Below are 55,434 nucleotides of genomic sequence, written 5' to 3' on the forward strand. Positions count from 1 at the left end.
GCTGATGAAACAGCTGGCCCTGCGTGCTGATTTTGATTTTCAGACCCGGGTGTATTCCCGTTCCGGACTGAGCGAGGTACTAAAGCGTCAGGCGTTGCCAGCCGATAAGCTGCTGACGGTAATGGTGCTGGATATCGATGGCTTCAAACGGGTGAATGATGCTCTGGGCCATGAAGGCGGCGATTGCGTATTGACTCAGTTTGCCCAGCAGGTTCGGCAGTTGGTGGGCGAGCAGGGGATGGTTGCCCGCATTGGCGGTGAAGAGTTTGCGGTGGCGGCGGTCGTCGACAGTACCCAGCAGGGCTATTTACTGGCGGAAAAAATCCGCCACGGGGTGGAGTCGCAACCCTTCGGCCTGGGGCAGAATCCAATCCATCTGACCATCAGTATGGGGCTGGAGACGCGCGAGGTGGGGCACGCTCGGATCACCGAGCTGTTTAACCAATTGCTGATGGCGGCAGACGAGGAGATGGTCAAAGCCAAACAGACCGGTCGCAATCGCATCTGTATGCCAGCGCTAACCGAAAGCGCACCATAAGAAAATCCTATACGGAATCCGCTTGTGTTAATTTTTGGTTAAAAACATAGTGATGTGGTCAATTACAGGGAGCTTCCATGACCACATCCTTTTCACTGCGCACGCTGTCGCGTGACGATATTCTGCACCACCTCCCGGCATTAAGCGATATCCTGGCAAGCTGCGTCAACGGCGGCGCCTCGGTAAGTTTTATGCTGCCCTTTAGCGCGCAGACGGCCACCACTTTCTGGCAACAGACCGCCGACAGCGTGGCGGCCGGCGAGCGCATCGTACTGGTGGCCCTCGACGCCAGCGAGCAACCCATCGGTACCGTGCAACTTATTACCCGCCAACCGGAAAACCAGCCCCATCGTGCGGATGTCGCCAAACTTTTGGTTCACCAAAATGCCCGCCGCCAGGGGATTGCCAACGCGCTGATGGCCGAGCTGGAGCAAACCGCCCGGCGGCAAGGGAAGACGGTGCTGGTGCTGGACACGGCGACCGGTAGTGGGGCGGAACAGTTCTATGTCCGCTGTGGCTGGGAAAAAGTGGGGGAAATTCCGCGCTATGCGCTGATGCCTGACGGGGAGATGACCGCCACCTCACTGTTCTATAAGTTTCTGCCCTGACGGCCGCTATTGCAGAATGCTTTGATCAAAACGGGGTTTCACTGGTAGAAAAACCTGATAACTTATTGGACCAATTACTCAGGTTGTATGACTACTATTAGAGGGAACCCATTGTGAAAACATTAAACCGTCGTGATTTCCCCGGCGCGCAGTACCCTGACCGTATCATCCAGTTTGGTGAAGGCAACTTCCTGCGCGCATTCGTTGACTGGCAGATAGATCTCCTCAACGAGCATACCGACCTGAATGCGGGCATCGTGGTCGTCCGTCCTATTGCGACGGATTTCCCGCCTTCACTGAGCACCCAGGACGGCCTTTACACTACCATTATTCGCGGTCTGAACGAGCAGGGTGAGGCGGTGAGCGACGCGCGCCTGATCCGCTCGGTCAACCGGGAGATCAGCGCTTACGCTGACTTCGATGCTTTTTTACGTCTGGCGCATAACCCGGAGATGCGGTTTGTCTTCTCCAATACCACTGAGGCGGGCATCAGCTACCATACCGGGGATCGTTTTGACGACGCGCCGCCGGTCAGCTATCCGGCGAAACTGACGCGCCTGCTGTTTGAACGCTACCAGCATTTCGCCGGTGCGGCCGACAAGGGATGGGTGATTATTCCCTGCGAACTGATCGATTATAACGGCGAGGCGCTGCAGGCGCTGGTGCTGCGCTATGCTGCCGAGTGGCAGCTGCCGCAGGCCTTTATCCGCTGGCTGACCTCAGCGAACACCTTCTGTTCGACGCTGGTGGATCGCATCGTAACCGGCTATCCGCGTGATGAAGTGGCGGCCCTTGAGGCACAGACTGGCTATAAAGATGCCTTCCTTGATACCGCCGAGCATTTCTACCTGTTTGTGATCCAGGGGCCTGCCTCGCTAGCGGCCGAGCTGCGTCTCGATAAACTGCCGCTGAATGTGCGCATTGTGGACGATATCAAGCCGTATAAAGAGCGCAAAGTGGCGATCCTCAACGGGGCGCACACCGCGCTGGTGCCGGTGGCCTTCCAGGCAGGGATCGACACCGTGGGTGAGGCGATGAACGATGCGGAGATTTGCGCGTTTGTCGAAAAAGCGATTTATGACGAGATTATTCCGGTGCTGGATCTGTCGCGCGATGAGCTTGAATCATTTGCCAGCGCCGTGACCGGGCGCTTCCGTAACCCGTATATTAAACATCAGCTGCTCTCGATTGCGCTCAACGGCATGACCAAATACCGCACCCGCATTCTGCCGCAGCTGCTGGCAGGGCAGCAAAAGAGTGGGCAACTGCCGCCGCGGCTGACTTTTGCCCTGGCAGCACTGATCGCCTTCTATCGGGGAGAGCGGGAGGGTGAACGCTATCCGGTACAGGATGATGCCGAATGGTTGACGCGATACCAGACGCTGTGGGCCCGGCATCGCGATCGCCAGATGAGCACCCGCGAGCTGGTGACTGCGGTACTCAGCGTAGAGGCTCACTGGGAACAGGACTTGAGCCAGATCCCGGGGCTGGTGGAGCAGGTGACTGCCGACCTCGATGCTATCCTGTCCCGCGGTATGCGCGATGCTGTACAGCCTTTGTGCTGATAGCGGACGTCATTGACCCGGCTGCGGCCGGGTTTTAAAGCCCCTTGATTAGTTACAACATACATTTTATTGCAGTTATCAAGCCGGTCGGTCACTCCGCTGCAAAAAAGCCTTTTAGTGCCAAATCGCCCCCTTCAAGGAGAGAATTGCCGCTATGCCGCTTGAACATGTGGCTACACAGGAAAATAATGGTTTGAACCCATTTTCCCTGCCAATGTTCGCAGGCTAATTCATTCATCTGTAAGGAAACTCGCATGGTCATCGATATCCGGGAAATACGGCCGCACGACAAAGCCGAATGGCTTAATCTCTGGGAAGGCTATACCCGCTTCTACGGCAGTCTGCAGCCGGAAGAGGTGACCGAATACACCTGGCAGCGAATGCTGGACATGAACTCCCCGGTGCTGGGCAGGGTGGCTGTGGTCGATGATACGGTAGTGGGGTTTGCCATCTGCATTCTTCACGAGGGAACCTGGGTCACCACGCCAATCTGCTATCTGGAGGATTTGTTTGTCGATCCTGTCTTCCGTGGACAAGGCATTGCCAGAACAATCATTAAGTCGCTGCAAACCGAAGGGGCAGACAAAGGCTGGTCGCGGTTGTACTGGCATACGCGCCATGATAATCCAGCCCGTCATCTGTATGATGAGTTTACCCCGGCTGACGATTATGTGCGCTACAGGATCACGCTTGGGTCCTGAAGCGGTAAGAGGTTGTTAAGCTTTTCCCGCTATAACAGGGGAAACCGGCTCAGGAGAAGCAACGATGGAAAAACGTCTCGACACAGTGGTCAATCTGATTATGTTTCTTTCACTATTGGCTACGGCCTGGGATCTCTCACTGGTGCATCATCTCGCCTGGTAGCCTGAAACGCGGCGCCTCTTGCGGCGCCGCTGGCATTATTCATCCGCCATCTTCCCTGCGCTAAAACTCCAGTCCTCCTGCTGGTTAAACTGGATAACCACCATCACGTCCTGCGGGCTGACCGCCATCTCATCGTCTAACCGCGCACAGAGCCGACGATAAAGCTTCTGTTTCTGCGCCCGGCTGCGCGGTTTCCCGGCGAAAATATGAAACAGCACGAAGCGGGCGCTGCGCCCGTCGCTGAGGTAGTGCGGGTCGTAAATGCGCTGCTCGTCGGCGGCCTGTTCGATAAATTGAAATTTATCTGCTGACGGCACGTCGAACTCCGCCACCAGACACTCATGAAAGAGCGCCGACAATTGAGCAAACTCCGTGGGACGCCAGGCCGTGCCAAGCGATATGCGAGTCAGGGGCATGATGTCTCCTGCTCATTCAGACAGGTCAGGGCGCTGGCCGCCGCCGGCCAGCCGGCATAGAACGCCAGATGGGTAAACAGCTCGACGATTTCGGCCTGGCTCAGGCCATTTTGATAGCCGAGAGCGATATGCCACGGCAGCTGCTGGGTTTTACCCAACGCCGTCAGGGCAGAAAGGGTGATCAGGCTCCGTTCGCGGGGCGACAGATCGCGGCGTGCCCAGATATCACCAAACAGTACCGTTTCGGTCAGTTCGGCCAGTTTTGGCGCAATGGCGGCCAGGGTGTTGCGATTAACAGCGTTATTTTCCACAGTGACTCCCGTTATTGGGTGTTGAGATGGCAATCACTGTCGCATGCCGGGAAAGAGGTTGAATATCGCAATGTTCAGGATGTTTCATCCTGATAAGCAGGACGATTTTTCGCCCTGTTTTCCATACCCATTACCACGCTTACGCGCTCATTCCGGTTAGACGTCGATTTTTCGCGCCACGATAAACAGTCTGGGGAATCGCAGGAGTACCTTTCCGTTACACCGTAACGGATAGTGGGCGGTCAGCAATTCGACATAGCGTGTCAGAAATGCGTTTCTGGACTGCTCGTCCAGGCCGGCCAGATAGGGACGCAATCCGGTCCCCTGCAGCCAGTCGCTTATCGCCTGATGGGAAGCGAGGGGATGAAAATAGGTGGTGCGCCAGATATCAACTTCGCAACCCTGGCGGGTCAGCATATCGTACCAGGCGTCCGGCGGGAGTAAGGGCTGGCGTCCGCGGTCCGGTAATCCTTGTTCGTTGGCGACCTGGCGCATCAGGGTATGCGAGGGCTCCTGCCAGTTATCCGGCATTTGTACGGCCAGCGTCCCGTTGTCTGCCAGCTGCGCCACCAGATGCGGAAACAGCGTCTCATGATCCGCCAGCCACTGTAGAGAGGCGTTCGCATAGATCACGTCTACCGGTTGCGCAGGCCGCCAGCGGGCAATATCGGCGTCGATGAACTCACAGTCTGGTAAGGCCTGTGCCGCCTGAGCCAGCATGGCCGGGGAGTTATCGATACCGGTGATTGCCGCCAGCGGCCAGGCGGCGCGCAGCAGGCGGGTGCTGTTTCCCGGCCCGCAGCCAAGGTCGACGACATTCTCAACCTGCAGATGGGCAATACGCGAGAGCAGATCGGCCGCGGGGCGGGTACGTTCAGCGTCAAATTGCAAATACAAAGAAGGGTTCCAGTCAGCCATAGCGCGGTCCTGTGTGAGGGAAGACTGGGCAAAGCATAGAACGCCACAGGCAGCCTGTCAGCCGCCGAATGTTACCAGCGGTAACCCACTTCGTGACAGTGTCACAAAAAGAATAAACATCAGTGGGGTTTTCGCGTCTGGTCGGTACGCTCAGGGAAGCGGTGGGATGGACAGACACTGCGCCCGCTACGGGCGCAGTGTCTTATTCGGCGTTCTTGAGCGCTTCAGCGCGGCTGGCGGTGGCGTAAACAAAATCCAGCATCGGTTCGAGATCGGTGTCGTAACCGGCCTGAATGATTTTTCCCCGCAGCCATTCGATTTCGCTGGTGATATCGGGCGGGAAAATGTTGTTATCCTGCGCCCGGCGTAGCCATTTCAGCAGAAAGTTATTCTTTCCTCTGATACCGCCCGATTTTTTCGACTTTCCGTGCATCTTCAGCGCGACCAGGACGCAGTAATAGAAATGAACGCGCTGATTAAAACTTTGGTGCATGTCTGTGTTTCCCGCCAGAATCAGGAATTCACCGTGTGGGTCAGTGATTCGGATTGGACTACGGCGCCGGGCTGGATCGTTGTGCGATCTCTGTTGTTCTCCGCTACCGTCCTTGCATCTGTTGTCAGATGCTGAGGAGGATGTTGGCATGGAAGCCGAATCGTCGTCAATTGCCGATTCGTTTTTTGCCCGCGACGACCCGCGGGCCAGGCCTGACTACGTCCTTGAGACGGCTCGCTGTTGTCGCTGGACGCGTAAAATGAGCAGGAAAGCGAACACCACGACGATCGCCGCCAACAGATATAGCGTGGCGAGGTCGTAGAACCCGGCGACCCATCCGGCCAGCGGCCCGGTGAGTCCCAGCGCCAGGTCAAGAAACGCCGAGTAGGTGCCGAGGGCGGTTCCCTGGTTTTGCTCTTCCACCTGTTTGACTGCCTCGACCCCTAACGCCGGGAAGACCAGGGAAAAACCCGAACCGGTGAGAAAGGCGCCGACGCCGGCCACCCAGGCTGACGGCGCCAGCCAGATCAGCAGCAGGCCAAGACACTCGATCACAAAGCAGACCAGCGAGACCGGGACCCCGCCATAGCGGGTAATGGTATTTCCCAGCACCAGGCGGACGCAGATAAAACCGACGCTGAACAGGGAGAGGGTAAACGCCGCGCCCTGCCAGCTGTGCGCCGCAAAATAGAGGGTGATGAAGGTGGCGATAACGCCGAAGCCAACGGTACCAAAGGCCAGTCCCAGGCCATAAGGCCAAATTTTTCGTACCACCGCGTGAAAGGGCGCTCTGACGCCGGCGGTCACGCTGACATCCTGGCGGGTGCGGGCGAACAGCAGGCCGATGGCGGCCACCAGCACCACCACCGTGGCAAATCCGCTAATGCCGAAATAGTGGTTAAGGGTGACCCCCAGCGGCGCCCCGATCGCCATGGCGACATAGGTTGCCACGCCATTCCAGGAGATCACCCGCGAGGTATGGATCGCGCCGACGGTTTTGATCCCCCAGAGCGTGGCGCCGGTCGCGGTAAAGCTCTCCCCGACGCCAAGAAACACCCGGCCCGCCAGCAGCGCGGCGATGGCCAGCATTGGCGTCGCCTGCAGCAGCACCGCCAGCAGGGTAAATGCGCCGCTCAGCAGACAGCAGATGATCCCGAGACTGACCACTTTTTTCGGGCCCCAGATATCGGTATAGCGCCCGGCGTGCGGTCGACTGATCAGCGTTGAAATGTATTGCAGGCTGATCACAATCCCGGCGACAAAGGTGCTGTAGCCCAGCTGATAGTGAATGTACCCCGGCAGTACGGCCAGCGGCAGGCCGATGGAGAGATAGCAGATACAGGTGAAGACAACGATCGAAATGATGCGCAAATTGAGTTGCGTGGTGCTGACGGAAGTGCTCATAGGGATAAGTGTTTAATACAAGGGATGTTTAGCATAGCGCGCCGCGAGGGCGCTGGCGAGTCGCGATGGCGTTTTATCCGTTACGGATGTTCGTGCATGCGCCCGCCATTAATAGGGTTTGCCGCTGGCGCCTGCGTACGGGCATGATGGCGTTATCTTACCGCCGCGTTCAGGAGAGAACATGTCCCACGATTTCGCTGATATTGACGTTTTGTTCATTGCGGGCTTCGGTCCCATCACCCGCAGCACGTCGCAAAGCCGTGACTTCTATTGTCAGGCGTTGGGGTTGCCGCTAAAGCCGATGCCGGGTAACGAGGCGTATCTGCTCAGCGAGCAGGATGCCATCGGTGGGGTGAAACATTTCGCGCTGTGGCCGCTGGCGCAGGCGGCGCAGTCCTGCTTTGGTCAGGACCAGTGGCCGGAGACGGAGCCGGTGCCGCAGGCATGGATTGAGTTTGAGGTCCGCGACCTTGCTGCGGCGACGGCGCGGCTACAGCAGCAAGGATACCGCCTGCTCGTCGCTGCGCGCGACGAACCGTGGGGACAGACGGTCACCCGATTGCTCAGTCCGGAAGGGCTGCTGGCCGGGCTCACGGTGACGCCGTGGCTGCGGGCGGAAGAGCCATAGCGCCCGCGCCGGACGCGGCGCAGGGCATATAGGGGAGGTTATTGATTCTCCTCTTGATGGGAAGCGCTTCGTACTTCTCCCCAGGCGCGGTTTTGCAACACGGTGCGATAGCCGTCGCGGTCGACGAAAGTGACGCCATTGACCTCCCAGTAAGGGTTAAACGCCGTGACCCGCAGAAACCCGGCGGCGTCCATGGCGGCGCACTGTGCTTGCCATTCCGCCTGCTGTGGGTAATACAGCACCAGCAAATCTTCATCTCCTGGCGAGGGAGTGACGGGATGGTGGCGACAGTGGGTGAATTCCAGATGCCAGCCCGCGTCGGGCGCGCCGAGCATAATCCCGCTGAATCCTTCATGATCGGTAAAGCTGCCGAGCTGCTGAAGCCCCAGCCCGGCGCAATACATGCTGGCGGCGGCGTCCAGTTCACTGACCGGTCTGGCGATGCGCATATGACAGAACGACATAATGACTCCCGTAAGGCGTAGGCCGGGTCAGGCGCAGCCGCCACCCGGCAAAAAAGCGGCATCATAGCCGCGACCTGGCGCCCGGCGGCGCTGCGCTTGCCGGGCCTACGGACCGAAGAATCGCTTTAGCCTGACAGCGTAGCCCTGTAGGCCGGGTCAGGCGTAGCCGCCACCCGGCAAAAAAGCGATTCTTTCGCGAGTTGATACTGTACCGGCAAAACGCCCCTGCGTTTGTCTGGAAGAGCCCTTGTGCGCCTCATACGAGTGCATCGCGGTTTCCTTTTTCAGCTTAGTCGTTCGCCACGCTTTGCAACAGCTTGCGCCACTCGCTAAGGGCGGGGACGCTGAATCCGTTGCGCCAGATAAGTTGGGTGGTCGCCTCGCACAGTGGTTCGCTAAGGCAGTTTTCTGGAAGCGTCATCAGCGCCAGCACGCTCTGCGGCAGCAGGCAGGCGTAGCGTCCGGAAGCCACGCAGGCGAGCATGCTGTGATAGGAGTTCACCTCATGTACCTCGACGGTCATCTGCTGCGCCGCCAGCCAGCGTTCGCCCAGCGCGCGGTAGCTGCAGCCGCTGGCGAATGCCGCGAACCGCAGCGGGCCCGGGGTCTGCGGACGGACCAGCATCAGCGTTTCATAAAACACCGGGGCTGATTCCAGTTCGGGCGGACATGCGGGTTGACCATCAGCCCCCGGCGGCAGGCAGACCAGCGCGGCATCGAGGCTGGCGTTGACCACCTGCTCGGTCAGCTGGCAGGTAGGCTGGGTGATCAGCAACACCTCTACCTGCGGGCACCGCTGTTGAAAGCGAGTCAGCAGCGGCGGCAGACGGCTGGCGGCGGTTGCCTCCATCGCGCCCAGCCGCAGGGTACCGCCGGGCGTCGCTGGATGCAGGGCCTGCTTTGCTTCCTCCGCGAGACTCAGGATCCGCCGGGCATAGCTGAGAAACTGAATGCCTGCCGGGGATGGCACCATCTTTTTGTTGCTACGGACGAAGAGTTCCACGCCAAGTTCCTCTTCCAGCTGCTGAATACGGGTGGTGATATTGGATTGCGCGCGGCCGAGCCGTTTCGCTACCTGCGTCACGCTTTGCGTTTCTGCCACCTGGATAAAGATCTGCAGTGTGCTGTGGTTCATATTTTTATTCTCAATATGAAAATGATATTGATCTTATCATCTTTAAAGGAGATGGTAAGCCTCCGGCATCGCTAATGCATGAGGAAACCATGAGCAACCCGCTGCTTTCGCTTCTTGATATTGATTATCCCCTGATTCAGGCCCCGATGGCGGGCGTCTCCACCCCCGCGCTGGCGGCCGCGGTAAGTCATGCCGGCGCGTTGGGCTCGCTGGGGCTGGGCGCTTCAACCGTTGCCCAGGCGGAAGCGATGATAGTCGCCACCCGCCAGCTGACGGACCGTCCGTTCAATGTCAATCTGTTCTGCCATGCGCCGCCCCGGCGCGACGCCCGGCGGGAAGCCGACTGGGCAGAGACGTTGCGCCCCCATTTTGCCCGCTATGGCAGTACGCCACCGGATTCGTTAAGCGAGATCTACCAGACATTTATCGGTCATGCGCCGATGCTGGAGCTGCTTCTCGACCTGTCGCCGGCGGTGGTGAGTTTTCATTTTGGTCTTCCTGAACGTGAGACGATCCAGCGTCTGCGACAGCAGGGGATTGTCACCCTGGCGACGGCAACCTCGCTCCAGGAGGCGCTGCTGATTGAGCAGCAGGGGATCGACGTGGTGGTCGCTCAGGGCTATGAGGCGGGCGGGCACCGGGGGATCTTCGCTCCGCAGGAGCCTGATGCTCAGCTGAGCACCTTCACCCTGGTGCAACTTCTGCGGCGTCGGCTAACCATCCCGGTGGTAGCCGCCGGGGGCATCATGGACGGGGCGGGGATCACCAGCGTAATGCAGTTGGGGGCGCAGGGCGTTCAGCTCGGTACGGCGTTTTTACTGTGTCCGGAATCGGCCGCCGACGCCGGTTATCGCGCGGCGATCAACAACAGCATTGACGGACGTACGGTGCTGACCTCCGCGATATCCGGGCGTCCGGCACGCTGTCTGGCGAATGCCTTCTGTGCGCTGGGGGAAGCCTGTCCGGCGAGCGCCGTGCCGGATTATCCGCTGGCGTATGATATCGGCAAAGCGCTGGCCGCCGCCGCGAAAGCCCAGGGCGTCCATGAGTATGGCGCCCACTGGGCCGGGCAGGGTGTGGGGTTGATCCGTGAGGGTGACGCCGCAGGTCTGGTGCGCCAGCTGGCTGAAGAGTGCGGCTGGCGTTGAGGTTTGAAACTTAGCGCCGGTGGGCCAGGCTGCGCACCAGCCGATCGCCGGCCATTTGCACGCCCTGTACCATCGCCACCAGGATCAGCACCGTGCCAAACATGACTTCATTATTAAACCGCTGATAGCCGTAGCGGATGGCGAGGTCGCCAAGTCCACCGCCGCCGATCACGCCGGCCATGGAGGAGAAACCAATCAGCATCACGATGGTCAGCGTGATCCCGGCCAGCAGCGTAGGCAGGGCTTCCGGCAGCAGAGATTTAAAAATCACGTGCCAGACGTTACCGCCCATCGACAGAATGGCTTCGATTCTCCCGTAGTCCACCTCGTCGAGCGCGTTTTCCGTCAGACGGGCAAAGAACGTAAAGGCGCCGATGGTCACCGGCACGATGGCGGCGGTGCTGCCCAGCGTGGTGCCGACTATCAGGCGGGTAAAGGGGATCAGGGCGATCAGCAGCACGATAAACGGCAGCGATCTGCCGATGTTGATCACCGCGCCTAACAGCGCGTTCAGTTTCGGCATCGGCGCCAGTCCGTTGGCGCGGGAAATAAATAACAGCACGCCGGTGGGCAGCCCGATCAGCACGGTAAACAGGGCCGCCAGGCCCACCATATAAAGCGTATCCAGCGTGCCGTCGAGTAATAACGGCCACAAATCTTCCCAGCTCATGCTACTCCGCATAATGGCCTCCCCTGAACGCCGTGACGGGTAAGAAAATCTTGTTCAGCCTGCGGGTCGTGCAGCAGCGACTGGCGCAGCCGCGACCATGGGGTCACCAGCAGGTCGGCGAGTTTACCGCTCTCGACAATCTCGCCCTGTTCCAGAAGTGCCGCGTGGTCACAGATGGTTTTCACCACCTCCAGCTGATGCGTAATCAGCACGATGGTCAGATTGAGGCGCTGGTTAATATCCGCCAGCAGGGCCAGCACCGAGGCGGTGGTCTCGGGATCCAGCGCACTGGTCGCCTCATCGCACAGCAGCACTTCTGGCCGGGCGGCCAGGGCCCGGGCGATGCCGACGCGCTGTTTTTGCCCGCCGGAAAGCTGCGACGGGAAGGCGGCGGCCTTTTCGCTGAGATCCACCAGTTCCAGCAGTTCACGCACCCGAGCCTCGCGAGCGGCCCTCGGCATCCCGGCAATCTCCAGCGGCACCGCGACGTTGTCGGCGACGGTGCGGGCATGCAGCAGATTGAAGTGCTGGAAAATCATCCCGGTACGCAGACGATAATCCCGCAGCGCCGCCTTGTTCAACTGGGTAATATCCTGTCCGTTCACCAGAATGCGGCCCGAGGTGGGCCGCTCCAGTAAATTGAGACAGCGGATGAGCGTACTTTTGCCGGCGCCACTGCGCCCGAGAATGCCGTATATTGCCCCTTTCGGTATCTGCAACGCGATATCGTTCAGCGCCGGTCGGCCGGTTCCGGCGTAGGTTTTGCTCAGCCCTTCGATGGTTATCATGACTGAGGGGCCACCGGGATCACCGAGCCGTTGTAGGTTTTACGGATAAACTCCGCCACCTGCGGTGACGTCAGATCTTTCGCCAGCGCCTTAATGCGCGGGTCATTCGCCAGGGCTGGGGTGGTCACCAGAATATTGGCGTACGGGTTATGCTCGGCGCTTTCCAGCCCCAGGGCATCTTTCGCTGGCACCAGGCCGGCTTCCAGGGCGTAGTTGCCGTTAATCACCGCCAGGTCGACATCGTCGAGGGAACGCGGGATCTGCGGCGATTCAATCTCCAGAATCTTCAGGTGTTTCGGGTTCTCGACAATATCCTTCGGCGTCGCCAGGGTGGTGGCCGGGTCGGTAAATTTGGGATCCAGCTTGATAAGCTTCTGCGCCTGCAGCAGGAACAGCGCCCGGCTCAGGTTAGTGGTGTTATTCGGCACCGCCACCGTGGCGTTTTCCGGCAGTGATGAGAAATCTTTATGCTTGTGCGAGTAGATCCCCAGCGGCTCAATATGAACGGTGGCCGCGACGGCAAAGGTTTTACCCAGTGCTTTTTCCTGATCCTTCAGATAGGGGACATGCTGGAAGTAGTTGGCATCCACATCACCACTGGCCAGCAGTTCATTGGCGTTGACCCCGCTGGTCAGCTCCACCACCTTCAGATCGAGGCTGGGATCGATTTTTTTGATGTAGTTGAGGATCTCGGCGTGGGGAACCGGGTCCGCGGCGACGCGCAGCGCGGCAGCCTGGGCAGACGTCCATGCCAGAGAAAGAGACAGTGCGACCCCTGCCAGTTTAAAAGCGGCATATTTCATGGTGTTTTCCTTTTTAGTTATGGTTAAACGATCAATTGCTCGGCGCGTTCGCGAAACACGTCCTGATAGTAGCGTTCCGCCACGTCCGGATGGGAACGCAGACGGCCCTTGAGATAATTCCAGCCGACATCGCGCAGCAGCGGATTGTGCGGGTCGCTGTCCGGACCTCGCGCTTCACGCGCCAGCTCGGGCGGCAGGGTGTAAACCGGCACCACCGCGTCAAGCTGGGCGCCGAGGAAGAAAGCGATGGAGAGGCGCTGCTGCTGCGCCGGTGGCGACACCACGCGATGGACGGTGGCGCGCAAATACCCGTTGGTCGCCAGCTCCAGCAGTTCGCCAATATTGACCACAAAGCTGCCGGCCAGCGGCACGGCGTCGATCCATTGTCCAGGCGCGACCTCTACCTGCAGTCCTTTTTGCTCGTCCTGCAGCAGGAAGCTGAGAAAACCCGAATCTTTATGGGCGCCGACGCCCTGGCTGCTTTGGGTCTCCTGCTGGCCGGGATAGCGGATCAGTTTGATATGCTCGTTGGGTTTCTCGCCGTAGAGCCGGTCAAAGGCATTCTCCGGGAGCTGCAGGGCTTCGGCAAAAGCGCGCAGTAGGCGGATGCCCACCTGGGTCATCTGCTGTTGCCAGTGAAGTAATACTGGTTTAAGCGACGGCAGGGCGGCAGGCCACAGATTCGGACCCTGCAGGCGCTGCCAGCGCGGGGCGTCGTCGCTGAGGGTCAGCGCCGGACGTTCGGCGCCGATATCAAACTGCTCTCGCCAGTCAGGCTGGCCGCGCGTTAGCTCCGAGGCCGCGCGGTTATAGCCGCGAAAATGGGGGGAGTGGATCATCGCCACCTGCTGCTTTTGCGCCTCATCGAGAGCAAAAAAGCGTTGGGACTGGCGCTGAACTTCATATTGAAGCGCGTCGTCCACACCGTGGTTGATCAAATAGAAGAAGCCGATGTCGCGGGCGGCGTGACGCAGGTCGGCCAGGAAGGCCGCTTTATCCGCGGGGTCCGAGTAGCGGGCCAGGTCGAGAATCGGCAGGGTGGTCGCGTTCATTGTGTTCTCCGAAAACGGGGTAATAAGTTATGGGTTGATTCAGGTTCAGGGTTCGGGCACAACAGCAGCGCATGGTGATTTCCTCTGTCCGGGGCTGAACACAGCTTGCCTCAAGGCCAAATAAGCAACCAATAACGTTATTTTCTAATTTATGACCGCGCGGGGTTCAGTGCTTTTGCGTTAAATAGATATAGGCGCGAAGCGCGTAATGAAGCCGGTTGCGCCCGTCGGTCAGAGCCAGTAAGGTAGGCGCACTTTTTTAATGCGGAACGGACGTATCGTAATGCACAGCTCGAAAGATCCCCTGCACGGCGTGACGCTGGAAGCGCTGCTCAATGCCCTGGTGGCGCGCTATGGCTGGGCGGAAATGGCCCGCCAGGTCAACATTAACTGCTTTAAAAGCGATCCCAGCATTAAGTCCAGCCTCAAATTTCTCCGCCGGACGCCGTGGGCGCGCAAAGAGGTGGAGGCCATGTATCTCGCCTCCCTTGATGATGACGCGCCGGTGGAGAAAGCGGATCCCTGGGCAAACTGGCAGAAAAAATAACCCTTACCACAGGACACCATCATGCAGAGCTGGAGCAGTAAAGATTTCACCGCCGACCGCGCGTGGGGCGCGCTGGATATCGCCAATTTTTCCGGGACCACCGTGCGTCTGCACTGGACCGACCAACCCTATATCTGGCATATCAACGATGGTCAGGAGGTGTTTGCCGTGATGGATGGTCAGGTGGCGATGCATGTGAAAGTCGACGGCGAGGAGCAGGTCATCATGCTGAACGCCGGCGATATCTTCTACGCTGGGGTGGGATGCGAGCATGTCGCCCATCCGCAGGGGGCGGCGCGTATTCTGGTGATCGAGAAAGAAGGGTCGGTCTGATCCCTCCGGCGGGCGGTTCTTAGCCCGCCGTTTCATCACCGGTTAGACTCAACATACCGCGTTGATATAAATCACTTATCCAGCTTTCGATATATTTAATTCTTGTTTGCCATTCCCTTCACCCCAGCACTATCTTTTGCCGCAGGCGCCTGAACAGGCACAATCGCGGGAGAGATCATGGCAACCTTGCAGTGGGACCACGCAGTACAGTTTGTGAATCAGCCGGAAGCGGCCATTCAGACCTTTGCCGACCAGCAGCTGCGGGCGGTGGCCGGAGGGCGACATCCGGGGTGGGGAACCCGCAATGCGCTGAGCTATTTTGGCCTGACCTATATCGAATTCCTCGCCATTTCCGACCCGGACGAACTGCGCGCCGCGACGGACAGGTTCTTGCTTTCGCGGGATGCCGAGCGGTTGCTGCCGGAGAACGAAGCGCTGTTTCGGGTAGCGCTGCGCAGCGACGACATCGACGCCACCCATGACCAGTTGCGTCGCAAGGGGTTGGCGGTATCACCGATTGTCGATGGTCAGCGCAACGATCCGCAGGGCAATGTCATCCGCTGGCGGATCTTCACCATCGATGGCGACACTGACGGGCTGGTCTATCCATTTGTGCTGCAGTGGGGAGAAGACGATACCACCCGGCTGGCGCGGCTGCGCGCTCAGGAACTGGACGTGCCGCACCCGCTGGGCGACATTGCGCTTGAGCAGGCGGTGTTCGAGGTGGTCAATCCGCAGGCGGTACGCGATCGCTGGCAGGCGCTGCTGGGCTTCCCGCCACAGGGGGAGCAGGGACTGGACGTGGGCGGCCAGTGGTTTACTTTCCGCGAAGGACCCGCTAACCAGCTGACCGAACTGGTGTTTCGCGTCGCCAACCCGGCGCTTAAGGGGCAGCGCTTTCGCGTCGGCAACGGCGTGTATCGCTTTACATAAAAGCTGAATCTAGCGTGCCGTGGCGCGCAGGGCCCCCGGCGGCTGGCCGGTGATGCGTTTGAAGGCCCGGCTGAAGGCCGCCAGCGATTGATACCCGAGGCTGAAGGCGACCGTTTCCAGCGCCTGGCCTTCGTGGGTGATGTACTGCACCGCCAGCCGCATACGCAGCTCGGTCAGATAGCGGGCGGGGGTGGTGTCTGTCGCGGCGAGAAAACGTTCCGCGAACAGCGAGCGTGAAAGCCCCGCCTCCCGCGCCAGATCTTCCACTTTCCAGTTGACCCCCGGGCGCTGATGCATAGCATAGATCGCTTTTGCCAGCCGGGGATCGCGCAGGACCTGTACCCAACCGGTGGCGTTGCCACATCCGCACTCTACCCAGCCACGGACAATCAGCGCGGCCACCACGTCCGCCAGCCGGGCGAGGATCCCGGCATAGCCTACCTGGCGGGTGAGGGATTCCCGCTCCATCGCCACCAGCAGCGGCTGGATCTCCGGCCAGGTGTTTAGCAGGCTGCTGACCCGCATCACCTCGGGCATGGCCTTTACCAGCGGCTGCATGCCGCCGAGCTCAAAATCCATACAACCGCTGAAAATAACGGCGCGCTCCGGGCAGTCAGGGCGGCCGCCGGCGTTGATACAGCTCACTGTGCTGCACACGGTTTCGCTGGGCAACTGGGCCACATTGACCACCGTGGCCTGCGGATCAGAGAGCAGGGCGTGCCCGTCGCCGTTGGGAATAAACAGCGCATCGCCGCTCTCGAGGGTGAACTGTTCTCCGCTGGCCATGCGCAGCAGCACCGGCCCGCGGCTGATGAAATGGAACTGGGCTTTACCCGCCACGGCGCTAAAGCCGACGCCGAACGGGCGTGTGGTTTCGATACGCCGGTAGTTAACGCCGGAGAGGCGCATCCCGCGCAACAGTTCGCTGGTCAGGTCGATGCCAGGCTGGCTCATGGCAATTCCGGACGAATAATCAATAACTGGAGAGTATGCATCATATATCGTCCAAAGGTAAGTACCTAAGATGACCAGGATGTTAATAAAACTGGAGAGTTGTATATGAGTTCCTGCATAGCTGCTGACGCGAGCCTGTCTCCCGCCAAGCCTGCCTGGCGTGCCGTCTATGCCCTGGCCCTCGGGGTATTCGGCCTGATCGTGGCCGAGTTTCTGCCCGCCAGCCTGTTAACGCCGATGGCCAGCAGCCTTGGCGTCAGTGAAGGGATGGCCGGACAGGCGGTCACCGCGACGGCGCTGGTGGCGTTAGTCACCGGCCTGCTGATCGCCACCGCCACCCGCAATATCGATCGCCGCTGGGTGCTGATGTTTTTTTCCGTGCTGCAGATAGTCTCCAGCCTGATGGTCGCTTTTGCCGATTCGCTGGCGTTTCTTCTGCTGGGCCGTCTGCTGCTGGGGGTCGCCATCGGCGGCTTCTGGGCGATGTCCACGGCTACGGCGATGCGTCTGGTGCCGGCGGCCCATGTGCCGAAGGCGCTGGCGATCATCTTTTCCGCGGTGTCTGTCGCCACGGTGGTGGCCGCGCCGCTCGGCAGCTATCTTGGCGAGCTGATCGGCTGGCGCAACGTGTTTATTCTCTGTGCGATACCCAGCCTGCTGGCGCTGCTCTGGCAACTGTGGGTGCTGCCCTCCATGCGCCCGGAGAGCGTCGGGACCTTCTCCACGCTGTTCAGGGTGCTGCGCCGTCCCGGTATGCTGGGCGGCATGCTGGCGACGATCCTGATTTTTAGCGGCCATTTCGCCTTCTTTACCTACCTGCGGCCGTTCCTTGAGACCGTGGCGCAGGCCAGTGTCGAAGGCGTCTCGCTGATATTGCTCGGCTTCGGTATCGCTAACTTTATCGGCACCTCGGTGGCGAGCTATCTGCTGAGCCGTAGCCTGCGTCTGACCCTGGCGCTGGTGCCGTTGATGATGAGCGTTCTGGCGCTGCTGATGGTGACGTTTGGCCATCTGACCGTGCTGGACGGGCTGCTGGTCGCCCTGTGGGGATTTGCCTTCGGTCTGGTGCCGGTGGCCTGGTCCACCTGGCTTGCCACCACCGTGCCGGATGAAGCAGAAAGCGCGGGCGGTCTGCTTGTCGCCTCTATTCAGCTGGCCATCAGCGCCGGGGCCGCCGGCGGCGGGGCGGTGTTTGATTTGCACGGCGCCAGCGGTGTCTTCACCGGCAGCGGCCTGCTGCTGTTGAGCGCGATGGTGATTGTCTTCGCCGCCGTGCGGGTGAAACCGGTCGCCAGCGCTGACCAGCCGGAGACGGGCCGCTTATCCCGCGAGATCGATAACTAAATTGGCCGACAGACTGCGGGAGCAGCACAGCGCAATATGCTGCTCTGCGGCCTGTTTTTCCGCCTCCGACTGCACGGTATCCCGGTGGTCGACGGTTCCCTCCCGCACCGGCGTCAGGCAGGCGCCGCAGATCCCCATCTCACAGGAGAGCGGCACCGCGACGCCATGCTCCTGTAGCACCTGGGCGATGGTTTTGTCCCCCGGGACCGGCCAGCGCTCCCCGGTGGAGGCGAGGGTGATGGTGAAGGTTCCGTCCGTCGCCGATGGTGCCGTCGTGGCGGGTGGCTGGAACGCTTCGCTGTGCAATTGCGCCTCTCCCCATCCGGCCGCCAGCGCGGTATCGCGAACCCGGGCCATAAATCCGGGCGGACCGCAGAAGTAGACCCGGGTGTCGGCGTCCGGTGTCCCCAGATCCTGTGCCAGCCGCTGGCGCGGACTCTGCCCCTCGTCTGAGCAGTGGATCTGGCAGATTCCACCGGTTAGCTGGCGGGCGATCTCAGTGGTGAAGGCAGCCTCCTGCGCACGGCTAACGTAATAGTGCAGCGTAAAGCTGGCGCCGGACGCCGCCCGGGCGTGGGCCATCGCCAGCAGGGGCGTAATGCCGATCCCGGCCGCGAGAAGCACCACATGGCCGCCCTCGTGCAGCGGAAAGTGGTTGCGCGGGGCAGAGATCATCAGCGGCTGTCCCGGGCGCAGGGTGTCGTGGACATAGCCTGAGCCACCGCGGGACTGCGCCTCGCGGGCGATGCAGAGCAGATAGTGATCCCGTTCGGCCGGGCTACCGGTCAGGGAGTACTGGCGGATCAGCCCGCAGGGAAGATGGAGATCGATATGGGCGCCGGGCGTCCACGCCGGCAGCGGTTGCCCCTCGGCGCTCACCAGACGAACGGCCAGATTTTTCGCGCCCTGGCGCCACAGGCCATCGACCACCACGGGGAATATGTCGCGCATATGACCTCCACTCATACCAGAAAGAAATCGCCAAAACCCATCTTCTTCAGCCCGCGCCGGTAGGCGATGGAGCTGCGGTCTGCCGGAATATGCGCCTCAAGGGTCAGATCCAGCGGCAGCCGCTCCGGACGCTGGGTCTCTACCATCAGGCGGTCCTCCTCGAACACCCGCAGATTGAACGCATGTACGTCTTCCACCGGCACGTGCAGGTCGAAATTGCGGGCAATAGGGGCAAACATCCGCGTCACCCGTGACGACACCGGCGAGGCGGCGTTCATGATCACCAGCCTGGCGTCGGCGGGAAAATGGATGGTCAGCGTAGCGGTGAACGGCAGATGCATTTCAAAGTGACGCAGCCACTGGAACCCTTCCGGCGCGCGGAAATCGGAGCTGGCCGGGTAATTGCCCACCGAGCTCCAGTAGTCGGCAACAAAGCCGAACGGCGTCTCCTGCGGGGTGTAGTCCGGCACCTGCTGGTTGTCCGGATCGGCGAAGGTGTCGGTGTGGATCCACGCGAAGTGGGCGACATCGAGAAAGCCTTCGACCTGGCGGCCGGCAAACCCCTTCACCTCGAAGGCCGGGCAGTTGATTTGCTGAAATCCCGCGTCGTCCCAGTGCGGCATGGTCGGTAACGGCGGCGGATTGTCCGGATCGCAGGCCAGGCAGGTCCAGATCAGCCCGTAGCGCTCCTCCACGGCGAAGCTGGTGAGATGCAGTTTGGCCGGAATGGGTTGCCCTGGGCTGGAGGGGATACGGTTGCAGCGGCCATCCTCGCCAAAGCGCAGGCCATGATAGGGGCAGACGATGCCTTCCTCTTCATGAAACCCCAGGGTCAGCGGCACCCCGCGGTGCGGGCAGACGTCGCGGGCGACCACCACCTGGCCTTTAATACGATAAATAACCAGCTGTTCGTCCAACAGGGTGGCTTTCACCGGGGCGCCGGTAATATCGCAGGCGCGGGCCACCGGGTGCCAGCAGCGGGCCAGCCGCAGCCAGTCCTCAGGATCAAAGGTGCAATGGGCGGGGGGCGTGGGGGTGATTGTCTTCATGATTTCTCTTCCTGCTCACATCGGTGATTGTTTTATTGTTGTGAGATTATTGTTGTCATATTAGGGTGTTCACATCCATCACCATTAATTCACTCAGCTGTTGCAAAAAAGAGTACAGGGGTGCCATGAGTCCATTTTCCCGTTTCGCGCACTATTTTATCGCCGTGGCCCGCTGCGGCAGCTTGCGCCGGGCCGCCGAGCAGCTGCATATCTCCGCCTCGGCAATTAACCGCCAGATCCTGCAGGCCGAAGAGGCCTTCGGCACCCCGCTGTTCGAGCGCCTGCCGGAGGGGCTGCGGATGACCACCGCCGGTGAACTGCTGTATGACAATCTGCTGCGCTGGCAAAAGGAGTTTCGCCAGACCCGGCAGAAATTTGATGAGCTGCAGGGGATGAAGCGCGGGAGCGTCAGCGTTGGGATGGTGCAGGCGCTGGCGGAAGGGGGCTTCGCCGCCGCGCTGGCGGAGATCATCGCCAGCTGGCCGTGGCTGGAACTGGATCTGCAGGTGGCTGACAGCCACACCGTCAGCCAGAAAGTGCGTCAGGCGGACCTGGACGTCGGCCTGATCCTTGATCCGCAGGGGCAGGCCGGACTCAGCGTGCTGGCCTTTGCCGAACTGGAGGTGGGGATTGTGATGCGTCCGGACCATCCCCTGGCGGGGGCGAAAGCGCTGTCTTTGGGCGAGCTCAGCCTGGAGCGGCATATCGTGCCCGGCGCGCCGCTGATCGTCCATGAGCGAGTGGCGCTCCTCTATCGCCACCATGACTTTGCGCCGGAGAATACCATCAGCTGCAATGATATCCGGCTCATCAAGTCGCTGGTGCTGCGCGGCAGCGGCGTGACGCTCCTCAGCCTGCTCGACGTGCTGGACGAAGTCCAGCGCGGACAGCTGGCCTTTATCCCGCTGCGCAGTACGCTGCTGCGACCGCTGACTCTGGCGCTGTGCACCGCGCCCTCGCGTCAGCTTTCGCGGCCCGCGCAAATGGCCATTCAGACGCTGAGTGCGGTGATTGAATCCATGGCGACGGTCAGCCCAGCGGCCCGCTGAGGATAGTGTCGCACATGCCGTTGATAATGCGCTCCCCGGTCTCCTCTCGCAGCTCCTGGTACCAGGCTTCGGTGAGGTGCATATCCTTCCCGTGGGTGATATCACAGCGTTTGCGCGCCTTCAGCACCAGGTCACGAACCCGGTCGCAGCGCTGGGCTTCATACTCGCGCAGGGCGGCCGCAATATCGTGGGTCTGGCGGAAAACGGCGCCCAGCACCACCGCATCTTCCATCGCCGCGCAGCCCCCCTGGCCAATATCCGGGGTGGTACTGTGTCCGGCGTCGCCGAGCAGCGCGACGCGGCCGCGCACCAGGCGGCTGAACGGCTCGATATCATGGATTTCAATACGGTTGGTGGTCTGCGGATCGAGGGTGGCGATAAGCTGCTGCACCGGCGACGCCCAGCCGGCAAAATAGCGGCTGAGGTCGGCGCGCAGAGTGTCGCGATCTTCCGCCAGACCCGCCGGCAGCGGCACATCAAAGAAAAAATAGAACCGGCCGTCGGAGACCGGCATCAGCGAGACGCGCTTACCTTCGCCGACAAAGGTGGTCCACTGATCGCCGGGCGCCAGCGCTTCATCTATTTCCACCAGACCGTTCCAGTTGACGTACCCGGCGTAGCGGCGCTGCGGGGTAAAGCCCAGCACCCACGGACGCAGTGCGGAATGGCTGCCGTCGGCGGCAATCAGCAGATCGCCGCTGGCGCTGCTGCCATCGGTAAACCACACCGTCACGCCGTCGGCATCTTCCTCACAGCGGGTGACGCGTTTGCCGAACTGCACGCTTTCCCGTCCCCAGAAATCCAGCATTTCCCGCTGCAACTCTGCCCGGGAGACCGGGCAGGGGCGGCTGCCGGTGCGTTCGATCAGCGGCGCGAGACTGAACTGGGTCATGTTCTCGCCGCTGCGGAAATCACGATACGCCATGCGGCGCAGCGGCCCGCCGAAGGTCTCCATGATGTCGCCCATGCCGAGGTGGGCCATGCACTTCACGCCGTTGGGCCACACAGAAATCGCCGCGCCGACCGGTTTGATCTCTTTCACCGCTTCATAGACGTCGCAGTCGATCCCCGACTGTTTGAGCGCCACTGCCGCACTTAAACCGCCGATGCCGGCGCCAATCACGATTGCTTTCATTTTTTTCTCCTTCTCCCGATGTTGTGACTGACTACAGCAATTTGCGTACCAGTTCGCCGGAGGGAGGAAAACCGCCTGCCAGAGGCACAGAGATAGGTCATGACGCACCGCATCGGTGCAATGTGACATATCGGTTGCCTTTTTATGAATCAAAAGTTTCTCAATGTCTCATTGAGAATCTATCGTTTCATCACTCTGGTTCAGCATCGGTGTGGAGGTATACGTAAACAGAGTCATTTAAGTTAATGATTTTGAAGAATTAATGAAATTTTCTGGTCGCTTTTGTCGTCTCTGGCCTGCTTTGTGCACTAGCCCATGCACTTCTCTTTGCTATGGGATTACACCATGTCTGACGAACATCACAGTGGCCTGCTTTACGGCCTTGAACAGCGGATCCCACCGCTTCCGGCCTTTTTCAGCGCTCTCCAGCATGTGCTGGCGGGCCTGGTGGGGATCATCACGCCGCCGCTGATCATCGGCGCTACCCTCGGGCTTGGCGACTGGCTGCCGTATCTCATCAGTATGTCGCTGCTGGCCTCGGGCATTGGCACCTTTCTGCAGTCCAGTCGGGTATGGGGCGTTGGCGCCGGGATGATCTGCATGCAGGGCACCAGCTTCGCCTTCCTCGGCGTGACGGTGGCCGGAGGGATGTGGGTAAAAGCGCAGGGCGGCGGGCCGCAGGATATGATGGCGATGCTGTTTGGCGTTAACTTTGTCGCCGCTCTGGTGCCGGTGATTGTCAGCCGTTTTATTGAGCCTCTGAAGAAAATCTTTACCCCCATTATTACCGGCAGCGTGATTGCGCTGATCGGCATCAGTCTGATCAAGGTCAGCGTCATCAACTGGTGCGGTGGGGAAAAGGCAGAGGATTTCGCCAGCATGAGCAATATCGCGCTCGGGGCGGGCACCCTCGGGGTTATCGTCCTGCTGAGCTGCGCCAAAAACCGCTGGCTGCGGCTCTCCTCGGTGGTGGTGGGCATTGCCGTGGGCTGCGTCGCGGCAGGGCTGAGCGGTCAGTTCCATCTTCACCCCCTGGGCGACACTCTGTTTCGCCTGCCGACGCTGTTTCCGTTTGGCTTTCAATTTAACAGCGCAATATTTCTGCCGGTCGCCCTGGTGTCGCTGGTCTGTATTCTGGAGGCGGTCGGCGATCTGACGGCCAACTCGCTGATTTCGCAACAGTCTATTGACGATCACGCTTTTCGTAACCGGCTGAAGGGCGGTATCCTGGCGGACGGCGTCAGCTGTATGGTGGCCGCCATGCTCTGTGCTTTTCCCAACACCACCTTCGCGCAGAACAACGGCGTGATCCAGATGACCGGGGTGGCCAGCCGCTATGTCGGGCGCTACATTGGCGTGATTCTGATCCTGCTTGGACTGTTTCCCCCGGTGGGCGAACTGCTGCGGCAGATCCCGGCGCCGGTACTGGGGGGCGCCACGATGGTGATGTTTGGCTGTGTGGTGGCGGCCGGGATCCGGATTATTACCCAGACCCCGCTGAGCCGTCGCGATGTGCTGGTTGTGGGGCTGGCGTTTGGTGCTGGCCTTGGCGTCGAGTCGGTGCCGGCGTTTCTCAGCCATTTCCCGCCGATGGTCGGCGATCTGTTCGGTTCGGCGGCCACCAGCGGTGGGCTGGTAGCGATAGCGCTGAACCTTATTCTGCCGCAGGAGCAGGCGGCGACGAAAACGATAAGGAGTCAGGATGATCGCGCTGAGTCAGTTTAACGGCCTGAGTAAAGATGAGGCAGTGGGGCTGCTGGCCCCCTGCGTGGCGATCCCGGCCTGGGGCGAGACGCTGGTGAGCTTGCGACCTTTCCCCAGCCGCCATGCGCTACTGCAGACCGCCCGTGAGGCGATGGATTACTGGGGAGAGGACGAGCTGAACGCGGCGCTCAGCGCCCATCCGCGGATCGGTGAAAAGCCGACCGGCGGCCAGGCGCACGCGGCGCTGTCACGCCAGGAACAGTCGGCGGTGGACAGCGAGAATGAGCGGCTCGCGCAAGCCCTGCAGGAGGGCAATGCCCGCTACGAGGCCCGTTTTGGCCGGGTGTTTTTAATCCGCGCCAAAGGGCGCAGCGGCGAAGCGATTTTACAGGCGCTGACGCGCCGGCTGCAGCATACCGCCGACGAAGAAGTGACTGAGGCGCTTGCCCAGCTGCGAGAGATTACGATGTTAAGACTGGAAGGAGTGATTGGCGAATGAGTACCCTGAGCACCCATATTCTGGATATTTCCACCGGCAGGCCGGCGGAAGGCGTGACGGTCAGCCTGAGCCGGGAGGGCGAGACGCTGGTGACCCTGTTGACCAACGCCCAGGGACGTATCGCCACCTTTAGCGCCGCACCGCTGCCGGCGGGGAGCTATTGCTTAACGGCGGAAACCGGGGCGTGGTTTGCCCGCGCCGGGCGCGAGAGCGTCTTTACCCGGGCGCAGATTGATTTTGTCATTGGCGAGGCGGCAGATGACCATTTCCATCTGCCGTTTCTCATCGCCCCGGGCGGGTGGTCGACCTACCGCGGCAGCTAAACCCGGATGCCCGTTGCCGGGCGGCGCTGCGCTTGCCCGGCCTGGATCGTTACGGCGCGGGCAGAGACAGCTCGTAGGCCCGGTAAGGCGTAGCCGCCACCGGGCATGTACAGCTGTCTCCGGCTATCATCCTTCCTGTTTTATCCCCACACAAGGATAATCATCCTGCTATCCCCACCAGGGGATAAGCTTGACATTATCCCCTATCGGGTATAAAACCAGACTTATCCCGATAGGGGGATAAATGATAGTGAGGAACAAGGCGATGACTTCCCCGCAGATATACAGTCCCGTGCAGCTGGCCAATTATCTGAAGCTACTGCGCCAGCAGAACCACTGGACCCAGGATGCGCTGGCCAGGCGGATCGGTATTAAGCAGGCGACGCTGTCCAATTTTGAAAATCACCCCGACAAAACCACCTTAACCACGCTGTTTAAGATCCTCCAGTCGCTTGGGGTGGTGATGACGCTGAACGCCAAAGCCACAGAGACGGCGCCGGCTCCCGATAACAACACGGACCTTGACTGGTAATGGCGACGCTTACCTCCTGGATGAACAATGTGCGCGTGGGAACCTTAACCCGCCAGGCTAACGGGGCGCACAGTTTTCGCTATGACGAAGAGTGGCTGCGCAGCCCGCGCGCCAGACCGCTCTCCCTCTCGCTGCCGCTGCAGTATGGCAATATCACCGCCGACGCGGTGTATCACTATTTTGATAATCTGCTGCCCGACAGCCCGCAGGTTCGCGATCGGATCGTCAGGCGCTATCAGGCGCGCTCGAAGCAGCCGTTCGATCTGCTGGCCGAAGTGGGACGGGATAGCGTAGGGGCGGTGACCCTGCTACCGCCAGGGGAAGAGGCACACCTCGAGGGGTTGCGCTGGCAGACGCTGGACGAGGCCCAGCTGACCGCTTTGCTGACCGCCTACCAGTCGGATATCCCCCTCGGGATGATTACCGGCCAGGATGATTTTCGTATCTCGGTGGCCGGCGCCCAGGAGAAAACGGCGCTGCTGCGGATGGGCGAGCACTGGTGTATTCCGCAGGGCACCACGCCGACCACGCATATTATTAAACTGCCCATCGGCGAGATAAAGCAGCCTAATGCGACGCTGGATCTGCGTGAAAGCGTGGATAACGAGTTTCTGTGCCTGGCGCTGGCCAGGGAACTGGGCCTGGCGGTGCCAGAGGCAGAGATTATCACCACGCCGCGGATCCGCGCGCTGGCGGTGACCCGCTTTGATCGGCGCTGGGCGCAGGAGGGACGGGTACTGCTGCGTCTGCCGCAGGAGGATCTGTGTCAGGCCTTTGGCATACCGTCGTCGATGAAATATGAATCTGACGGCGGGCCGGGTATTGCGGCAATCATGGCTTTTCTGCTGGGCTCCAGTGAAGCCCTGAAAGATCGCGATGCCTTTATGAAATTCATGGTCTTTCAGTGGCTGGTTGGGGCAACGGACGGGCATGCGAAGAACTTCTCGCTCTTTTTGCTGCCCGGCGGTAGCTACCGGCTAACGCCGTTCTACGACATCATTTCGGCGTTTCCGGTGCTGGGCGGCACGGGACTGCATCTGCGCGATCTGAAGCTGTCGATGGGGCTCAATGCCACAAAAGGGCGGAAAACGGAGATTAACGCTATCTATCCGCGTCATTTTCTGGCAACCGCCAAAGCGGTGAACTTTCCCCGGGAGCAGATGCTGGCGATCCTTCATGAGTTTGCCGAGCGCGTGCCGCAGGCTATCGAAAGCGCTCGCCGGACGCTGCCGGCGGACTTTTCCGCCCACGTCTGGCAGGCCATTACGGAAAATATGCTGAAGCTGCATGCCCGCCTGCAGCAAGGGCTGCAGGCGTTATAGCGAAGCCGGCTGGCGGTTAGCTCTGCGGCTGCCCCCAGCGGCTGCGCAGATAGTTGACCGCCTGCCGGGTTTGCGGCTGATTGAGATTGTTTTCGCGGAACAGGATCGTGCCCTGGATCTGCGGTAGAGTTTCATTGAGGTCGAGCTGCTTTTTCAGCTCCGGCACGCCGCCATCCACCGTCCAGTCAGGCTCATTTTTGGACGGCTCACCCACTTTGTACAGCGCCACGCCGATATACAGCCGGGTATGCGTCGGCTTAACCACCTCGGCCCACCAGTTGGCCAGCACATCGTAGCGCGCGGCATCGCGGGCAAACGGCCAGTATATCTGCGGCGCGATGTAGTCGAGCAGTCCCTGCTGCACCCAGCTGCGGGTATCGGCATAGGACTCATCATACGCGGCCGCGCCACGGGTATCCGACCCCGCCGGATCGTGCGAGCGGTTGCGCCACACCCCGGCCGGGCTCACGCCAAACTCGACGTTCGGATTGAGCTTTTTGATAGTAGTGGAAACCTGGGCAATGAGCTGCTGGGTGTTATGCCGACGCCAGTCGCCCTTCGAGGCGTAACCCTGCCCGTAACGGCGGAAGGTTTCATTGTCGTTAAGCGGTGAAGAGGCGGTTTCGGTGTAGAAATAGTCGTCGAACTGCACGCCGTCAATCGGGTAGTTCTGCACCACTTCAGCGACGATGCTAGTGATCCAGTCCCGTGCTTCGGGAATGCCCGGATCGAGGACAAAGCGATCGCTGGCAGTGCGGATCCAGTTACGGTGCAGGACGAACACGCTGGCTGGCACCTGCGTGAGGGTGTTATTCAGCTCGGCAATGGTCGACGGTTTGGTGTTGACCGAGACACGATAGGGGTTAAACCATGCGTGAACCTTCATACCGCGCTTGTGCGCTTCATCCAGCATAAACTGCAGCGGATCGTAGCCGGGGTATTCGCCGATTTTGCCGGTCAGCATATCGGACCACGGCAGAATATCCGACCGCCAGAGCGCCGTGCCGTCGGGTTTCACCTGGAAAAAGACGGTGTTGATACCCAGGCGCTGCAGGTTATCGAGTTTGGCGATCAGCGCCAGCTTCTGCTGCGTGATGCGGCTTTCCGGCGTGCTGGCGATAATCGACCCGACCGGCGGCCAGTCAAGGCGCGAAACAGTGGTGAGCCACACGCCGCGTACCGGCTCCCGGTGCGTCTGGCTGGCTTTGACGGCGGTAGTGTTCGGCGCCGTGACAAGGGATTTAGGGGCCTTACTGGTGCAGCTGAAAAGCATGCCCGCGGCAATGACGGCCGCACCGGCCAGCGCCACTTTGCTGGCTAAGGGGAATCGACGAGAATGGCTGATGATGAACTCCCGTGTAATCAGATCGTCGCGTAGAGCCGCTATTCTCTTACGATTCGCTGGTCAGAGCAATTCCTTAGTCGGGTTCCCAGGCGAGGATATCACCGGGCTGACATTCCAGCGCCTCGCAGAGGCGGGACAGAGTATCAAAGCGGATGCCTTTGACCTTTCCCGACTTGAGCAGCGACAGGTTCTGTTTAACGTTCGCCGGTAAAGACGATCCACTGCGGCACGATCAGGGCGAGCATAAATAAAAAGTGCGCTGGCGAAGGGCGGTACTCGCCAGCGAGAAACGTCGGCTATGCCGGTATATCGGGAGACGAAAACTCAGCGGATCCGCGACTGCTCGTCGTCGCGTAGCGTCAGCACCTCAAAACCGTTGGCGGTGACGGCCACGGTGTGCTCCCATTGCGCGGAGAGTTTTTTATCGCGGGTGACGACCGTCCAGCCATCTTTTTTGGTTTTGATGCGGCTGTCGCCCTGATTCACCATCGGTTCGATGGTGAACACCATTCCTTCGCGCAACACGGCGCCTTCCCCGGGGCGGCCGTAATGCAGCACCTGCGGTTCCTCATGCATTTCCTGACCGACGCCGTGACCGCAGTATTCCCTGACCACGCTGTAGCCATGGTCCTCGACCCAGCGCTGAATAGCGTGGCCAATATCGCCCAGCGTCGCGCCAGGTTTTACCACCTCAATGCCTTTCCACATCGCTTCATAGGTGGTCTTTACCAGCCGGCGGGCCAGCGGGGAGACGTCGCCTATCAGGTACATCTTGCTGGAGTCGGCAATCATGCCCGCTTTCTCCAGGGTGATATCGACGTTAACAATCATCCCGGAGCGCAGATGTTCGGTCGCTTTGGGGATCCCGTGGCACACCACATCGTTAATGGAGGTGTTCAACACATAGGGAAAATCGTATTGCCCCTTGCTGGCCGGGCGGGCCTGCAGCTGGTTGACGATAAAATCTTCCACTCGATCGTTAATCGCCATCGTCGTTACGCCGGGAACGATAAAGGTATCCAGCATATCAAACACCGACGCCAGCAGCTGGCCGGCATGGCGCTGACGCGCGAGTTCATCGGCGGTTTTAATGATTATTGATGGCATTGATTACCTCCAGCAGACGGTCAGAGCCGGATTTCAGCATCAGCAGTTTGATCTGCTGGTGGTTAAGCTCAGGGTAGAGCTCGCTCATCATGCCCAGACGGATCCAGTATTCCGCCTGGGCATTGACGGAACGGGACATGGCTTTGCTGGCATCACGAATATCATCGTGCAGCAGATCGGAGATTTTGACGATTCCCATAGAGACAGTCCATATATGATTCGTATATGTATCGTATACAGACCGGCACGGGATGTCATGGGCATTCTGTGTCGTGACGGGTGGGAGGCGAGAGGCCCACGCAAAAAAGCCCGACCAGCGGGCTTATTTTCAGCATTTTTTTTGGGTTAATCATTCGCGCCATTCACCATGGCGAAAATACCCATTAGATTATCGGTATGCAGAATGAAAATAACATGACGGCGGCGAAGCGCGGCGCATCACTATATTTTATGCAGGTGTTAATTTTGCGTATGAATATTCTCCCGTCAGGCCGGGAATCCGGGGGATTTACAGCGCGTCAGTGAGTTTATCCACCACCACTTTTCCCGCATTATCGAACTGCGTAATGCGAAAGCTGTCGCTCCAGGAGCGGCGGGTGGTGAAACGGTCGAACAGGGATACCCGACCTTTACGCTGACCATCTTTACTCAAAATAACCCATTCAGTCACCGCAGAATAATGCTGGCTATTGTCATGACGGCTCTGTTGTTCAACAAGCTGATCTTCTTTTTCCACTTTTAAATAATCACGCAACATATTTAACCTCCATAGAAAGTATTATTAACATTACTCCTTTTATTTATTCTTTCAATCAAACTTTTTAATCAATAATAGTAACTATTAGTGGGCGACCTAAGTGCAAAAATCGTCAGATTGTCATCACCCGGCGCAGTGGATTCCACTACGCTTAACAGAGCTGTCCGCCGCGCTATCTGCGGTTGCCAGGGCCAGAAAGGCGGCAACAAAACGCTTCACCTTGTATTCATCATGGGCGTTGTTCTGCTATATCTAGTGCGTTTTGCCACGACCGAGCCACAGAGAGCGCTGTACCATGAGTAATGAACACCTGACGGACATTGCCTATCGTCACTTTATTGAAAGTGTTAAAGATTATGCCATATACATGTTGAGTACCGACGGTACGGTCATCAGCTGGAATGAGGGCGCTCGCCGGGCAAAAGGGTACCTGAGCGACGAGATCATCGGTTGCTACTACGGACTGTTCTATAGTGAAGCCGAGCAACTCTCCGGCGTACCCGCGAAAAACCTGGAAATCGCCCTGCGTAGCGGGCAGTTCGAAGGTGAAGGATGGCGTTACCGCAAGGACGGCTCCCGATTCTGGGCGCACGTCATGATCGACACCATCCGCGATGAGCAGAACACCCTGCTGGGTTTTGCCAAAATCACTCGTGACATCAGTGAACAAAAAGCGATTAACGACCGCATCGCATGGATGGCGCGCTACGATGCGCTAACTGGTTTACCTAACCGGGTGGAGTTCTTTGAGCGGGTGGAAAAGCTGATCACCGGTAATGATGCCCGCCGCTTTGCCATTTTCACCATCGATTTAGACAAGTTTAAAGAGATTAATGACCTGCAGGGCCATCTGATTGGTGACCAGCTGCTGCAGCGTGTGGCAGGCGCCGTGCTGAAAACGCTGCAGAAGGAGGAGATGGTCGCGCGCTTTGGCGGCGATGAGTTTGTGGCCGTTAAACCTTTTGCTGATGAGGGTGAAGTGGATGCCTTTGCCGCCCGACTCTGGCACTGCTTCAGCGGTAAGCAGACGTTTGCCGCGACGGAAGTGGTTCTCTCCGCCAGCATTGGCATCTCGGTCTACCCGGAGGACGGCACGGATATTAATACGGTACTGAGCAATTCCGACCTGGCCATGTACCGGGCGAAAAGCAGCCTCGACACCAAAATTTGCTGGTACGAGCGCGAGATGGATGACAAGACGCGGCAGCGCAATATGATGGCCGCCGACATCCGGCGCGGTATTCATGCAGGAGAATTTTCGCTTCACTATCAGGCGATCCGCAATATTAAAGATCGCCGGATCACGGGTTACGAAGCGCTGTTGCGCTGGCAGCATCCCCAGCAGGGGTCGATCCCGCCCGATGTGTTTATTCCTATTGCCGAGGAGAGCGGCGCTATTGTGCCCTTAGGCTACTGGGTGCTCGAGCAGGTGTGTAACGAATCGCTGGAAAAGGGTCTCAACAGAAAAGTTTCGGTCAATATCTCGCCGGTGCAGTTGCGTCACCGCAGCTTTATCGAAAAAGTCCGCGAGATCCTGATGCGTACTGCCTATCCGGTCAGCCTCCTTGAGTTTGAAGTGACGGAGACGGCGTTCATCGTCAATAAGCAGCTGGCCTTTAGCGTCCTGCATCATCTGCAAAAAATGGGGATCAGTATCGCGCTCGATGACTTCGGTACCGGCTACTCCTCCCTGAGCATGCTGCGCGATTTCCATTTCGACGTGATTAAACTCGACCGCAGTTTTATGCTTGATGTGGAGAGTAATCCCCAGGTCCGCTCATTCGTGCGGGCTATCATCTCGCTGGGAAACTCAATTAATACGCCGCTTATCGCCGAGGGTGTGGAAACCGCCGGGCAACTGCAGATCCTCGAAGAGGAGGGGTGTGACGAGATGCAAGGCTTTCTGTTCGGCGAGCCGGTGGATATTAAACACCTGCCTCCGTCGTCCTGATACGCCCACCGGCTGCGGGTGGGCGTAGCGTCATTACTGATGCGCCAGCGGAGCCTGCCCGGAAAGATGCAGCAGAGCCGACTGCAGCGAGACGTCAAACATCTGACCGTGCGTCATACCAGGGTAGCGCCAGAAAGCCACCGTCAGGCCTTTGTCGGCCAGCTGCTGCTGGGTTTGCCGCAAAACACTCAGGGAAGCCACGTGGCCGGTCGGTTCTCGGGCAGCTTTGCCATCACCTTCCAGCAGATACAGCGATTTCCCGGAGAAGGCGGTAGCGCTTAAGGCTTCGCTGCCCTTCAGCGGAGATTCCTGCGTCTGGCCCAGTGACGGGCTGGCCGAATAATAGAGGTGAAACAGCGAGGTCTTCCGCCACGCGTCGAGCACAAACAGCCCGCCGTAGGAGTGGCCCCAGATCGCGCGCTGGTGGGGATCTATTTTCAGGTGAGCTTCCGTTTGCGGCACCATCGTTTCGGTCAGCAACTGACGAAACAGGTCATTACCTCCGGTTTTTCGCGGCGGCAGCGCGGGTTTCCCGGCTCGCGGTTCGAAGGTCTTTAGCGGCGGAGTGTAATCCCAGGCCCGGGCGGCGGTATCGAAGGGTAGCGTTGTCTGGTAACCGATAGCGACGATCACCGGCGGGGAGCCGGCGGAGAGCTGCTGCAAAAAGGCGTCGTTAAGCTTATCCATCACCGCGTTACCATCCAGCATATACAGCACAGGATAGCCGGCGGCGGGCGGGGCTTTGTCCGGCACGGCAGTCCACACCCGGTAGTGGCGTTCCCCATCGGCGGAGTCATACTGACGTTGCGTAAAATGATAGTACGCTGACCCTTTATCTGCGATGTTCGGCCCCAGCGGCTGAAGGTCCGGCCGGGCGGCGCTACTGCTAGTGTAGAAGAGCATGCCAACCGCCAGCGTCAGCAGCCCGCGTGCCCGGATGCTCACTGAATTCCGCTTCACCTTGTCTAACCCCCTGTATTCTTTGAGCTGTCATTGTTGTTGGGCAGACACGGTAACACAGCTTGTTTGATAATGGTTCTCATTTCTTTTGTGGATTTGGGTCAGCGTGGAATGCCGGGCAGGGCTGGTGGCGGAAGACGTCAAAACGGAGAATACATGGCCGCCTGTCGGCGGCCATCAGAGCACGGTCAGGGATCGCCGTTGATGCTACGCAACAGCCTTTTTACCAGTGGGATGAGCGCAATAAGCACCAGCGCAATAACCACGATCAGTAACAGCGTCAGCCCTTTATGATGACTGATAAGTACCAACAGCATCGCCAGCGTCATGAGATGATCCTTGCATTAACAGCGTTAACCACCGCCAAGGTGAATGAAATTTAACAGAATGGTGATGACCACCCAGGCCAGCAGCAGAAAGCGTCGTTTATCGCGTCGAGCTTCCAGCGCAGCGAAATAATTAGCGCTGTACCAGGTTGATATAATAATAGCCAGCGTGATGATGACCTGCCAGACCACTTCGCTAAAACCCGTCACGATGCTTATCGCGCGAAAGCAGAGCACAATCGCGATACCGTTAAGCGCGTTACACATCAACCATCCCCACAGACTTGAGGGACGGCTAAAGAAATATCCAAGTCGTAAAACCAATGTCGTATACACCTTGCCAAAATAATCGCGCTGTAAAATGCAGTTTAACGCCCGACGAGGTATTGATATAAATCAATATTAATGGGATAGCGCAGTAATCACTGGCATGCGGCGATCGCGGGATGGCAATGGAAAGGAGAGAGAATAAGCGAATAAAAACACAAAACTAACTGTTTTGATTGAATTTTTTAATTTCCTGAAGCGGTGAAATATTCTCCTCAATCAATTTAAGGAAATGGCATTAATTTCCATTGTTATTATTTTATCTGGCTCTATCACCAGCTAAATTAAAAGCTATTCACTATTAACCGCTGGCTGCTTGCGGAAGTGGTCTGAAACAGCCGGAGCCTCAGCTCCGGCTGGCGTCATACCTAATGAGGCAAGGCGTTATGTTGCAGAATTTTCAGGAAATCATTTTTGTCTGAAATTAATGACAGCGCGTTAGCGATCAACTCATCGCTAAATATCGAGGCAATTTCTTTGAGCACATCAATATGCTCTTTTTCTTTCGCGATGACGCCGATGGCAATAAACATCACGTTGCTGCGATCCCAGATAACGCCATCAGGAAACTGAAAGATCTCAATGCCGGTTTTGAGAATGATATCCGCCGCTGATTTCGGCAGATGCGGCAGGGTAATGCCATTCCCCAAAAAAGTGGAGACCTGATGTTCACGCTCCAGCAGAAAATGAACGCACTCCTGATTCACATACCCTTTGGCTTTACACTCCGCGCCAATCATGGCGATCACTTCGGCTTTATTACTGGCCTTGCAGCCGATGTGCAGATTATCCAGCGTGATGTTATCGATCATAGCCAACCTCCCTGGTGAGACGTGTAGATTTTTTACCCTCATGATTCGCTGACAGCTCTTCTTCTAACTGCTCGAGCGATTTATTGGAGGTCTCTGGTAGGGCGAAAACCACGAACAGAATCGCTAAGTAGTTGATGGCTGCGAAGATGAAGAAGACCGGCCCAAGGCCCAGTTTCGCCTGCAGCAGCGGGAACAGGTAGCTGACTACCGCGTTCATGATCCACATGAAAAATACCGAGATCCCCATCGACAGCCCGCGGAATTTCAGCGGGAACAGTTCGGCTAACACCACCCAGGTAATAAAGCCCATGGAACCCTGCATCACGCCGACGAACAGCGCGCCCAGCAGCCAGATGGCGGTGGCTTTCAGATCGCCCACCAGGGTGTAATCGACAGCGGCGATAATCAGGTGCAGCGTGGCCATAATGGCGAAGCCGTAGATAATGATCGTCTTACGTTTAAAACGATCAACAAGGAACAGCACGCCAATCAGCATACCGCCGACGGAGAAGACGCCGTTCAGCACGTTACAGATCAGCGAAGTACGCTCTGAGAAGCCGGCGGCACTCAGAATTTCCGTGCCGTAGTACATAATGACGTTGACGCCGGTGGTTTGCTGCAGTGCGGCCCAGGCTATGCCCACCAATAAAATTTTGAGGATCCAGGGTGTTTTGAGAATAGTGGTGAAGGTGCCCTGAGCGCTGTACTTATTGCCAGCTTCAATTTTGATTAAGGTAGAGATGTCGTCGAACTCTTTCTGCGCGCGTTCCGCCGGGCGGATCTGTTTGAGAATATGCAGCGCTTCCTCGTGGCGGTTTTTGCTGATCAACCAGCGCGGGCTTTCCGGTGCGCGCCACATGCCAACAAAGAGGCAGACAGCGGGAATGGCCTGTACCAGCAGCATATAGCGCCAGACATCCGGCAGGTGGCCCCAGATAATGCCGATTATTGCGTTAATGGCAAACGCCGCCAGCTGGCCAATGACGATGGCGACTTCATTCAGGCCGGTCAGTTTGCCGCGCATCTCGGTAGGCGCCACTTCCGAAATAAAGGTGGGGGCAGTGACCGACGCGCCGCCGACGGCGTAGCCCAGCAGGGCACGAGCAATCAGCAGGGTGGTGATATCGGGGGCCGCGGCGGAAAGCAGGGCGCCGATAAGAAAAATAAAGGAGAGGAAGAGTAAATATTTGCGCCGGCCGAAGAAGTCGGCAAACTTGCCGCCAAACACGCTGCCCAGCGCGGCGCCGATCAGCAGGACGCTCATCACCAGCCCTTCGGTGGTCGGGGTCAGCGCCATATACTGCTTCAGTGAGGAAAAGGCGCCGTTAATTACGCCGGTGTCGTAACCGAAAAGCAGGCCGCCGAAGGTGGCCACTAAGGTGATCTGATGAAGTCGTTTTCTCTGTTGCTGGTTCAGGTTTGTTATAAATGACATGGTAGTCCCTTTATTTTATTGAACGACACAAGATAAAAATACATCTCCCCAGTCAGGATTTATTACGCCTGTGTTGTCGTATCTAACTGAACTAAATGATTTTTCTTCTTTGTGTAATTGCTCAGCACATGGCAGGGTACGCTCAGCAATGGCGGTCAAAGAGGTTTACGGCTTGGTGTTGACATGGATGTAGTCGATATCCGTTCTCCTTTCGGGTTATTAGCGGTCTTAATTGCGCCGGATGCACCGACGTCTGCCGGTGGACAGCGCCCTGGCGTGGCTCGTTGCTGTCGTTCCGGTGTTTTAGCGTGACATGAATATGGCATAAAGAAATGGAATGAACATGCAACAAGATCACATTATGAAAATTTAATTTCAAATTGGTGTTGCAGAATGGTAAATGCATGAAGCCAATCACAAAGGATACAGGGCGCATATCCCCATGAAAACCAGGTTAAATTTACATTCCGGTAATAATGATGTTGTTTTCAGTGGGTTAATGTAAATCAAAGAATACAACGCAGATCACATTTTTACGCCATAATATCTAAGAATAGAATTTATATTTCATTACTGTGATCAGGGTAAAACGAGGATGGGCGGCCTTCTGGCATCGGTCTGGAGGGGAAGAAAGCCCGTGGGGGAGGTTATAGGATGAATGTGTGGCCGGCGGGAACGCTGGGTAAAAATGCAGAGAAGGGGGATCCTCTGCATTTTACCCATCACGAAAAAGATCAGTGCAGTGCGGGCCAGTAGCCTTCGTTGGCGACGATCAGTTCATCGAGGATGGCTTTCGCCACCGCGGCGCTGGGCACTGTTTTCGACAGCGTGATGGCCTGCCACAGTTTCTGGTAACTACCCTCAACCCAGGCGTCAACCACCAGTTTTTCGACCGCCACCTGCTGCTCCATCAACCCTTTCTGGAACGACGGGATTTTCCCCATCGCCAGCGGCTCCGGGCCATTGACGCCCACCAGGCAGGGGACTTCCACCATCGCCGTCTCATCAAAGTTGGCGATCGCCCCGTTGTTTTCCACGATCAACAGCATCCGTTCCTGGGTGTTAAAGGCGATGGCGCAGGCGAGGTCGACGATAAAGGTGGCATGGGCCCCGGCATGAAAATGCGCGCCTTCCGCCGTGCCGCGACGGGTAATCTCCCGGGCCATATCGAAGATCTCTTTTTCACGTCCGGCCATCACCTCGTTCGCCCGCGTAAAGTCTGGATCGGCGTGCGCCACCTCATAGTCAGGATAGAGGTAGTATTTCAGATAGGTGTTAGGCAGTGTCGACGGATCGAGGGCAAACACATCCTTCACCTTTTTAAAGGTTTCGATCCAGCTTGGCGCTTTATGCTGAAAATCTTCTTTTGGACTGCTGTATCCCTGTTCCGCCACGTGACGCTTCAGCGCCGGCATCAGATCGTTACCGGCTTTATCGGTGATACGGGTCCACCAGCCGAAATGGTTCAGGCCATAGTAGCGGACGTTCAGCGCCTTGCGCGACGGCAGGCCGAGGATGTCGGCAAACAGCCCCTCGATAGCCACCGGCATATCGCAGATGTTGATGATGCGCGCGTCGGGTCGCAGGCGACGGGTGGCTTCCGCGACGATGGCCGCCGGATTGGAATAGTTGAGCATCCAGGCGTTCGGAGCGTATTGCTGCATATAATCGACCAGCTCCAGCACCCCGGCAATGGAGCGCATGCCGTAGGCAATCCCACCCGGACCGCAGGTCTCCTGTCCCGGCACGCCATATTTTAACGGGATCTTTTCATCCTTTTCCCGCATTTCATACAGACCGACGCGAATATGCGCCATCACAAAATCGACGTCAGTGAAGGCCGCCTGCGGATCGGTGGTATAGCTGAACTGCACCTGCGGGAAGCGTTCTGCCACCAGAATAGCGCAGGCGTCGCCGATCGTTTTCTGACGCTGGTGATGGTTGTCGTACAGACGGATCTCCCGCAGGGGAAAGCGCGACATATTTTCCAGCAACATCATCACAATCCCAGGGGTATAAGTACTGCCGCCGCCGGCAATCGTGACCACAAAATTATCTTTCATTTACCACCTCGTTATTCAGTAACACCCAGACTGGCGTTGACCGCCGTTCGAATTTTGTTAACCCCCAGGCCATAGATCACCTGGACATGGTTGCCTTTAATCAGCACGCTGCTCCCGCCGCTCTCTTTCAACAGCGACTGCTGGATGAGGGCGGGGTCGCGCACATCGACCCGCAGACGGGTAAAACAGTTTTCCACTACGCAGACATTCTCTTTACCGCCCAGGCCCGCTATCACCAGCGTACCTTTATCGGCAATCTCGCTTGCCTGGCCCGTCTGCTCGGAAGGCTCCGCATCGGCAGCCGCTTCACGGCCCGGGGTGAGCATCCGCAGACGGGTAATACAGAAGGTGCCGACCAGGTACATGGTGGCGGTCTCCAGCAGGCCGAGGGCGACAAATACCGGCCAGCGCGTCACGCTGGCGCCGGCAGGGAGGTTATAGACGACAAAATCGATAAGACCGTTGGTGGCGCAGACCCGCACGTGAAGCAGCCAGGCCAGCATCTGGAAAAAACCGTCCAGCAGGGAGTAGATAAGCCACAGCAGCGGGGCGGTGAAGATAAAGAGAAACTCAAAAGGTTCGGTGATCCCCACCAGAACGGAGGTCACAATTAAGGGGATCAGCGTGACTTTAAGCCGCTGCTTATTCTCCGGTTTCGCCGTACGGTAGAAGGCGAGCGCCATGCCGGCGGTGCCGAAGATCTTCACCATCCCGTAGGTTAAAAACCGGGCGGAATCACTCAGCGCCCCGATGGGATGACGGGCGATTTCGGCAAGGAAAATAGGCTTGGCGCCAATAACCGTTTGACCATCAATCAGCAGCTGTCCGCCGATGGAGGTAAAGACAAACGGCGACCAGATAAGATGATGCAGCCCGGTCGGGATCAGGAACCGGTTGAGAAAACCGTACAGGAAGACCCCGATGGCGCCAAAGGATTTCATAAAGCCGGTCAGCGCCGAAATGCCCAGCTCAACCACCGGCCAGAGATAGACGGTGGCGATAGCAAACAGGCCAACCAGCGGCAGCATTACGATCAGCACCAGCTTACTGTTGCCGTAGATCGACAGCGCGCCGCGAAACTCAATGCCGACCACGCGGTTGTGGACAAAGGCGACGGCGCAGCCAAGGATAATCCCAAGGAACACGCCCATATCAATGACCTGAAAACCAAAGATAAAGGTTTGTCCACTGCCGTACAGTTGCGCGTTGGTGGCACCGGACGCCAGGCGATGGGTCAGGGTCAGCCAGCTATTGTTCGCCGCCAGATACACCAGCCAGGTCATCGCCGCCACGAAGGCCGCTTCGGCTTTGCGGGTTTTCGCCAGGCCGCTGGCCAGCCCAAGGCAGAACAGAAACCCGAGATGGTTCATCAGCGCCCAGAGCATGCTGGAGACGAATTTCCCCAACAGGTAGAGCGCGCTGCTTTCATCCACCCACAGCCGGTTGGTGGTCATGCTGAACAGGGCGATCAACAGGCCGATAGCCGGCAGATATAGCACCGGCCCGATCATTGCTTTGGAAAAGTCCTGAAGCTTTTTCACGCCAATCATGGTTGTCCTCTCGTCTTCGCAGACCTGATGAATAGGCTTTTCAGACTAGGAGCAGACCACCGGGATCCCGAGCAGGAAAAGGGCCATCTGTGATGAAAGTCATATATATTGTTGCTGGACAGATATATAAATATGGCGAGATTTATAGATGAGTTAGTGTTGAAATTTTCGCTGAAATGTAAAAATAATCTTTTATTTACATTAAGTTATTCACTTATCTGTTTGACGAGCGCCATCTTAGCGAGACATATAAAAGTGATTTATAAAAAGATTGCCACTGAACTGAAGGCCCGCATCAACAGCGACGACTATGCCGTAGGCGATATGCTGCCCAGCGAAAAAGCGCTCGCTGCGGAGCTGCAGGTCTCGGTGATGACGCTGCGCAAAGCGCTGGCGCTACTGGAGGAGGAAAAGCTGATCGCGCGGCGGCACGGCAGCGGAACCTGCATTGTGCGTAAAAGTAACTATCACGGCGGAGAACTGGAGGGCTTTAACTACCAGATGCAGGTGGTAGGCGTCACCAACTACCGTAACAAAGTCATTGAATTCACGCTGCTTGATGCTCCTCCGGCCATCGCCCAGCAGTTAAAGATCCAGCCGGGGGAAAAAGTTTACTACGTCAGGCGGCTGCGGCTGATTGATGAGGTCCCGATCCTCGTGGAAAACAGCTATATTCCATTCGCCACCTTTCCCTGGCTCAGCGTGGGTAACCTCGAGCAGTCTAAATTCAACTATTTCAAAAAAGAGTGTCATATCACCATCATCGAGAGCCACCGCAGCTATACGCCGGTGCTGGCGACCCGCGAGCAGGCCGAGCTGCTGCAGGTGGCGCCAAACAGCCTCCTGCTGCGGGTGCAGTCGGTGAGTTATGCGCAAAACCGGGCGATCGTCGATTTCTCAGAGATCTACCAGAACACCAGTAAGTACAACGTGAAGCACATTACCCGCCGCTAGCGGATTCAGGTCAGCCATCCCCTGGCGATCAGCTCCATTCCCAGGGCCAGCAGGAACAGCAGAAAGCCCTGACGAAAGCGTCGCGGGCTGAGACGCGAGCGGATCCACTGTCCCAGCCACATGCCGAGTAGCGCGGGCAACAGCGCCAGCCCCGACAGCAGCAGCGAATCAGCATGCCAGCCATCGTGCAGGGAGAGGCCGGCCGCCATCGCCAGGGTGGAGAGGGTAAACGACAACCCCAGAGCCTGCACCAGTTCGTCTCGACGAAAGCCCAGCGTCTGCAGCCAGGGAACGGCCGGAATAACAAATACCCCGGTCGCCCCGGTGATAACGCCGGTCAGACCGCCCATGAGCGGCGACAGCCACTTCTCCACGCGGGCGGAAACCTGCAACGCCGGGCCACAGAGCGCATACCCGGCATAGGCTATCAACACGGTGCCAAGCGCCAGCGCTGAGCACCGAGGATTGAGGCTGATCAGCAGTGACGACCCCGCCAGCGTTCCCATAATAATCCCGGTCATCATAAGCCAGAGGCGGCGCACAATCTGCGCCAGCGCGGGGCCAGCCAGCAACTGCCAGAGATTGGTTAACAGCGAGGGAAGTACCAGCAGCGCCGCTGCGGCCTGCGGCGGCATCAGCAGACCAAGCAGGCCCATCGCCACGGTGGGTAATCCCATGCCGGTCACCCCTTTGACCAGTCCGGCGGCGATAAAGATCAGCAGTAAATAAAAGATGTGGAGATCGAACATCATGGCTCACTTTTCAGGATAGAAAGGGACATTGAAACCACTGGTCGCTAAAGCCACAATGCGGTATGTTGCCCTAAGACTACGGGAAAACCGAAGGGTGGGGAGGGTGTGATGCGGATGGATCTGGCCGATCTGCGACTGTTTATCGCCATCGTGGATAGCGGCAGTATTACCGGTGGGGCCGCCATGGCCCATCTGGCCCTGGCCTCCGCCAGCGAAAGAGTGCGCAAGCTGGAGGCAGAGGTCGGTGTTCCCCTGTTGCAGCGTCATGCTCGCGGCGTGACGCTGACTGAGGCCGGGGAGGTACTGGCGCGCCATGCACGCCCGCTTCTTGCGCAGCAGCAGCGTCTGCGCCAGGCGATGAGCGCCTTCGCCCGCGGTCAGCAGGGGACGCTGCGGCTGTTCGCCAACACCTCGGCGATGTCGGCTTTTCTGCCGGGCAAGCTCGCCGCCTGGATGGCAGCGCATCCGGCGGTGCAAATCGACACCGAAGAGCGCACCAGCGCGGATATCGTCAGCAGCATTCTGGCGGGTGTGGCGCAGGCTGGAGTGGTGTCCGATGCGGTCGACCCAGGGCCGCTGCATCTGGATCCTGTCGCCGATGATCCCCTGGTGCTGATTGTGCCGCCGACTCACCCTCTGGCCGGCGCGAATGAAGTGGCGTTTGCGGCGGTCATCAACGAGCCGCTGGTCGCCCTCTACCAGACCAGCGCACTGCAGCAGCATATTGAACAACATGCCGCCGGGCTCGGCCAGGGGCTAAACGTCCGGGTCCGGATGAGCCATTTTGAAGGGCTTTGCGAGATGGTGGCTCACGGCGCCGGCGGGGCGATCCTGCCCCGCGTCATTGCCGAACGCTACCAGCAGCGCTACCGGTTTGCCGTCATCGCGCTGCAGGATCGCTGGGCACAGCGCCGCCTGTGTCTGTGTTATCAGGATGATGCCCGGCTGATGCCAGCGATGCGCCGTTTGCTGGCGTGGCTCCGACAGCCGTGAGACCATGAGTGACAGCGTCACTTTTTATGGCGGTTATTGCTACTGACATCCGTGTCAGAGATGCGATAGTAGACGTCCGACATTTATTAACACGCGAATCAGGACAGACAAGATGAGTACATTACCAAAGGTCGCGGTGCTGGGACTCGGCGCCATGGGACATGCTTTTGCCAGCAATCTGCTGAAGAAAGGCTTTACCGTCGCTGGCTGGAACCGTTCGCCAGCACGCGGCGAAGATTTACAGGCGCAGGGATTATCCCTGCATACCACGCCGCAGCAGGCGGTCGCTGATGCCGAGGTGATCATCAGTATGCTCGCCGACGGTCAGGCTACCCTCGAGGTACTGGCGCAAATAGCGCCTGCCTGTCAGCCGCAGGCGATCTATTGCCAGATGGGCACCATCGGCCTGCCGGAGACGCAGGAGGCTATCGCCTTGCTGCGGGCGCTTCAGCCGGCGATGACCTTCGTCGATGCCCCGGTTTCAGGGACCAAAGCCCCGGCGGAGAAGGCGCAGATCCTGGTGCTCGCCAGCGGAGATCGTGAAAAGTGTGCCGCTGCCGAACAGGTGTTTGCGGCTATCTCCCGCGGGACGCAGTGGTTTGGCGAGGCCGGCAACAGCCAGAAAATGAAGCTGGTCCTCAATGCCTGGCTGATTTCGATGATGCAGGGCATCGCGGAAAGCGCCCGGCTGGCGAAGACGCTGGGCTTTACCCCCGACCAGCTCTGGAGCGCTCTGGAAGGCGGCCCGCTGGCCGCACCGTATGTCAAAGTCAAACTGGACGCCATCGCCAGCGAGCAATTCGCGCCGCAGATGCAACTGGCGCATGCGCTGAAAGATGCCCGGCTGGCGCTATCCCTGGCCGAGCCGCACACCATGCCGGGGCTGGATAACATTGCCGAACTGTGGCAGCAGGCGGCGGACGCGGGATATGCCGGAGAGGATTTGTCAGCGGTATATCAGTGGCTGTCGACGTCGGCGAAAGCGTAGTACCGCATCCTCAGGAAAAAGTGGCCGTGGTGGCCACTTATCCAGAGAAGAGTTATTTCCCGGAGAGAGCCGGGCGAGTGTCGATCCCTTCGTCAATGCGCTTGATCATATAGGGAAAGAACGGATTGGAAGACTGACGCATCAGCGAGTCCAGACCCACAACCAGCACCGAACGCTCGCCGCGAGCAGCAAACGTGCCGAGGCTGATCCCATATTGATTCAGCGGATGGGGATAGCGCCCGTACAGCGAATCGCTTAACGGGAAGGGGAGCGCGACATGAGAAAGGGAGTATACGTCCGGCAGGTAGCGCATTCCCTGCAGCTTTTCCACTGTGGTGTCTGTTTTCCCGGCAGGTGTTGTGCGGATTTCCATATCGGTACTGGCTGAATTCGAGTTAGTGATGATCGTGGTCTGATAAGCGCGTGGCGGCGCGGGCAGCAACCGCGCCAGCGCGGTGTAAGACGTCCGGCGTAATAATGAATTAAACCTGACGGCATGATTCAAATCGAAGAGGACAATTTCACTGCCATTTTCCGGCAAACGGTTATACAGCGCCGTCACGATCGCCCGCGTACTGACCGTTGAATCCACAACGGACTGAAAGGTCAATACCGGCGGTAAGCTGTTAAGTCTGTGATTTCTCGAGTCAGTCACTATCTGCTTTTGCAGCGCTTTGGTCAGCAGGAAGGACTGCCGGGCGGCGTTCGTCGGGAACGAGTTATATTTGAACGGATTAAACTCGGGCATGATGTTTAACCATGCGGCTTTCGAGAAGGCGGGAAGAAACGCGGGCCAGCCAGCGAGGCCGGAAAAACGCGCGAAGCTGGTAATACCGATCATCGGAGAAATCAGGATCACCCGCTGGGGTTTTGCCAGTTCGGCATTATCCAGCGCGTCCAGCGAATATTTCATTGCCAGCGCGCCGCCGTTGGAAAATCCGACGATATGCAGGGGCACATCATTACCCGTCAGTCGTTTCGCTTCTCTCACCGCAAGGCGCGTGGCGGCAAGCCAGTCCTGCCAGTCCACATCGGTCAGCCCGGCGGGAACCGTCCCATGGCCCGGTAATCTGATACCGATGGCGACATAACCCTGTTGCCGGTAATTTTCTGCAATATGCCGCAGGCTGTAGGGGGTATCTGTCAGACCATGTAGCAACACCACGGCGCCTTTCGGTTTGCCATCCGGCATCATGATATATGACCGATTCCAGTTGGTTGGAAACGAGTCCGGATAGATGGGGCTGTGACTATAGTAACGATTCAGTTCGGTTTGCTGCTCAGCGTCCAGCTTATCGGTAACCTGGCGTTTTACCTCACTGAAGAGCGCATTCTCTTTGTTGATGTAATCGTTCCAGTCAGCATTGTCGATTTCATCCGCGTCCATCTCATGCGGAACCCAGGTATGCCAGAGCTGCAGCTCGGGTCCGCGCTGAATGTCATAAAGGCGTAGTCCCAGAGCGCCAACGATCAACAGCAGCAGGGACAACACGATACGTTTTAACCAGGTTACCCATTTCAACGCGTAGCTTCCTTTCTTAATGACATGTTTTCTGAGTATAAATAAACATGGTCAGGGAGATTTACTTTTTTACGCAGGACGGGGCGTGAAGCGCGCTGAGCGGTTCTATGGCATTGGGTTTAGCGATGCAAGACCAGTGGAGGGATCCATCAATGGCCAAAGGCGCTTACTGGCTGACGGCTTCAGCGGGACAGCGTCGAACATTCGCCCTTTATGTCATCTCTTAATAAACAAAAATTCCAGCGCCGTCCGTCACTGCGCAACTCGGTGATGCTGAGCGGGTGAACGTCGATACGTGCAAATGAGTGAAGTGGGGCGCCGAGAACGTTGAGGAGCATGGCACGGATAGTGGAGGCCGACGCAATTACACCGTGTCGGCCTGGAATATCGACGTGTTTTGCCAGCCAACGGCCACAGCGCGCCAGCAACTGAGCACGTGACTCTCCGCCCGGCGGCGGATCGCCCTCCAGCCAGGCCAGGAAAGCGTCGGCGTCTTGCGTCATCACCTCACGTACTGGCCGACCGGCCCAGATGCCGTAGTCGGGTTCCGCCAGCTCCATCACCGGGGTACCCTGTAAAGAGAGCGCTGCGGCAGTTTGTCGGGCGGCGGTCTCCGGGGAGATCCAGACGCGGTGACAACGGGCGACACGGCTTTGTAACTGACGCGCCCGCTGCCATTCCCGCGCCTCCAGAGGGTCATCACAGGGGAAATGTGAACCTCGGGACGCTGCCGTTTCTCCCTGACAAATCAACGTTAGCGACGCTCTCATGATGTTAACCGCGGCGGAAGGCTGGGCGCTGCACACCTGTCGCCGGCGTGCGTTCGGCTAAGGCACCGAACGCCACACCGATGACGCTCCAGAGCACCAGGTGCGTGCCGAAGGAGCTGATACGGAAACGCCATAGCAGGTCCGCCGGGAAGTGTTCGGGCACTTCGTTCACTGTCGGCATCAGGGCACAAACCACGAGCATCAGCGCCACCGCGAACAGCGTTGCCCACATCATCGCATTTCCTCTACCGAGGCGCGGTATTAGCTGATGTGATAACCACGCGGCCGCGATGACGATGCCGATGGAAAGCAACATCATGACGAAGTACAGTTCGGTACGATAGCCGATGGTCTCCGGGTTACCGACCGCGGGCGGATTGGGTGGGTATTTCAGACCAGGCATCAGGCTCATGACCAGAAAGCCGACCAGCGCCAGGCCTAACGCTAACAGACGCGGGTTCGATGGTCCGAAGCGCTGATAGCTAAAGGCCCAACTCAGCGCCAGACCGCCGCCCAGCGCTGCGCCGAACAGCACCATGCCGGCCATTAGCCCGATCCCGGACTGGGTTTGACGGCTAAACACCTCTTCTTCACCGCCGTCAGCCGACGCGCTGTGTTGGTGTGAATGAGCGGCCAGACTTTCTTCAATCCCGATAGCGCGATCGACCTGCGGCTCGCCGAAATGGTGTGCAAAGGCAAATGCCACCAGTCCAGCCAGAATGCCTGCTATCATCCCCTTGAATAATAGTTTCCCAATCATGTCCGCCTCCTCAGTGGCAGGGAAAACCCAGTAGATGGCGTGCGTCGTGGAAGAATTCATGCACCTGGGTGCCGGAAAACATCGACGTCGCACCTTGTTCCGCACCGACGAAATAGATCGCTAACAGTGCCAGCAGGGTGGTAAACAGTGCCCAGGGCAACAGCGCCGCGACCGGTATCGGAGTGGCCGGGGTGTTGGTGGTAAGGGTGATATCGCTCATGATGTGACTCCGTTGTTAATTTGGCTGATGGAAGATTGTGCCGGGCTCACCGTGACCGGAACGCCGAGTGGAAGCGAGTGGTGGTTATGCGCCGGCGGACAGCTGGCATTGGCCAGGACGATCGGCTGACCATGCGGCGTGTTGATATACGCCAGTCGCCATTCCTGGGCCCGTCGGGCAATGTCATCCGGTGCTGTCAGGTGGAGGGCGGTGATCATGTTCTCCATTGCTGTCGCCCACTGGCGATAGTAGGCATCGTTCACACTTTCGCCGGGTTGCGCCGGAGCCGCCTTGATCGCTTCGCTGAACGTCCGTACCCATTCTGCCCACGGGAACAGCCCCGCCCGGTGCAGATGGACGATCAGGGAGAAGGCTTTCGCCTGCCAGGGCTTATCAAAAACCGGCCCCTCCTCGTCGCGGGGTAACCCGACGGCGGCGTAATCATGCTGTGTCGCAATGCTCATGCTTCCTCCAGATAGTCGTCCCACAGATCGATGTACACGTTGTCCGGGCGCGGCGTGCCCCACAGTTCCAGCGCGGTGAAGCTGACGCTGTAGACGTGCTGAGGATGTTCGCCCAGACCGTGCGCCGCGGTGTCCGGCGTGATGAACACGCCATGATCGGTCTCAATACGGCCGATTTTCCCGCGCACGTAACGCGGCAGGCGGGTGTGGGTGGTTGGGTTGATGTTTTTTGCCCGAACCCGGTCTCCGGCCTTAAAGCGGGGAGCAATATCGTGACTGACGCGCGCGGAGGCGCCGGTACTGACAACCATCGCCACGATGTCCTGCGTCAGCACCGGCGTGCCCGGAGCGCAGGGGGCAGGGGTCGAGCCACCCCAGAGTTCATCGGCGGTGATCACCCCTTTTTCCAGCAGCAGCGTTTCAAATGCGTGCAACCAGTGCTCGTAGTAGCTCGCCTCCAGGTAGTGGGCTGGATCCATGCGTTCAATGGCGTGGCGGAATTCATCCACATTGAAATGTCCGCCGACGAACAGCGAGGCGAACAGCGGAAATACCCGGCGCTCCCATTCATGATGGAAATACGGCTCATTTTCCTCGTTGAGGATCGGCCCGAGGCCGTGCATACCGCCCAGATCATGTATCCCGTTCATGGTTTTCTCCTCTTATTATGGCGCGGCGACCAGGCCGGTGCCGATCATGGAATCGCGGGTGACCAGTTCGATCAGCTGCGCTTCGCTCCAGCCGTCGGTACCCGCCGGACGTTCTGGCAGGACCAGATAGCGCAGTTCCGCGCTGCTGTCCCAGACGCGCACCTCTTTACTTTCTGGAATGTTTACCCCGAATTCGGCCAGAACGCCGCGCGGGTCGATAACGATACGCGAACGATAGGGGGCCGATTTGTACCACACCGGTGGCAGACCCAGCACCGGCCAGGGGTAGCAGGAACATAATGTACAGACGGTCACGTTGTGCACGTCCGGCGTGTTCTCCACTACCTGCATGTCTTCACCCTGCACGCCGGAGAAACCCAGCTCGGCGATGGCGGCTGTGGCGTCCGCCAGCAGCCGACGTTTATACTCCGGATCACTCCACGCTTTAGCGACCACCTGCGCGCCGTTACGGGGGCCGACCTTGTGCTCATAAGTGTCAATCAGTTCATCCAGTGCCGCCGGGTCAATCAGTCCTTTCTCCTGTAGCAGGGATTCCAGCGCCCGGACGCGTAGCTCGATGTCCGCCGGCGGTTCAGTATGGTCGTGGTCGTGTTGATGGCTCATTTTATGGTTCCCGATGGTTAAGGGTTAAAACATCCGCCAGTCGCCGGAAGCTTCAAATGCGGCGGCGGCCTGATAAAGGGTGCTTTCGGCGAAGTGGCGTCCTACCAACATCATTCCTACCGGTAAGCCGTCGACCAGCCCACAAGGGAGAGTCATTGCCGGATGGCCGGTAATATCCTGCGGCGCGGTATTGCCGATCATTTCAAATGCGCGGGAGATGTATTCGGTAATGGAGCAGTCAGGTTCCGGTAATGGCTGAGCGACAAGCGGTACAGTGGGCATCACCAGCAGGTCGAAGTCCGCCAGCGCCCGGTCATAGCCCGCACGCGCGCGACGCGCGATATTCTGCGCCTTGGCATAGTAGCGGCCATGGTAGCGTTCCAGCCCGTACTGGCCGACGAACATGCATATCTTCAGCGATGGGGAAAGCGCATCGGCGTTGTCACGCCACTGGGCGTGCTTGTCCAGCAGCGCTACGTCATATTGTCCTTTCCAGTTAAAGCCCATGCCGTTGCCATGCATCATCTGCGCGGTCAGCCCCTCGCAGCCGATAGGGGACCAGAGCGCCCCCGCCAGGCTATGCTCCGGTACCGAAATCTCGCCGACCGTCGCGCCCAATTCCTGCAGACGGGCGACGGCAGCGCGAACTTTCTCCGCGACTCGCGCATCCAGGTTCGGCAACTGAAAACCTTCGGCCATAATGCCGATCTTTAAGCCACGGACTCCCTTACCGAGCGCCTCGGTATAGGCTTCCACTTTGGGAGCATACTGACGTGGGTCCAATCCGTCCGCGCCGGCAATGACCTCAAGGACTAAGGCATTGTCTTTTACGCTGCGGGTCATCGGCCCGGTATGGTCGAAAGTGGCTTCGATCGGCATGATGCCGGTATAAGGCACCAGACCGTGGGTCGGTTTCAGGCCATAGAGGCCACACCATGCGGCGGGAATACGCGCAGAGCCCCCTTGATCGCCACCCATGGCCAAATCGACTTCCCCGGAAGCGACCAAAGCGGCGCTGCCAGAAGATGAGCCACCGGCCGAGTAGCCGTGGCGCAACGGGTTATGCACGGGCGCCGGATCGGAGGTATGGCTGCCTCCCGACAAGCAGAAGTGCTCGCAGGTGGCTTTGCCGAGAATAGTCGCGCCGGCATCCAGCAGTCGGGTGGCAACGGTGGCGTCGTAGAGGGGGACGAAGCCTTCCAGCGTCGAGGCGCCGTTCATCATTGGTACGCCAGCCAGCGCGATGTTGTCCTTGAGCACCACGGTGCGGCCGGCCAGTTTACCGGTTGCTGCACCTGTCACCTCGGTCTTGTAATACCAGGCATTAAGCGGGTTTTCGTCGCCTTCAGGACGATAGCCGGCGGCGCGTGGGTAGTGCACCGCGGGGATCTCGTCGGGCAGGGCGTCGATGAGATCATAGGCGTCGAAATTGGCCTGCATCAGCGCCAGATATTCTTCGGCTTGCGCAGGCGTCAATCGTATGTTTAGCCGACTGGCGAGCGCTTGCAGTTGTTCAATGGTAGGACGTTCAATAGCCATGGAGTTCCCTTTGTATGGTGTTTGCCAATGCAACCTGCCTTCAACATAAGCCCGAAATGTCATCACTACATGGTTGTGCAGGTCAGTCATTTGGCTGAGACGGACACCCGCCTGTTGCGCGGATGTCCGTCCTCGGTTAAGACGGTTTATCTGTTTTCGGCCAGTGAATGCCGACGCTTTTCATCCCTTTGGTGACGTCCATGTCAGGATGCGCGAGTACCACATCCCGGTATGAAGGGCTGCCGATGACGGCGGGTTTGAACTGGGTCAGGAATGCGGTAACCTCTTCACGGATATCCTGCGGAACGTTGAAGTTCTCGTAGCATTCATCAATTGCCTCGAATACGGCTTTCCAGTGCACTTCGGTCAGACCCATTCCGCGGTGCGCGGTTACCATATCTCGTCCCCGGTAGACCGTGTTGCCGCCCCAGTGCTTGCACAGAAAATCGACAAAGTTGATATGCTCTTTCTGGAACGACGATTCGGATACGTGCGCCCAGATATGGCCGATATCGGGATGCTTCATACAGGTCTTCAACACTTCTCCTGCGAAAGCGTAAACGGCGTCATAACCACCGAGACGTTCATAAAGTGTGGGTTTTTGCTGCTGATCGGTCATGATGGATTTCTCCGTTGCGGGTGAGTAGTGAGTCTGGGGATGTCTCTGTGCCGATTCGCATCAGAACAGTTTCATCACGCGCAGGGTGGTATGTAGATCTTCCTTAAAACCGCCATCGACGTTGAGGTCGCGCTGGAGCAGACCCTGTACCTGCACCGTGGGGGTGACGAATTTCGATAATTCCAGCCTGACCTGATCGACGCGCGTCGCCTGTCCGTTCTCGATACCGTCAAGCTGCTGTTTGCCGCCCCAGTATTGGGAATAACCGGCGGCCAGGGTCCAGCTCTTATCGGCGGGCGGCGTCCAGGTCACCCAGCCCTGAAACTGATAGGTGTTGTCCTGCTTGAGTCGACCGGTGCCGATGCCCGAGGCGTCGTCGTTGACGCCATACCACATCACGTCCGTGGAAAGTTGGGTGGCGAAACCGTTACCCAGCTGCTGCACGCCGCCGAGCTGAAGGTCGAACTTCCAGCGATTTTCACCGACGTTTAGCGTGCGTCCGGCGTCGTAGGAGCCCGCGGGGAGGTACAGGTAAGGCACAATGGCAAAGGTTGTGCTGGGGTTGTTGACCAGCCAGACCGGCGCGGCAAGGATGGGATCGCCCAGGCCGCTGGCTGAATCAAGTCGAACGCCGTTTAGTGAGCCATTGTAAAGGCGTCCGTAAGGCAGCAGCACTTGCGGCGCAACCGTAAAGCCACCGACGTCCATGTAGTGAACGTAACGAAAGATGCTGACGAAGGAGTCGAGCCCGGTCTCTTGCTTAAGTTCACCGCCCCCGGTGGGGGTGAAGCTATCTCTCGTCGCGTAGGTGAAATATCCCAGAACGGCATCGGTGCCGGCGGGGGCGGGAATGAGGTCCTGCGAATTGAGATCGACCGCATGGGCCGGGCCGGTTGCCAGCCACAGTGTGCAGGCGGCCAGGCTGGTGCGAAACGTAGCGTTACTGAAAGTCATGACGTTCCCCCTCTTGTCTGATGTCGTGTTATGTCCGGAGCACGGTGTGGCCGGAAGACCTTACGCTTACTGATACTAGGGAGAAATTTGCGGCGTACTTGCTTCAGCAGGACAGTCGTTTGGCTGGAAGGGACATTCGGTTGCGGGCCTGCCCCTCGTCGTGTGATGGTCCGCCATAGTGCAGACGCCGCACGTTTAGGGTGCGGTTCCACGTTTTGTCGTTCCGCTATTCGACGCCCTATATGCCAGCAGAAAAGGGGGGGCGCGGATTTTCAGTGATAGTTCCCGGTAACTTAGCGCCGATCGGCGTAACTGAAAGAGGGTGTATTAGCTCGTTGGCATGATAGTTGCTGTCTGCGGAAACGTTTCTGTCGTTTTGGCGGAATACCCGGCGCGAGGTGAATGATGATGAATAGCATGCAGTCTGCGGGCAGTCTCCACTATTCAACCGTTGGCGTTACCGAGTCGCGCCGCTTCGAGTACTGGAACGACGTAGTGTTACGCCACTGTATTCCAGCCGCCAGCGCCCCTCTGGCTGGGGTCGACTTTGATGCACGGCTGACGGTACGTGGAGTGGGTCTGGTGGATATGTGTTCACTGTCCGCGCCGCTACACAGCTGGGATCGCACGGCACGTTATTTGCGCCAGGGCCCCGACGACGATCTGTGGTTGGGGTATATGCAGGATGGATACGGTCAGCTTGAACAGGGGGGACGCAAGGCGACGCTGGCAGCGGACAGTCTGGTGCTCTACGATGCCGCCCAGACATTCCGCTTCAGTCTTGGCGGGCGCGATAATCATCTGGTGCGGATCCCCCGCCATTTGCTGAGCTGTCATTTACCTGGGGTCGAACACCTCACCGCGATGGTGCTCGACGACCGCCGCCCGGGCGTGATCCCATTGCGCGAAATGCTGCGTCAGGCGGCAGCGATGCCCGCCTGTCTGAACACAGCGGATATCTCTGGCCGCTTCTCCCAGACGTTGCTGGATCTACTGGTACTGAGCCTGGAGCTACAGGACCTGAACAACGTTGGTGTTGAGCGCGATCTGTATTCCCGGATGATGAACTACATCCGGCGGCAACTTGTCGATCCCGATTTGAACATCGAAAGCCTGGCACGGGCGCACCACGTTTCCGTTCGCACCGTCACGCGTGCTTTCGCCCGCCATAAAAAAACGCCGATGGCAGTGATTTGGCAGGAGAGGCTGCAGGCGAGCCGAGAGGCTATCGAACGCGGACGAGTCAGTAGCGTGTCCCAGGCGGCGCTGGATTTCGGCTTCTCTGATTTCTCTCATTTCAGCCATGCCTTCCGCAAAGCCTTCGGCATTTCTCCTCGTTCTCTGCTGCCGAAGAAGCAGTAAAATTAGGTCTCCTGTTATCCACGCGTTGCGCCAGCAGGTGGATGACACGATGGAGCAAGTTCTTTGTCTTGCAGCGAATAACCTGGCAGACCCCTGAGGCGAGGATACGACGGCACGCTACTCATTTTTCACGAGTCTCGCCTGAGGACGTCATTCTCAGGTGTAACAACAGGCTAAACGATGCCGGTAAAACGGTCAGTGTAACCAGCGTGGCAACCAGTAGTCCCCCGATAATCGCATAGGCCATCGGTCCCCAGAATACCTGATGAGAGATGGGGATCATTCCCAGAATGGCGGCACAGGCAGTCAGGCAGATGGGGCGCGCACGATGCTCTGCGGCCGCAATAATGGCGGCATCGCTTGCCATCCCCTGAGCAAGGTTGCTGTCAACCTCGCTAATCAGTATGACGGCGTTACGAATGATCATGCCAGCGAGCGCAATCACGCCAAGCAGAGCGACAAATCCCATTGGTGTTCCGCCAGGTAACATAGCCAGCACGATACCCGGTAAACCAAACGGGGCCATCAGTATAGCCAACGCCATACGGGAATAGTTGCGCAACTGGAGCATCAACAGCAAGAGCATGATGACCAGTGTCACCGGCAGAATCGCATAGACCGAACTATTACCTTTTTCAGACTCAGCAACCGCGCCCCCTTCTTCAATGCTGTAGCCTTCAGGCAGTTCCGCGCGCAACCTGTCTACCGCAGGTCGCAACGCTGCGGATACTGCTTCGGCGCGAAGTCCCGGGGCGAGGTCAGTTTGCACGGTAATGAAAGGCAAACGCTGTCGACGCCAGATAACCGGATCATCCACGCCCCAGACTGGCGTGGCAAAGGCGCTGAGGGGGATTTGTTTACCGTCATTCCCCTGAATAGTCAGCGAAGAGAAGGTGGCAAGGTTAAGACGCTCATTGTCCCTGGCCCGGAGCACCACATCGACAAGGCGGTCATTATCGCGAACCGACGTGACTATACTGCCGGACCAGACGGTATTGAGCATCCGGGCCAGACTTTCTGACGACACGCCCGCAGCCCGGGCTGCGGTCTGATTGACCTTGAGGGTAATGACTCTCTCCGGTTCGCCTGCCGTCTGATTAACCTCGCGAGAGGAGGGGGACCGGCCAATGACATCGCTCAGGCGGTTCGCGATCGACCTGACTTTCAGATAATCTGGCCCACTCACCCGGTATTTCACTGGCCAGCCGACGGGGGGCCCAAGTTCCAGGGGCGATACGCGCGTGATGATGTCGCTAAAGCCCGTAGCCAGTATCCTGTTTAACTGTCGATGAAGACGATCCCGCGCTTTAAGATCTTTAGCCACCACCACTATCTGGGCGATATTTTCATTTGCCAGAAGCACATCCATAGGCAGGTAAAAACGGATCGCTCCCGACCCAACGTATGTCGAAAAGCGCTCAACGTTGCGGTTGCCTGCCAGGGCCTTCTCCAGCTTTTCAGCCGTATTTTGCGTTTCCGACTGCGAGGCATTTGCCGGTAGCGTCAGGCTTACCAGCAATTCTGGCCTGTCGGAGGCGGGGAAAAACTCCCCCTGCATAAAGGTTGTTCCGTAAACGGACAGACCAAGCGCAATGAGAGTAAGACACACGGTGGCGAAGCGGTGACGCAACGCCTTGCGCAGTAGCCACTGGTATCCGCGGGCCATCCGTCCAGGACCTTTCGCCTTCTGTCTGATGTTGTCAGATAACAGCCACGTCCCGGTTAACGGTGAAAACAGGATCGCGACAACCCATGAGCACAGCAGGGCGATGAGCACCACGGCAAACAGGGAAAAGCAATATTCACCGGCGCTGGACGCAGCAAATCCCACAGGAATAAACCCGGCAATCATCACAAGGGTGCCCGTCAGCATCGGAAATGCGGTCGTTTTAAAAGCCCGGGTCGCCGCCTGCCGGCGGGAATCCCCGGCTTCCAGACCAGAGACCATGGTTTCCACGGTGATCATGGCGTCATCGACCAGCAGACCCAGCGCGATAATCAATGCGCCGAGAGAAATACGCTGCAGACCTATTCCTGCCAGCATCATTCCCGTAAAGGTCATGGCCAGAACCAGTGGAATGGCCGCAGCCACTACCAGTCCGGCTCGTAAACCCAGCGAGACAAACGAAACGGCCAGGACGATCGCCACGGCTTCGATAAGCACCCGGATAAACCCGCTTACGGCGTCGCTGACCACCGCTGATTGATCGGCAACCTTGACCATCTCAATACCGTGCGGCAGCGTGACGCTGATGGCATGCATTTTTGCATTCAGCGCGGCGCCGAAACGCAGCATATTACCGGTCGGCGCCATCGAGATAGCCAGCCCGATGGCGGGTTTGCCGTTGACCCGGTAAACCGGCTGGGGAGGCTCGGCGTTTTCCCGACTAACGGTGGCAATATCCGTCAGAGGAAGGTAACGATCGTTAATATGCAGCGTGACGGCACGTAAGCTCGCTTCAGAAGTCAGTTCCCCGCTGACCTTTATCACCATATTTTCCTGTCCGGTGCGGATCATACCTGCCGGGACAACCGCATTTTGTACTCTGAGGGCATCCGCTACCTGCTGGATGTTCAACCCCATACCTGCCAGACGCGCTGGAGAAAAAGAGAGAACTATCTGTTCCTGCTGCTCACCCAGCAGGCTGGTTTTTCCGATATCCGGTAACGACATGAGCTCCCGGCGGATTGTCTCAACACGGTCCCGGACCTCCCGCAGGGTATAGCCCTCAGGTATAAAGCCATAGATCGTACCGTACGTGTCATCAAACTCATCGTCGACGGCGGGGCCCTGAACGCCTTCTGGCAAAGAGGGGGCAATATCCTGCATTTTCTTACGTACCTGATACCAGATATCCGGCACCTTTTGCGGCGGGGTATCGTCACGAAGATTGACATGAATAACGGAGCTCCCGGCACGGGTTTCACTTTCGAGATAATCAAGCCAGGGAGTTTCCTGCAGCTTTTTTTCCAGCGTATCGGTCAGCAGTCGGGTGGTATCCGTTACGGATGCCCCGGGCCATTGCGCAGAAACAACGGCCGTTTTAATCGTAAACGCCGGATCTTCGTTACGTGGCAGGTTCTCATAACAGAACGCGCCCATAGCAATGATCAGCAGCATGAAGAAACTGACCATCTGCTGATGATTTA

General features: G+C 58.5%; 59 protein-coding genes and 1 pseudogene (2 of these 60 cut by a window edge). 21 read left to right on the top strand and 39 right to left on the bottom strand.

What is annotated here, in order from left to right; genetic code table 11:
* From CWM58_RS03085 to CWM58_RS03100, 4 genes are all read left to right on the top strand, one after another.
* A protein-coding gene (locus CWM58_RS03085) for a GGDEF domain-containing protein (protein WP_165785673.1) crosses the window boundary here: on the top strand, positions 1-538 show its 3' end. It extends 887 nt beyond the left edge of the window; only the last 538 of its 1,425 coding nucleotides appear in the window; its start codon lies off the left edge, out of view; the stop codon is at positions 536-538.
* 77 nt (positions 539-615) lie between these two features.
* Positions 616-1,146: a GNAT family N-acetyltransferase gene (locus CWM58_RS03090; RefSeq protein ID WP_100680198.1), complete on the top strand. Its 531-nt coding sequence runs from the start codon at positions 616-618 to the stop codon at positions 1,144-1,146.
* 113 nt (positions 1,147-1,259) lie between these two features.
* Complete coding sequence (locus CWM58_RS03095; RefSeq protein ID WP_100680199.1) at positions 1,260-2,711, top strand: tagaturonate reductase; 1,452 nt, start codon at positions 1,260-1,262, stop codon at positions 2,709-2,711.
* 254 nt (positions 2,712-2,965) lie between these two features.
* Entirely contained in the window at positions 2,966-3,412 is a 447-nt protein-coding gene (locus tag CWM58_RS03100) for a GNAT family N-acetyltransferase (RefSeq protein ID WP_100680200.1), read from the top strand.
* 198 nt (positions 3,413-3,610) lie between these two features.
* On the opposite strand, the gene CWM58_RS03110 is transcribed toward CWM58_RS03100, so the two are convergent.
* From CWM58_RS03110 to CWM58_RS03130, 5 genes are all read right to left on the bottom strand, one after another.
* Positions 3,611-3,991: a tautomerase family protein gene (locus CWM58_RS03110; RefSeq protein ID WP_100680201.1), complete on the bottom strand. Its 381-nt coding sequence runs from the start codon at positions 3,989-3,991 to the stop codon at positions 3,611-3,613.
* A complete protein-coding gene (locus CWM58_RS03115) occupies positions 3,982-4,302 on the bottom strand; it encodes a carboxymuconolactone decarboxylase family protein (protein WP_100680202.1) in 321 nt (106 codons plus the stop codon). Before CWM58_RS03115 ends, CWM58_RS03110 begins: the two co-directional genes overlap by 10 nt.
* Before the next feature lie 156 nt (positions 4,303-4,458).
* Positions 4,459-5,220 carry a trans-aconitate 2-methyltransferase gene (tam, locus tag CWM58_RS03120; protein ID WP_100680203.1) on the bottom strand — a complete coding sequence of 254 codons (762 nt, stop codon included), beginning with the start codon at positions 5,218-5,220 and terminating at the stop codon, positions 4,459-4,461.
* 202 nt (positions 5,221-5,422) lie between these two features.
* Positions 5,423-5,713, bottom strand: coding sequence for a hypothetical protein (locus tag CWM58_RS03125; protein WP_008804940.1), 291 nt, complete (start codon positions 5,711-5,713; stop codon positions 5,423-5,425).
* A 216-nt stretch (positions 5,714-5,929) separates the two neighbouring features.
* Positions 5,930-7,117: an MFS transporter gene (locus CWM58_RS03130; RefSeq protein WP_100680204.1), complete on the bottom strand. Its 1,188-nt coding sequence runs from the start codon at positions 7,115-7,117 to the stop codon at positions 5,930-5,932.
* A gap of 181 nt (positions 7,118-7,298) precedes the next feature.
* Between CWM58_RS03130 and CWM58_RS03135 the strand changes: the two genes are divergently transcribed.
* Positions 7,299-7,745 carry a VOC family protein gene (locus CWM58_RS03135; protein ID WP_008804938.1) on the top strand — a complete coding sequence of 149 codons (447 nt, stop codon included), beginning with the start codon at positions 7,299-7,301 and terminating at the stop codon, positions 7,743-7,745.
* A 38-nt stretch (positions 7,746-7,783) separates the two neighbouring features.
* On the opposite strand, the gene CWM58_RS03140 is transcribed toward CWM58_RS03135, so the two are convergent.
* Entirely contained in the window at positions 7,784-8,209 is a 426-nt protein-coding gene (locus CWM58_RS03140) for a VOC family protein (RefSeq protein WP_100680205.1), read from the bottom strand.
* A gap of 289 nt (positions 8,210-8,498) precedes the next feature.
* Positions 8,499-9,344: a LysR family transcriptional regulator gene (locus CWM58_RS03145; protein WP_100680206.1), complete on the bottom strand. Its 846-nt coding sequence runs from the start codon at positions 9,342-9,344 to the stop codon at positions 8,499-8,501.
* Between the two features lie 89 nt (positions 9,345-9,433).
* Between CWM58_RS03145 and CWM58_RS03150 the strand changes: the two genes are divergently transcribed.
* The gene (locus CWM58_RS03150) at positions 9,434-10,492 is read left to right on the top strand and encodes a nitronate monooxygenase (protein ID WP_227520696.1); all 1,059 of its coding nucleotides are present in this window, start codon (positions 9,434-9,436) and stop codon (positions 10,490-10,492) included.
* A 10-nt stretch (positions 10,493-10,502) separates the two neighbouring features.
* Here CWM58_RS03150 and CWM58_RS03155 read toward each other — a convergent pair whose 3' ends face one another.
* Genes CWM58_RS03155 through CWM58_RS03170 form a run of 4 tightly spaced genes read right to left on the bottom strand, consistent with a single transcriptional unit; the run spans position 10,503 to position 13,805 of the window.
* Complete coding sequence (locus CWM58_RS03155; protein ID WP_165785675.1) at positions 10,503-11,162, bottom strand: methionine ABC transporter permease; 660 nt, start codon at positions 11,160-11,162, stop codon at positions 10,503-10,505.
* Complete coding sequence (locus CWM58_RS03160; protein WP_100680209.1) at positions 11,159-11,950, bottom strand: methionine ABC transporter ATP-binding protein; 792 nt, start codon at positions 11,948-11,950, stop codon at positions 11,159-11,161. Before CWM58_RS03160 ends, CWM58_RS03155 begins: the two co-directional genes overlap by 4 nt.
* Positions 11,947-12,753: a MetQ/NlpA family ABC transporter substrate-binding protein gene (locus CWM58_RS03165; protein ID WP_002904638.1), complete on the bottom strand. Its 807-nt coding sequence runs from the start codon at positions 12,751-12,753 to the stop codon at positions 11,947-11,949. The genes CWM58_RS03160 and CWM58_RS03165 overlap by 4 nt, the downstream gene beginning before the upstream one ends.
* Positions 12,754-12,776: 23 nt before the next feature.
* A complete protein-coding gene (locus tag CWM58_RS03170; protein ID WP_032435343.1) occupies positions 12,777-13,805 on the bottom strand; it encodes an isopenicillin N synthase family dioxygenase in 1,029 nt (342 codons plus the stop codon).
* Between the two features lie 283 nt (positions 13,806-14,088).
* On the opposite strand from CWM58_RS03170, the gene CWM58_RS03175 reads away from it, so the two are divergent.
* The 3 genes from CWM58_RS03175 (at position 14,089) to CWM58_RS03185 (ending at position 15,618) form a co-directional block, all read left to right on the top strand.
* Positions 14,089-14,352 carry a VF530 family DNA-binding protein gene (locus CWM58_RS03175; protein WP_002904643.1) on the top strand — a complete coding sequence of 88 codons (264 nt, stop codon included), beginning with the start codon at positions 14,089-14,091 and terminating at the stop codon, positions 14,350-14,352.
* A gap of 21 nt (positions 14,353-14,373) precedes the next feature.
* Complete coding sequence (locus CWM58_RS03180; RefSeq protein WP_004143501.1) at positions 14,374-14,685, top strand: cupin domain-containing protein; 312 nt, start codon at positions 14,374-14,376, stop codon at positions 14,683-14,685.
* Positions 14,686-14,862: 177 nt separating this feature from the next.
* On the top strand, positions 14,863-15,618 hold the full coding sequence (locus CWM58_RS03185) for a VOC family protein (protein ID WP_100680210.1): 756 nt from the start codon (positions 14,863-14,865) through the stop codon (positions 15,616-15,618).
* A gap of 9 nt (positions 15,619-15,627) precedes the next feature.
* Here the strand turns inward: CWM58_RS03185 and CWM58_RS03190 are convergent, their stop codons facing one another.
* Entirely contained in the window at positions 15,628-16,572 is a 945-nt protein-coding gene (locus CWM58_RS03190) for an AraC family transcriptional regulator (RefSeq protein ID WP_061154629.1), read from the bottom strand.
* A 105-nt stretch (positions 16,573-16,677) separates the two neighbouring features.
* On the opposite strand from CWM58_RS03190, the gene CWM58_RS03195 reads away from it, so the two are divergent.
* Positions 16,678-17,916, top strand: coding sequence for an MFS transporter (locus tag CWM58_RS03195; protein WP_032413413.1), 1,239 nt, complete (start codon positions 16,678-16,680; stop codon positions 17,914-17,916).
* Here the strand turns inward: CWM58_RS03195 and hpxE are convergent.
* Positions 17,893-18,867, bottom strand: coding sequence for a molybdenum cofactor-independent xanthine hydroxylase subunit HpxE (gene hpxE, locus CWM58_RS03200; RefSeq protein ID WP_100680211.1), 975 nt, complete (start codon positions 18,865-18,867; stop codon positions 17,893-17,895). The genes CWM58_RS03195 and hpxE overlap by 24 nt on opposite strands.
* Before the next feature lie 11 nt (positions 18,868-18,878).
* The gene (gene hpxD, locus CWM58_RS03205; protein WP_004148366.1) at positions 18,879-19,916 is read right to left on the bottom strand and encodes a molybdenum cofactor-independent xanthine hydroxylase subunit HpxD; all 1,038 of its coding nucleotides are present in this window, start codon (positions 19,914-19,916) and stop codon (positions 18,879-18,881) included.
* A gap of 125 nt (positions 19,917-20,041) precedes the next feature.
* Here hpxD and hpxR point away from each other — a divergent pair, with 125 nt between their 5' ends.
* Entirely contained in the window at positions 20,042-20,965 is a 924-nt protein-coding gene (gene hpxR / locus CWM58_RS03210; RefSeq protein WP_008804925.1) for a LysR family hpxDE operon transcriptional regulator HpxR, read from the top strand.
* On the opposite strand, the gene hpxO is transcribed toward hpxR, so the two are convergent.
* Entirely contained in the window at positions 20,946-22,100 is a 1,155-nt protein-coding gene (gene hpxO, locus CWM58_RS03215; protein WP_100680212.1) for an FAD-dependent urate hydroxylase HpxO, read from the bottom strand. The two genes, hpxR and hpxO, sit on opposite strands and share 20 nt — an antisense overlap.
* Before the next feature lie 345 nt (positions 22,101-22,445).
* Here hpxO and CWM58_RS03220 point away from each other — a divergent pair, with 345 nt between their 5' ends.
* The 5 genes from CWM58_RS03220 (at position 22,446) to CWM58_RS03240 (ending at position 26,480) form a co-directional block, all read left to right on the top strand.
* Positions 22,446-23,825 (top strand): nucleobase:cation symporter-2 family protein, encoded by a 1,380-nt coding sequence (locus CWM58_RS03220; protein ID WP_100680213.1) that lies wholly within the window; start codon positions 22,446-22,448, stop codon positions 23,823-23,825.
* Complete coding sequence (gene uraD / locus CWM58_RS03225; RefSeq protein ID WP_100680214.1) at positions 23,803-24,303, top strand: 2-oxo-4-hydroxy-4-carboxy-5-ureidoimidazoline decarboxylase; 501 nt, start codon at positions 23,803-23,805, stop codon at positions 24,301-24,303. The genes CWM58_RS03220 and uraD overlap by 23 nt, the downstream gene beginning before the upstream one ends.
* The gene (gene uraH / locus CWM58_RS03230; protein ID WP_064142320.1) at positions 24,300-24,626 is read left to right on the top strand and encodes a hydroxyisourate hydrolase; all 327 of its coding nucleotides are present in this window, start codon (positions 24,300-24,302) and stop codon (positions 24,624-24,626) included. Before uraD ends, uraH begins: the two co-directional genes overlap by 4 nt.
* 265 nt (positions 24,627-24,891) lie before the next feature.
* Positions 24,892-25,158, top strand: coding sequence for a type II toxin-antitoxin system antitoxin HipB (gene hipB / locus CWM58_RS03235; protein ID WP_038422544.1), 267 nt, complete (start codon positions 24,892-24,894; stop codon positions 25,156-25,158).
* Positions 25,158-26,480: a type II toxin-antitoxin system HipA family toxin gene (locus CWM58_RS03240; protein WP_100680215.1), complete on the top strand. Its 1,323-nt coding sequence runs from the start codon at positions 25,158-25,160 to the stop codon at positions 26,478-26,480. The genes hipB and CWM58_RS03240 overlap by 1 nt, the downstream gene beginning before the upstream one ends.
* 16 nt (positions 26,481-26,496) lie before the next feature.
* On the opposite strand, the gene CWM58_RS03245 is transcribed toward CWM58_RS03240, so the two are convergent.
* The 5 genes and pseudogenes from CWM58_RS03245 to CWM58_RS03265 all read right to left on the bottom strand — a co-directional run bounded on the left by CWM58_RS03245 (position 26,497) and on the right by CWM58_RS03265 (position 29,689).
* On the bottom strand, positions 26,497-27,789 hold the full coding sequence (locus CWM58_RS03245) for a glycoside hydrolase family 10 protein (protein ID WP_061154620.1): 1,293 nt from the start codon (positions 27,787-27,789) through the stop codon (positions 26,497-26,499).
* Positions 27,790-27,898: 109 nt separating this feature from the next.
* A pseudogene (locus tag CWM58_RS03250) lies at positions 27,899-28,021 on the bottom strand (helix-turn-helix domain-containing protein); the annotation flags it as partial.
* A 128-nt stretch (positions 28,022-28,149) separates the two neighbouring features.
* Positions 28,150-28,932 carry a type I methionyl aminopeptidase gene (gene map, locus CWM58_RS03255; protein ID WP_061154619.1) on the bottom strand — a complete coding sequence of 261 codons (783 nt, stop codon included), beginning with the start codon at positions 28,930-28,932 and terminating at the stop codon, positions 28,150-28,152.
* The gene (locus tag CWM58_RS03260) at positions 28,913-29,131 is read right to left on the bottom strand and encodes a ParD-like family protein (protein WP_002904808.1); all 219 of its coding nucleotides are present in this window, start codon (positions 29,129-29,131) and stop codon (positions 28,913-28,915) included. Before CWM58_RS03260 ends, map begins: the two co-directional genes overlap by 20 nt.
* A 309-nt stretch (positions 29,132-29,440) precedes the next feature.
* A complete protein-coding gene (locus CWM58_RS03265; RefSeq protein ID WP_008804908.1) occupies positions 29,441-29,689 on the bottom strand; it encodes a hypothetical protein in 249 nt (82 codons plus the stop codon).
* Between the two features lie 295 nt (positions 29,690-29,984).
* Here CWM58_RS03265 and CWM58_RS03270 point away from each other — a divergent pair, with 295 nt between their 5' ends.
* Positions 29,985-31,640, top strand: a complete 1,656-nt coding sequence (locus CWM58_RS03270) for a putative bifunctional diguanylate cyclase/phosphodiesterase (RefSeq protein ID WP_100680216.1) — start codon at positions 29,985-29,987, stop codon at positions 31,638-31,640.
* Between the two features lie 33 nt (positions 31,641-31,673).
* Here CWM58_RS03270 and CWM58_RS03275 read toward each other — a convergent pair whose 3' ends face one another.
* From CWM58_RS03275 to CWM58_RS03305, 7 genes are all read right to left on the bottom strand, one after another.
* Entirely contained in the window at positions 31,674-32,600 is a 927-nt protein-coding gene (locus CWM58_RS03275; RefSeq protein WP_100680217.1) for an alpha/beta hydrolase, read from the bottom strand.
* Between the two features lie 188 nt (positions 32,601-32,788).
* Positions 32,789-32,929 carry a hypothetical protein gene (locus CWM58_RS28335; RefSeq protein WP_165784128.1) on the bottom strand — a complete coding sequence of 47 codons (141 nt, stop codon included), beginning with the start codon at positions 32,927-32,929 and terminating at the stop codon, positions 32,789-32,791.
* A gap of 24 nt (positions 32,930-32,953) precedes the next feature.
* The gene (locus CWM58_RS03280; protein ID WP_008804905.1) at positions 32,954-33,193 is read right to left on the bottom strand and encodes a hypothetical protein; all 240 of its coding nucleotides are present in this window, start codon (positions 33,191-33,193) and stop codon (positions 32,954-32,956) included.
* A 428-nt stretch (positions 33,194-33,621) separates the two neighbouring features.
* Positions 33,622-34,065, bottom strand: coding sequence for a PTS sugar transporter subunit IIA (locus tag CWM58_RS03290; RefSeq protein ID WP_061154616.1), 444 nt, complete (start codon positions 34,063-34,065; stop codon positions 33,622-33,624).
* Positions 34,055-35,500, bottom strand: a complete 1,446-nt coding sequence (locus tag CWM58_RS03295; protein ID WP_100680218.1) for a sugar porter family MFS transporter — start codon at positions 35,498-35,500, stop codon at positions 34,055-34,057. The genes CWM58_RS03290 and CWM58_RS03295 overlap by 11 nt, the downstream gene beginning before the upstream one ends.
* Positions 35,501-36,234: 734 nt before the next feature.
* Complete coding sequence (locus CWM58_RS03300) at positions 36,235-37,563, bottom strand: 6-phospho-alpha-glucosidase (protein ID WP_100680219.1); 1,329 nt, start codon at positions 37,561-37,563, stop codon at positions 36,235-36,237.
* Positions 37,564-37,574: 11 nt separating this feature from the next.
* Positions 37,575-39,113, bottom strand: coding sequence for a PTS transporter subunit EIIC (locus CWM58_RS03305; protein WP_008804901.1), 1,539 nt, complete (start codon positions 39,111-39,113; stop codon positions 37,575-37,577).
* A gap of 255 nt (positions 39,114-39,368) precedes the next feature.
* Here CWM58_RS03305 and CWM58_RS03310 point away from each other — a divergent pair, with 255 nt between their 5' ends.
* Positions 39,369-40,067, top strand: a complete 699-nt coding sequence (locus tag CWM58_RS03310) for a GntR family transcriptional regulator (RefSeq protein ID WP_012541735.1) — start codon at positions 39,369-39,371, stop codon at positions 40,065-40,067.
* Positions 40,068-40,072: 5 nt separating this feature from the next.
* Here the strand turns inward: CWM58_RS03310 and CWM58_RS03315 are convergent, their stop codons facing one another.
* Complete coding sequence (locus CWM58_RS03315) at positions 40,073-40,816, bottom strand: sulfite exporter TauE/SafE family protein (protein ID WP_012541734.1); 744 nt, start codon at positions 40,814-40,816, stop codon at positions 40,073-40,075.
* 111 nt (positions 40,817-40,927) lie between these two features.
* On the opposite strand from CWM58_RS03315, the gene CWM58_RS03320 reads away from it, so the two are divergent.
* On the top strand, positions 40,928-41,812 hold the full coding sequence (locus tag CWM58_RS03320; protein ID WP_016161019.1) for a LysR family transcriptional regulator: 885 nt from the start codon (positions 40,928-40,930) through the stop codon (positions 41,810-41,812).
* 112 nt (positions 41,813-41,924) lie between these two features.
* Positions 41,925-42,800 (top strand): NAD(P)-dependent oxidoreductase, encoded by an 876-nt coding sequence (locus CWM58_RS03325; protein ID WP_016161020.1) that lies wholly within the window; start codon positions 41,925-41,927, stop codon positions 42,798-42,800.
* A gap of 52 nt (positions 42,801-42,852) precedes the next feature.
* On the opposite strand, the gene CWM58_RS03330 is transcribed toward CWM58_RS03325, so the two are convergent.
* The 10 genes from CWM58_RS03330 to CWM58_RS03375 form a co-directional block, all read right to left on the bottom strand.
* A complete protein-coding gene (locus CWM58_RS03330) occupies positions 42,853-44,322 on the bottom strand; it encodes an alpha/beta hydrolase (protein ID WP_047666566.1) in 1,470 nt (489 codons plus the stop codon).
* A gap of 182 nt (positions 44,323-44,504) precedes the next feature.
* Entirely contained in the window at positions 44,505-45,092 is a 588-nt protein-coding gene (locus CWM58_RS03335; protein WP_012968231.1) for a histidine phosphatase family protein, read from the bottom strand.
* A 4-nt stretch (positions 45,093-45,096) separates the two neighbouring features.
* A complete protein-coding gene (locus CWM58_RS03340; protein WP_016161021.1) occupies positions 45,097-45,852 on the bottom strand; it encodes a CbtA family protein in 756 nt (251 codons plus the stop codon).
* Positions 45,853-45,862: 10 nt separating this feature from the next.
* Positions 45,863-46,072, bottom strand: a complete 210-nt coding sequence (locus tag CWM58_RS03345; RefSeq protein WP_008804893.1) for a CbtB domain-containing protein — start codon at positions 46,070-46,072, stop codon at positions 45,863-45,865.
* Entirely contained in the window at positions 46,069-46,536 is a 468-nt protein-coding gene (locus CWM58_RS03350; protein WP_016161022.1) for a nitrile hydratase accessory protein, read from the bottom strand. The genes CWM58_RS03345 and CWM58_RS03350 overlap by 4 nt, the downstream gene beginning before the upstream one ends.
* Entirely contained in the window at positions 46,533-47,186 is a 654-nt protein-coding gene (gene nthB / locus CWM58_RS03355) for a nitrile hydratase subunit beta (RefSeq protein WP_012541728.1), read from the bottom strand. The genes CWM58_RS03350 and nthB overlap by 4 nt, the downstream gene beginning before the upstream one ends.
* Positions 47,187-47,201: 15 nt before the next feature.
* Positions 47,202-47,810 (bottom strand): nitrile hydratase subunit alpha, encoded by a 609-nt coding sequence (nthA, locus tag CWM58_RS03360; protein WP_008804890.1) that lies wholly within the window; start codon positions 47,808-47,810, stop codon positions 47,202-47,204.
* A gap of 24 nt (positions 47,811-47,834) precedes the next feature.
* Positions 47,835-49,349, bottom strand: a complete 1,515-nt coding sequence (locus CWM58_RS03365) for an amidase (RefSeq protein ID WP_016161023.1) — start codon at positions 49,347-49,349, stop codon at positions 47,835-47,837.
* A gap of 136 nt (positions 49,350-49,485) precedes the next feature.
* Positions 49,486-49,968, bottom strand: a complete 483-nt coding sequence (locus CWM58_RS03370; protein WP_008804888.1) for a group I truncated hemoglobin — start codon at positions 49,966-49,968, stop codon at positions 49,486-49,488.
* Between the two features lie 60 nt (positions 49,969-50,028).
* Complete coding sequence (locus CWM58_RS03375; RefSeq protein ID WP_012541726.1) at positions 50,029-50,922, bottom strand: transporter; 894 nt, start codon at positions 50,920-50,922, stop codon at positions 50,029-50,031.
* A gap of 408 nt (positions 50,923-51,330) precedes the next feature.
* Here CWM58_RS03375 and CWM58_RS03380 point away from each other — a divergent pair, with 408 nt between their 5' ends.
* On the top strand, positions 51,331-52,284 hold the full coding sequence (locus tag CWM58_RS03380) for a helix-turn-helix domain-containing protein (RefSeq protein WP_032730996.1): 954 nt from the start codon (positions 51,331-51,333) through the stop codon (positions 52,282-52,284).
* Positions 52,285-52,405: 121 nt separating this feature from the next.
* On the opposite strand, the gene CWM58_RS03385 is transcribed toward CWM58_RS03380, so the two are convergent.
* Positions 52,406-55,434, bottom strand: the 3' portion of a protein-coding gene (locus tag CWM58_RS03385; RefSeq protein WP_100680220.1) for an efflux RND transporter permease subunit. 46 nt of this gene lie beyond the right edge of the window; only the last 3,029 of its 3,075 coding nucleotides appear in the window; its start codon lies off the right edge, out of view; it ends in the stop codon at positions 52,406-52,408.

This window comes from Klebsiella sp. H-Nf2, from assembly GCF_002806645.1.
Classification (GTDB): domain Bacteria; phylum Pseudomonadota; class Gammaproteobacteria; order Enterobacterales; family Enterobacteriaceae; genus Klebsiella; species Klebsiella variicola.

Excerpts from the sequence above, each read along its gene's own strand:
- CWM58_RS03090 (WP_100680198.1), top strand. The coding sequence starts at position 616 with ATGACCACATCCTTTTCACTGCGCACGCTGTCGCGTGACGATATTCTG.
- CWM58_RS03100 (WP_100680200.1), top strand. The coding sequence starts at position 2,966 with ATGGTCATCGATATCCGGGAAATACGGCCGCACGACAAAGCCGAATGG.
- CWM58_RS03110 (WP_100680201.1), bottom strand. The coding sequence starts at position 3,991 with ATGCCCCTGACTCGCATATCGCTTGGCACGGCCTGGCGTCCCACGGAG.
- tam (WP_100680203.1), bottom strand. The coding sequence starts at position 5,220 with ATGGCTGACTGGAACCCTTCTTTGTATTTGCAATTTGACGCTGAACGT.
- CWM58_RS03125 (WP_008804940.1), bottom strand. The coding sequence starts at position 5,713 with ATGCACCAAAGTTTTAATCAGCGCGTTCATTTCTATTACTGCGTCCTG.
- CWM58_RS03130 (WP_100680204.1), bottom strand. The coding sequence starts at position 7,117 with ATGAGCACTTCCGTCAGCACCACGCAACTCAATTTGCGCATCATTTCG.
- CWM58_RS03135 (WP_008804938.1), top strand. The coding sequence starts at position 7,299 with ATGTCCCACGATTTCGCTGATATTGACGTTTTGTTCATTGCGGGCTTC.
- CWM58_RS03140 (WP_100680205.1), bottom strand. The coding sequence starts at position 8,209 with ATGTCGTTCTGTCATATGCGCATCGCCAGACCGGTCAGTGAACTGGAC.
- CWM58_RS03145 (WP_100680206.1), bottom strand. The coding sequence starts at position 9,344 with ATGAACCACAGCACACTGCAGATCTTTATCCAGGTGGCAGAAACGCAA.
- CWM58_RS03150 (WP_227520696.1), top strand. The coding sequence starts at position 9,434 with ATGAGCAACCCGCTGCTTTCGCTTCTTGATATTGATTATCCCCTGATT.
- CWM58_RS03155 (WP_165785675.1), bottom strand. The coding sequence starts at position 11,162 with ATGAGCTGGGAAGATTTGTGGCCGTTATTACTCGACGGCACGCTGGAT.
- CWM58_RS03160 (WP_100680209.1), bottom strand. The coding sequence starts at position 11,950 with ATGATAACCATCGAAGGGCTGAGCAAAACCTACGCCGGAACCGGCCGA.
- CWM58_RS03165 (WP_002904638.1), bottom strand. The coding sequence starts at position 12,753 with ATGAAATATGCCGCTTTTAAACTGGCAGGGGTCGCACTGTCTCTTTCT.
- CWM58_RS03170 (WP_032435343.1), bottom strand. The coding sequence starts at position 13,805 with ATGAACGCGACCACCCTGCCGATTCTCGACCTGGCCCGCTACTCGGAC.
- CWM58_RS03175 (WP_002904643.1), top strand. The coding sequence starts at position 14,089 with ATGCACAGCTCGAAAGATCCCCTGCACGGCGTGACGCTGGAAGCGCTG.
- CWM58_RS03180 (WP_004143501.1), top strand. The coding sequence starts at position 14,374 with ATGCAGAGCTGGAGCAGTAAAGATTTCACCGCCGACCGCGCGTGGGGC.
- CWM58_RS03185 (WP_100680210.1), top strand. The coding sequence starts at position 14,863 with ATGGCAACCTTGCAGTGGGACCACGCAGTACAGTTTGTGAATCAGCCG.
- CWM58_RS03190 (WP_061154629.1), bottom strand. The coding sequence starts at position 16,572 with ATGAGCCAGCCTGGCATCGACCTGACCAGCGAACTGTTGCGCGGGATG.
- CWM58_RS03195 (WP_032413413.1), top strand. The coding sequence starts at position 16,678 with ATGAGTTCCTGCATAGCTGCTGACGCGAGCCTGTCTCCCGCCAAGCCT.
- hpxE (WP_100680211.1), bottom strand. The coding sequence starts at position 18,867 with ATGCGCGACATATTCCCCGTGGTGGTCGATGGCCTGTGGCGCCAGGGC.
- hpxD (WP_004148366.1), bottom strand. The coding sequence starts at position 19,916 with ATGAAGACAATCACCCCCACGCCCCCCGCCCATTGCACCTTTGATCCT.
- hpxR (WP_008804925.1), top strand. The coding sequence starts at position 20,042 with ATGAGTCCATTTTCCCGTTTCGCGCACTATTTTATCGCCGTGGCCCGC.
- hpxO (WP_100680212.1), bottom strand. The coding sequence starts at position 22,100 with ATGAAAGCAATCGTGATTGGCGCCGGCATCGGCGGTTTAAGTGCGGCA.
- CWM58_RS03220 (WP_100680213.1), top strand. The coding sequence starts at position 22,446 with ATGTCTGACGAACATCACAGTGGCCTGCTTTACGGCCTTGAACAGCGG.
- uraD (WP_100680214.1), top strand. The coding sequence starts at position 23,803 with ATGATCGCGCTGAGTCAGTTTAACGGCCTGAGTAAAGATGAGGCAGTG.
- uraH (WP_064142320.1), top strand. The coding sequence starts at position 24,300 with ATGAGTACCCTGAGCACCCATATTCTGGATATTTCCACCGGCAGGCCG.
- hipB (WP_038422544.1), top strand. The coding sequence starts at position 24,892 with ATGACTTCCCCGCAGATATACAGTCCCGTGCAGCTGGCCAATTATCTG.
- CWM58_RS03240 (WP_100680215.1), top strand. The coding sequence starts at position 25,158 with ATGGCGACGCTTACCTCCTGGATGAACAATGTGCGCGTGGGAACCTTA.
- map (WP_061154619.1), bottom strand. The coding sequence starts at position 28,932 with ATGCCATCAATAATCATTAAAACCGCCGATGAACTCGCGCGTCAGCGC.
- CWM58_RS03260 (WP_002904808.1), bottom strand. The coding sequence starts at position 29,131 with ATGGGAATCGTCAAAATCTCCGATCTGCTGCACGATGATATTCGTGAT.
- CWM58_RS03265 (WP_008804908.1), bottom strand. The coding sequence starts at position 29,689 with ATGTTGCGTGATTATTTAAAAGTGGAAAAAGAAGATCAGCTTGTTGAA.
- CWM58_RS03270 (WP_100680216.1), top strand. The coding sequence starts at position 29,985 with ATGAGTAATGAACACCTGACGGACATTGCCTATCGTCACTTTATTGAA.
- CWM58_RS28335 (WP_165784128.1), bottom strand. The coding sequence starts at position 32,929 with ATGACGCTGGCGATGCTGTTGGTACTTATCAGTCATCATAAAGGGCTG.
- CWM58_RS03280 (WP_008804905.1), bottom strand. The coding sequence starts at position 33,193 with ATGTGTAACGCGCTTAACGGTATCGCGATTGTGCTCTGCTTTCGCGCG.
- CWM58_RS03290 (WP_061154616.1), bottom strand. The coding sequence starts at position 34,065 with ATGATCGATAACATCACGCTGGATAATCTGCACATCGGCTGCAAGGCC.
- CWM58_RS03295 (WP_100680218.1), bottom strand. The coding sequence starts at position 35,500 with ATGTCATTTATAACAAACCTGAACCAGCAACAGAGAAAACGACTTCAT.
- CWM58_RS03300 (WP_100680219.1), bottom strand. The coding sequence starts at position 37,563 with ATGAAAGATAATTTTGTGGTCACGATTGCCGGCGGCGGCAGTACTTAT.
- CWM58_RS03305 (WP_008804901.1), bottom strand. The coding sequence starts at position 39,113 with ATGATTGGCGTGAAAAAGCTTCAGGACTTTTCCAAAGCAATGATCGGG.
- CWM58_RS03315 (WP_012541734.1), bottom strand. The coding sequence starts at position 40,816 with ATGTTCGATCTCCACATCTTTTATTTACTGCTGATCTTTATCGCCGCC.
- CWM58_RS03320 (WP_016161019.1), top strand. The coding sequence starts at position 40,928 with ATGCGGATGGATCTGGCCGATCTGCGACTGTTTATCGCCATCGTGGAT.
- CWM58_RS03325 (WP_016161020.1), top strand. The coding sequence starts at position 41,925 with ATGAGTACATTACCAAAGGTCGCGGTGCTGGGACTCGGCGCCATGGGA.
- CWM58_RS03335 (WP_012968231.1), bottom strand. The coding sequence starts at position 45,092 with ATGAGAGCGTCGCTAACGTTGATTTGTCAGGGAGAAACGGCAGCGTCC.
- CWM58_RS03340 (WP_016161021.1), bottom strand. The coding sequence starts at position 45,852 with ATGATTGGGAAACTATTATTCAAGGGGATGATAGCAGGCATTCTGGCT.
- CWM58_RS03345 (WP_008804893.1), bottom strand. The coding sequence starts at position 46,072 with ATGAGCGATATCACCCTTACCACCAACACCCCGGCCACTCCGATACCG.
- CWM58_RS03350 (WP_016161022.1), bottom strand. The coding sequence starts at position 46,536 with ATGAGCATTGCGACACAGCATGATTACGCCGCCGTCGGGTTACCCCGC.
- nthB (WP_012541728.1), bottom strand. The coding sequence starts at position 47,186 with ATGAACGGGATACATGATCTGGGCGGTATGCACGGCCTCGGGCCGATC.
- nthA (WP_008804890.1), bottom strand. The coding sequence starts at position 47,810 with ATGAGCCATCAACACGACCACGACCATACTGAACCGCCGGCGGACATC.
- CWM58_RS03365 (WP_016161023.1), bottom strand. The coding sequence starts at position 49,349 with ATGGCTATTGAACGTCCTACCATTGAACAACTGCAAGCGCTCGCCAGT.
- CWM58_RS03370 (WP_008804888.1), bottom strand. The coding sequence starts at position 49,968 with ATGACCGATCAGCAGCAAAAACCCACACTTTATGAACGTCTCGGTGGT.
- CWM58_RS03375 (WP_012541726.1), bottom strand. The coding sequence starts at position 50,922 with ATGACTTTCAGTAACGCTACGTTTCGCACCAGCCTGGCCGCCTGCACA.
- CWM58_RS03380 (WP_032730996.1), top strand. The coding sequence starts at position 51,331 with ATGAATAGCATGCAGTCTGCGGGCAGTCTCCACTATTCAACCGTTGGC.